Genomic DNA, 54,143 nt, shown 5'->3' with positions numbered 1-54,143 from the left:
GCCTTGATCTAGTACAGGCCAATTCGGCAACAGATCACAGGAAGCGCTCCGAGTCGACCACGCCCGGCACGAACACAACACCCACCCCGGCCGCCGTCGTCCGGCGTCACCCGCGGGGAATCGCTGCGGCTCATCCGCGTCTGACGCTGGCTGCCCTGTCCGCTCCGCGCGTGGCCGCCTGCCAACCTTCTCCTACATCGGCACCGCGGTTCCCTCCCGGCCGGTCCGCTTGGATACCCACCTTCGACGCGCTACCCCGCCACCCGGTTCGAACGCTTGTACGATCACGCCGTGAGGAAAGAGCTGGTGGCGCGCTGGTGGAACAACAGCTGGGGACGGCTGACCCGGCGTGACGTGTGGCTTGCCCGCGAGATCCGGTGGCACGTCATCGCCAGAGCAGGCGACTCCGAGACAGGCAAGGTGCTCCGCTGGGAGTTCGACACCGAGGACGAAGCACGGCAGATGGCGAAGCGACTCGTGCAAGCCGATGGCGGCCAGTGGCGCGAGATGAACGGCGACGCCACGACGAAACCGCCCGAATAGGTCGCCGCGTTTGCCCCTCACGCCCTGGTCCTCATCGCCGACAGATGTCGGCCCACACATGCAACCCGCACCACGGAGGCAGCTCGACGGACCACACCCGCCAACCGCCGTCGTCCTTGCGCAGCTCGCACCGCCACCGATGATCCGAGCCCGCGAGCAGGTGCGGGCCATCCCACCACACCGCGCGTACCTGCTCTGCACTGTCGCCCGGGCGACCTAACGCCTGCCGCCGGCTTTTGCTCCGACCTACCTCACTCGGTCGGCAGCTCTCCGCGCCACACATCGAGCGCTCGGCGGACCTCCGGCCATTCCTCGGCCGTGACGCTGTAGAAGATCGAGTGCCGGACGTGCCCGTCCCGCAGGATCCGGTGGTTCCGGAAGACGCCTTCCCGCGTTGCTCCTAGTCCCTCGATCGCGCGCTGGGATCGGACGTTGCGGGAGTCGGTCTTGAACACCGCCCGGATTGCGCCGGCAGTCTCGAAGGCGTGTCGCATGAGCAGGTAGGAAGCTTCACGGGCGGCACCGGTCCGCCAGTGATCCGGTGTTACCCACGCCCAACCGATTTCGACGCCTCGGTGGCGTGGCTGGATGTCAATGAAGCTGATGCTCCCGATGGCTGCCCCAGTTCTGCGGTCCCTGATGACGTAGGGGATGCGCACGCCCTGGCGCTGCTCCTCGACCGCCTCCGTCACGAGGGCTGAGACCGCCTCGCTCGTGCTTGGCGTCGGCTCGTCAAGGTAGGTCCAGATCGCCGCGTGGTTCGCCGCCTCCGTTAGGTCGGCGATGCTCTCAACCGTCATCGGCTCCAACTGGACAACCCTCCCGGTGAGGATGGGCTGCCCGAGGTCCATCGGCTCGGTCACTCCCCCGACACCTCGTAGACCAAGACGTGCTTGTCTCCGGCTAGCAGCTGGTCGAATGCCTCGACGGGGATGTCTTCGTCGTCGTAGGCGATGCGGACCGCGCGGACGACACAGACTCCCGGATCTAGCCGCAGGGTCGCGGCCTCCTCCGGCGTCGGCATCCGGAAGCTCAGCTCATCGATGTAGTACGAGATCGGCTTGCCGTGAACCCGTTCGAGCACCGCCAAGACCCCCTCCTCGACGGGTGCCGGCTCGGCAACTGCGGTGTCCTTCACCAGCTCGTGCACGTAGTAGCTGTCACCGAGCTGGTACGGCTCCTCATCAACGAGCATGACCCGCCGCCGGGCCAATACCGGCGTTCCCTCATCGACTCTCAGCCAGCGGGCAACCTCGCCGTTCGCGGGCTCGGGCGCCACGCTGGTGATGTCCTGTCGCCCGATCCGACCTTGCCGGGCAACCTCGGTGTTGAACGTAGCCGCATGGTTCTCGGCCCGTCTCGCTCGCCGGTCCTGGTCCATCGCCATGACCCGGATCGGTCGGGCCTTGCGCACGTAGGTGCCCTGTCCCTGCCCGGACCCGATCAATCCCTGCGACTTGAGCGCCGACAGTGCCAGACGAACCGTCGTCCGAGATGCCTTGAACTGGTCGGCAAGATCCCGCTCGGCAGGTAGCCGTTCACCGGGAGAGAAGTCACCACGCGCGATGGCTTCCCGCAGCCTCTTGGCCAGTGCGACGTGACGGGGCTCCTGCTCTTGCCCCAGGTCACGCGGTGTCTTATCCGCGTTCATGCCCCCACTCTACGACTTTGGTACGGACCAAGCATTGACGGGCCGACCCTGATGTGGTTTCTTGGTAGGTACCAAGTGGGCGGCCCAAAGGTCGCCACTGGACGACAAGGCCCCATGAGCAGGGGCGAAGCCAACAGGCGCATGGAGGTAGAGCAATGGCTCTTCGTGGTGGTACTCGGTTCTCGGTTCCGTTCGAGGCGGTCTTCCCCCACGGCGCGGTGTTCGTGCCGGACTCGATCGCGGAGGCGCAGGACTTCAACGAGGCGACTCGGCAGCGGACGCCGGCCAAGGACAAGGTGACGGGTCAGCGGGTGTGGCAGTGCCGGGTGATGGACATGGACCCGGAGCTTGGGTCCCGGTCGCGTGAGGTTTCGATCAAGGTCCTGGCTGACGTGCAGCCGGTCCCGCCGGTGGGTCCGTTCCAGCCGGTGGAGTTCGAGGGCCTGACGGTCACGCCGTACGTGGGCAGCAACGGTCGGCTGGCCTTCTCGTACCGGGCGACCGCGCTGGTGGCGCCGAAGACCCTGGCCGAGACGCGCGGTAAGGCTGCCTGATGTCGGCGGCGAACGTGACGGTGAACGCGCACGTCAAGCCCGACACCGCGCTGTCGTTCCGGTCCCACCCGGAACAGGACCGGGTCGTGGTCGAGCTGGGTGACCTCGGCGGTGAGGTGGCGTTGTTCCTGCCTCGCGCGGAGATCGACCGGTTGGCCGGCGTGCTGGCCGCAGCTCGTGAGTCCTTGTCAGTGCCGGCCGTGAAGGCGGCGGCCTGACTGATCGTGGCGCGGGGCGGCCCATGCCCTAGGAAGCCGGCCGCCCCGCTGCCCTCTCCAAAACCCTCTCGGCCTGGAAGGGCGGTTTCATCATGCCAAGAGAACTGGACTGGACGCGTTCCGGCGGTGCCGGCGATCCGGTCCCGTGTGTGATCTGCGGGAAGCCGGCGATCTGCCGTAGCCCGAAGGGCACCCCGGTGCACAAGGTCTGCGCTGAGGCGTGGATCGAGCAGCAGCAGACCCGCAAGGCGGTGGCGTGATGCGCGCCCCGCTGGTGAACTTCCGCCGGTTCCAGATCTCCGCCCCGTGGCCGGTGGTCTGGACGGTCACGATCCTGTTCCTGCTCGGCCGCCTCGCCGTGGTTGCGGTCCGGCTGCTGGTGGCCGCTGTCCGGCACTGGCGAGCCTGGCCGGTCGTCGTCCTGGTCCTGGTCGCCGTCGACGCCTACCGGTCGCACGGGTGGTGGCCTCACCTCCTGGTCCTGCTCGTCATCGCCGCTGCCGCTGGCCTGTGGTGGTGGCAGGCCCGGGACTCGTTCCACCGCCTGGCCGTGCTCCGCGCGGTCACGGTGTGGCGGCGGCTGTGGGTGTACCGGCGTCAGTGGCACGAGGTCATGTCCCTGTGCGGCCTGGTGAAGAAGTACGACGGCGGGGAAGTGCTGCCGCGGCTGCTGTCGGTGCGCTGCTCCTACGCCACCGACGAACTCGTGGTGCGGATGCCGAAGGGGCAGAACCCGGAGGTCTACCACAAGGCCGCCCGGGACCTCGCCTACTCGTTCGGCACCCGTCACTGCCGGGTCTTCTCCGGCCGCCGACAGGCACCCCCCGACCGCACGGGCCGTCTCGCGTGGCTGCTGCGGCTGGTCGACCGGGTGCGGTTCCGGGACCGGCCCCGCCACGTCTGGTTGGTGTTCATCCGCCGTGACCCGCTGACCCGCATCGTCGCCCCGCTGCCCGTGCCGGCCCGCCCGGACTTCACCGCTCTGCCGCTGGGTGTGCGGGAAGACCTGGCGGTGTACTGCCTGCGGCTGCTCGCCACGCATGTGCTGGTCGGTGGGGCGACGCGGATGGGCAAGGGCTCGGTCATCTGGTCCCTGCTGCGCTCCCTCGCGGCCGGCATCCGGTCGGGTCTGGTCAGGGTGTGGGCGATCGACCCGAAGGGCGGCATGGAGCTGTCCATCGGTCGGGCGTTGTTCTCCCGGTACGTCGATGACGACTGGCACCGCATGGCCGACCTCCTGGACGACGCCGTGACCCGGATGCGGGCACGTCAACGGGCGTTGCGGGGCAAGGTGCGGGTGCACACGCCGACCACGGATGAGCCGCTGATCGTCGTCGTGATTGACGAGATCGCCGCGCTGTTGGCGTTCCTGCCCGACAGCGACATCCGCCAACGCATCACCCAAGCCTTGGGGCTGCTGCTGACCCAGGGCGCCGGGTTGGGTGTGCTGGTCGTCGCCGCGACCCAGGACCCGCGTAAGGAAGTCGTCTCGGTCCGGGACTTCTTCCCCACCCGCATCGCCCTCGGCCTCACCGAACGCGCCCACGTCGACCTGCTCCTCGGTGACGGCGCCCGCGACCGCGGAGCACTCGCCGACCAGATCCCGCAGTCCGCCAAGGGCGTCGCCTACGTCCTGCTGGACGGTCAGCCGGAACCGGCGCGGGTGCGGTTCTCCTTCCTGCCCGACGACGTAATCCGGGACATGGCCACGACCTTCCCCGCCCCGCCGGAGATTCAGCCCGAACCCGACCCGGCTCCGGCTCCGGTCAAGCCGCGCAGCAACGGCAACGGCCGGCACACGTACCGGCCGACCCCGCCGAAGCAGGCCGCGCCGCTGCTGCCGCCGTCACTGCTCAACGCCCTGGACCTCAACACCGACGGGAGTGACCCGCGATGACCGCCCACGAGCTGCCCGAGGGCGCGCCCACCCGGATGCCCTACGCCGACGAACCCGACGAGCAGGCCCCCGAGCCGCGCAGGTTCTACCGGCTGCGTGCCCCGCACGTGGACAAGGCATCCGTGCCGGTCACGGTCCGGGTCACCCCCAACGCGGACCTCTACGTCGCGGTCGGCTCCGGTCGCCGCCGCATGTACCTGACCCCCAACGAGGCGTGGGCGCTGTGGCGCTGCCTCTCCGAAGCCGTCGCCTCCACGGGCGAGCCGCCGGAGTGGATCCGCGTCCACATCACCCCCACCACCCGCTGACCCGCCCGCGTGCTTGGAGCTTCCCTGATGCGTACCCGTCGACTCACCCGCCGGCCCATCCGCCGCATCTGCCTCGACCTCGCCCACACCGACCCCGACCAGCACTGCGTCTACTGCGCCCCGGACACGCAGGCCGCCGACATCATCGCCGCCGCGCTGCGGCAGCACGCTGAGATCGCCGCCGAAGACGCCGAAGCCTGGGGGTGGGCGGCATGAGCCACCAACTGTGGTCCTGGCTCCTCATGGCGGTCGGTGTCACCGGCCTCTACCTCGCCGGAAAGCGTTCCTGGACCGGCTGGGCTGTCGGCCTCGCCGCCCAGCTGCTGTGGCTGGCGTACGCGATCGCCACCGCGCAGTGGGGCTTCCTTGTCTCCTGCTTCGTCTACGGCGCGATCTACCTGCGCAACCTGCGCTCCTGGCTCCGCCCCGCCCCGCCCGTCACCGCTGAGCGGGAGGTGACCTCGTGCGCCGGTTCCTGAACGCAGAGCGCCTGGAGGGCGTCGCCCTGGTCCTCATCCTCCTGGCCGTGGGTGGCATGGCTGGTGCCGCGTCGTTCACCCACGTCAAGGACTGGACGATGATCCACGCCCCGACCGGCACTGGAGAGTGGTTCGGCTGGTCCAACGCCGTCATCTCCGAACTGATGCCCGCCGCCGCGCTGCTGGTGATCCGCCGTCGTCGTCGCAGCGACCCGCACGCCTCCGTGGCCTACCCCCTGGTCCTGCTCGTCGCCGCCGTCGCGCTGTCCCTGGCCGCGCAGATCGCGGTAGCCAACGACAGCTTCTCCTCCCGGCTGCTCTCGTCGGTGCCCGCGCTGGCGTTCCTCGCCCTGTCCAAGCTCATCCTCACCGGCGCGTCCAAGAAGGCGACCGCCCCGACCCGCGTCGAGGAACCCGCCGACGAACCGGCCGAGATGACTCCCGCTGACCTGCCGACCAACCCGGCCCCGGTCGTCATCCCGCAAGCACCCACCACCCCGGCCCCGGCCCCGGCTCCGGTCGCAGTTCCGGGTGCCGTGCGGTCGGCGCTGGTGTCGTCCGTCGTTCAGACCCCCCGCAACGGCCACGTCTTCCCCTCGGAGGTCACCCGATGAGCCGCACCCACCTCGCCCGCCAGACCCACCGCCGCACCGCCGTGGTCGCCCGCCGCATCGTCGGCACCCCGGCCGAGGTCGCCGCGACCGTCGCTCTGGTCCGTGACTCCGGCCGGCTGCTGTCCATGACCACCCCGGAACAGCTGCCCGACGGTGATCGAGTGACGGTCACGGTCCGGTTCCTCGACACCCCCACCCCGGCGGCACCGGTGGTGCGTCGACTGCGGCGCGGGCACATCATCGCCGCCGCAACCGTGCCGGCCGTCGCCGCCGTGGCCGGAGTCGGCTACGCCGCCGTCCAACTCACCAACGCCGTCCGCTCGGCGGCTCCGCTCATCGCGGGCGTGGTCCTGGTCCTGGTCCTGCTCGCCGTCCTGCTCCGCTCCCGCAAGACCGGCTGCGTCGGGCTGCACTGCTCCGGCTGCAACCACTGACCGCCATGGCTGGCTGGCCCACCTACTGCGCCCGCTGCGGTGGGCCAGCCGTCGCCCTGATCGAAGCCGGCCACCCCGGCAGCGGCCGATACCGCGCCGAAGTCGCCTGCGGCCGGCACCAAGCCGCGGCAACCCGGTGGGCCTCCCACGCCGGACCCACCCGCACCACCCCGATCGGCAACACCCAACCCGCCCTGTTCGAGCTACCGGAGGTGACCCGTTGACCGCCCCCACCCTGCCCGGCCTCACCCCCGACCCCACCCCGCCCTCGACCGACATCCCCGCCACCGTGCCGCCGACGCCCGGCTCCCGTGCCGCCCGCCTCGCCATGCCCATGTCCCGGCAGGTCGTGAAGGAAATGGCCGCCGAGTACGGCGTGTGCCTGCGGCCGGTCACCCTGCGCCGCACCGACCTGCACACCGGTCTGACCGAAGTCATCGACCTGCCCTGCGGCACCACCCGGGAAGACAAGTGCCCGCCGTGCGCAACGCGTGCCCGCCGGCTGCGACAGACCCAGATCCGCGAGGGATGGCACCGCACCGAAGAACCCAACCCCCTCGGCCCACATCCGGCCAGCGCAGCGCAGCGAGAGTTGATCCTCCTGCGCGCTCACTTGGAGTTTGCCCGCGAGGAAGCCCAACGGTCGGCACAGTTCGACCAGATCCCCGCCATCGACCAGGCAATAGCGGAAGTCGAGGAAGCCACCACAGCTGAGGGGCTACGCGGGCAGATCGCCCCCGGCCACGACGGGGAAGGACCCGGCCTCGGCCTCGGTGGGCGCCGCAAGCGGTCTACCCGCCGCCGGCAGGACGCCCCGGACCTACCCCGCAAGAAGGTCGAACCACGCACCCTCGGCCGCGTCTACACCGCCCCGGACGGCACCCAACACCAGCCGTCGATGTGGCTGTCCCTCACCCTCGACTCCTACGGCCGGGTCCTCCCCGACGGGACACCCGTCGATCCGGACTCGTACGACTACCGGCGGGCGGCGTGGGATGCGGTCCACTTCGCGCGGCTGCTCGACCGGTTCTGGCAGAACCTGCGCCGCTGCGCGGGCTGGAACGTCCAATACGCCGGGTGCGTAGAGCCCCAACGCCGTCTCGCCCCACACGCGCACTTCGCCATTCGGGGCACCATCCCCCGGGCGGTGCTGCGGCAGGTCGCCGCCGCGACCTACCACCAAGTCTGGTGGCCCCCGGCCGATGAGCTGGTGTACACCCTCGACCGGCCCCCAGTCTGGGACGGCGACCAAGCCACATGGGTTGATCCCGACACGAACGAGCAGCTGCCGTCGTGGGCTGACGCCCTGGACGACATCGACACCGACCCCACCGCCGAACCCTCACACGTCGTCCGCTTCGGCACCCAGGTCCACGCCGAAGGCGTCACCCCCGGCACCGTCCACGCGCAGCGCACGATCGGCTACATCACCAAGTACATCACCAAGTCAGCCGCGGACTGCCACAAGGCGAGCACCGACCGGCAACGCGACCACCTCGACCGGCTCTGGGAGCAACTGCGGGTCACACCGTGCAACGAACGGTGCGCGAACTGGCTGCTCTACGGCGTCCAACCCAAGAAGGCCCACGGCCGGCTCCAAGCGGGCCGCTGCAAGGGCAAAGTCCACCAACGCGCCACCCTCGGCATCGGCGGCCGACGCATCCTCGTCTCCCGCGACTGGTCCGGCAAGACCCTCGCCGACCACCGCGCCGACGCCCGCGCCTGGGTCCGCAACCTCCTCGGCGTCAGCACCGGATCAGACGACGCCGACCCCGTCGACCAGGACGCCCCACCCGCCTACGCCTGGGAACTCGCCCACCCCGACGACGCCGACGTGCCACCCCTACAACACCGACTCCTACGTGCCCTGTCCCAACGAGCCCAATGGAAGGCTGCCCTGCTCGCCGCGAGGGATCGTGCCGCGACTACCGAACTGGCCACCGTCCGCCCTGCCACCCACTGATCCCGGAGGAACCCATGCAACGCCCCGCCGTCACCATCACCACTCAGCCGCGCTCCGCCACAAATGAACTCGACGCGCCTCGACGCGTTCTGCGAATCAACGACAACCGGGCCGTCTACTCCGTCCGCGAAGTCGCCCGCCTACTGTCGCTGTCCCTCGGCAGCACCTACGCCCTGGTCCGTGAGGGCGAGATACCCGCCCGCAAGCTTGGCGGTCGCTGGGTCATTCCCAAGAAGCGGTTTCACGCCTGGCTAGACGAATGCACCGAGCCCGCCACCGATGGCCGGGAAGGGTGGGCCTAATGGGACACATCGTCAAGACACCAGCGGGCACCTTCCGGGCTAACTGGCGGGATGCCACGGGCCGGCAGAAGGCCAAGACGTTTCCGACTCGTCGGCAAGCGGCCTCTTTCCTGGCCGAGACGGAAGCCGCCATCGCCCGCGGCGGGTACGTCGATCCGCACGCTGGTCGGTTGCTCTTCGGAGGGTACGCGGAGCGGTGGCGCGCATCTCGCAATGACGAGATGACCACCAGGGCGCGGGATGCTTCGATCCTCCGGACGCACGTGCTTCCGCGCTGGTCGGATGTGCCGCTGTTCCGGATCGATCACCTGGCAGTTCAGTCCTGGGTGACCGAGCTGGGCGCCCGACGTTCGCCCGCAACGGTGGCGGAGTGCTTCCGTCTGTTCTCCTCGATCCTCCGAGCGGCCGTCCGCGACCGGCTGATCGGCGTCAATCCGTGCGAGGGCGTAAAGATCCCGTCGCGGCGCAAGAAGGACACCGATGGAAACGTCCTCAATCGTGCAGACCTGGTCGGACAGCTCCTGCCTGCGGTGCCGGATCGATACCGCGCCCTGGTCGCGCTCGCCGGTGGCACCGGCCTCCGCTGGGGCGAATGCACGGGGCTCCGTTGGGAATCGCTCGATCTGACCGGCAAGACCGTCCAGGTCGTCCGGGTCGCCGTCGAGGTGGCTGGCACCGTCACGATCAAGCCCTACCCGAAGTCACGGGCGGGCCGGCGTACCGTTCCGGTGCCGGACTTCGCGGTAGACCTCCTGACGGCGCATCATGATGCGTTCCCGGCTGGCCCTCGTGGTGAGGTGTTCACCAACTCGTCCGCCGGGCCGTTGCGCCGAACCCTCTTCCGGGCTCGCGTCTGGCGACCATCGCTGGCCCGTGCCGGACTACTCGGGGACGTGAGCCGCCTGGGCCACTTCAAGTGGCGGGCAGCCTGGGTCGACCTGGAAGGCGTCAAGTGGTCCGCCGAATTCACCACCGAGCGGGAAGCGGTGGCGCATGTAGCGAAGATGGCGCCGGGCGGGCTGCGTTTTCACGACCTGCGACACTCGTACGCGACCGAACTGGTGTCACGCGGCGTCCCGGTCAACGACGTCCAGGCGGTGATGGGCCATGAGAAACCGTCGACCACGCTCAACCTCTACACCCACCGATCGGACGGACGGGATCAACGCATCCGCGACGCGTTCGCTGACTCATAGCTGACTCATGACCATGCCCGTCGATGCAGTCAGCAAGAAAGGCACCCTCTTCCGAGGGTGCCTTTGCTGCTTATTCGTGGTGGGCGATACTGGGATCGAACCAGTGACCTCTTCGGTGTGAACGAAGCGCTCTCCCGCTGAGCTAATCGCCCTCAGCGCGGATGACTCTACCCGATCGAGGGACCGGACCGCGAACCCGGGGTCAGTTCGTCGCGAGGTAGTGCAACACCTGGGCGATCACGTCGATGCCGAGGCTGTACTTGATCGAGAGGCAGGCCACGGCGGCGACGAAGATGATGCCGACTGAGCCGATCAACAGGCGCATGGCGAATGACTGCCTCTTCACCCAGGTCGCCCAGCCTTGGACGTGGCGGCGGGTGAAGCCGAGCAGTCGCTTGGCCCAGTGGAACTCGACCGCCCAGATGCCGAGGCCGGCGATCACGATCAACCAGCCGGGGCCGGGCAGCGGGATGAGCACGATGCCGACGGTCACCACGATGGCGCCCAGCACCCCGATCATGATCTTGAGGGCGACCCGGCCGGTGGGGTTGGCCCGGATCAGTGCGAGGGTGGTGGATATCCGCCGCCGCCAGCGTGGCAGGTCGCGCCGCTCGGACACCGCGACACCACCCCCCTCACGCTCCGTGACGCCGCTCACCTCGTCGCCATCATTCCGCCCCGACGTATCGCCCCGGCCGGCGGAGCCATTCGCCCCGGCGCGACCGCGCCCGTTGCGACCGACTGGATCGTTGCCGGACCGGCCGCGTTCGACCACCGACCGACCGTGCCGGTCACCTTGCTCCTTCGGCACCCCGTACCCCCGCTGTTCGGTTGCGCGGACCGCGACGTTCGACGGGCCCCGCGCGGCCACCTGATCCACTGAGGATCGCTTCTTGACCATTTCACCCCCCAGTGTTGCGCGGGCCCGTCACTGCAACGGCCGACTGGACGTTACCGGAGTAAGTCGACGACTGAACCACCCGATGCCGGGCGGGATCAACGCACTGGGCAGAACCGGAAATCCTAGATGAATTTTCACATTCACGCGGCCTTTCCGACCCCCTTCCCACCACTGGGTGAAGTCAGCGTATGGCGGAGCGTAGCCAGGAGTAGCGGCTGAGTATGGGAAAAGCGGGACACGCGCGTTCCGCACGCGGTGCCGGGGGGAGAACGTCCATGAGTGTCATCCGACCGACGACCGTAGAGGTCGAGACGTCGCTAAGGCTCGTCGCACCTGACGCCACCGCCTTGCCGGTGCGTGCCAGTCTGCGCTACGACCCTGCTGACCCGTATGCGGTCCATGTCCTGTTCCACGCCGAATCAGCCGGTGGCGAGGCGGTGAGTTGGTCCTTCGCCCGCGAGCTGCTGGTCACCGGGCTCGACGAGCCGGCCGGCATCGGCGACGTGCGGGTCTGGCCGTGGGCCACCCCGCGCGGCGACTTCGTCGCCCTGGCGCTGTCGTCGCCGGACGGCAACGCCCTGTTCGAGGTGCCACGCAGCGTGCTGGTGCGCTTCCTGCGGCGGACCTACGTCGTCGTCCCGCGCGGCCGGGAGGCCGAGCACCTGGACGTCGACACGGCGGTGAACCGGCTGCTCGCCGGGCGCTGACCACGACGAAGCCGGGGCCGCGCGGATCTGCCGAGTCCGCGCGGCCCCGGCCTGTCCCGGAGGTACGCGGGCAGCCTCGACCCTGCCGTCACGCGACCCGGTCACACCGGTCATTCGCCCCGACCACGCCGCCCGACGGCGTAACCGCCCGTAGCGGTGACGCCGCGGCGCCGCCCGCGACGCTGTTCACCCATAGGTGGTGATGCGGGCTGCCGCAGCAGTTCACCCGTGCGTGGTCATGCCCCCGTCGACCGGGATCACCGCGCCGGTCAGGTAGGCGCCGGCCCGGGACGACAGGTAGATCGCCGCGCCCGCCATGTCCTCCGGCCGGCCGATCCGGCCCAGCGGCACCTGGGCCTCGATGGCCGCCCGGGACGTCGGTTCGTCCAGCGCGAACGCCATCATCTTGCTCTCGAACGGCCCCGGCGCGATCGCGTTGACGGTGATCCGCTCGCCGGCCAGCTGGTGGGCCAGGCTGCGGGTCAGCATGTGCACCGCCGCCTTGGTGGCCGAGTACGCGTACACCTCCATGAACGGCACCCGGATGCCGTCGATGGAGCCGATGTTGATCACGCGGGCCGGGTCGTCGGCGCTGGCGGCGGCGCGCAGCGCCGGCAGCAGCGCGGTGGTCAGCCGGAAGACGGCCTTGACGTTGACCGCCCACAGCTTGTCGAACGCGCTCTCCGGGTAGCTCTCCAGCGGCGCGCCCCAGGTGGCGCCGGCGTTGTTGACCAGCACGTCGAGCTTGTCGACCCGGTCCCGGACGGCCGCGGCCAGCACCTGCGCGCCCTCGTCGTGGCTGAGGTCGGCAGGGATCGCCTCGCAGTTGCCCTGCGCGGACAGCTCCTTCGCCACCGCCTCGCAGACGTCCGCCTTGCGCGAGGAGATGATCACGTGCGCGCCGGCGGCGACGAAGCCTCGGGCGATCATCAGCCCGATTCCCCGCGAGCCGCCGGTGACCAGGACGGTCTTGCCGTCGACCGAGAACAGATCGTTCATGCCCATCCTCTCGCGAGCCCGACCGGGCCGGCCGGATGCCGAGGTCGCCGGCAAGGACCGCCGAGCCGCCGCGGCGACCAGATCACTACCGATCGGTAACCTAACCGCCGGCCGGCACCGCGACAACCCCGCCCGAGCATCCGGCGGCAAACGCGCAGGCCGGATGAGATGCGTACGGGCCGCTCGCGGGCTAACGTCGCAGGTGATGGTCCCTTCCGGTCACCTCGCCGCGGCCCTGCCCGACGCTGCCGCTGGTTCAGTCGAGATCGACACGATCACGCTGTGCGACCTGGCGCCCGCCCCCGGTTGGCGACGCCCGGTGCTGCTGGACCGAGAGTTGATCATGTTGGCCACGGGCGGCCACGGCTTCGCCGAGGTGGACTTCCGCGCGCTGCCCTGCCGACCCGGCACGCTGCTGCGGGTACGGCCCGGGCAGGTGCTGCGCTGCACCCCGCCCCAGTTGGACGCCACGGTGGTCCGTTGGCACCCGGAGACGCTGCACGGGCTGGACGTCGACGCCGATGACGTGCCGACCTGGGTCCAGCTGGCCGGCGAGGACGAGGACGCGGTCATCAACGAGGTGAGCCAGTTGACCGTGGACGCCCGTCGGCACCGGGACGTCCCGGCGGCCCGCAGCCTGCTGCGCCATCAGCTGACAGTGCTGCTGCTGCGACTGAGCATGCTGCCGACCGGGGCGCGGCGGGCGTCGCGTCCGGAGGAGGCCACCTTCCGCCGGTTGTGCCGCGAGGTGGAACTCGACTACCAGCGCACCCGCCGGGTGGAGGACTACGCCGACCGGCTGGGCTGCTCGGTGCGTACGCTCACCCGGGCCTGTCTGGCCGTGACCGGGCGCAGCGCCAAGCAGGTGGTGGACGAGCGGGTCGCGCTCCAGGCCAGCCGGCTGCTGGCCGCCACCGATCAACCGATCGCCCGGATCGGCCGGCAGCTCGGGTTCTCCGAGCCGACCAACTTCGGCCGGTTCTTCACCCGCGAGGTCGGGGTCAGCCCCGGCGCGTTCCGGGCCGCCCGCGAGCAGCCCGGACCACGTCCGGTCGTACGACCCCGCCCACCCGCCGACGCGACCACCGAGGCGTGGCGGGCCTGACCGGCGCCTGTTAGGCATGATGGCAGGGTGCAGATCTCCGCGCGTGGTGACTACGCGGTGCGGGCGGCGCTGAGCCTCGCCGCCGCGTACCCGTCTTTGCTGTCCACCCAGACCATCGCCGCGGAACAGGACATGCCTCGCAAGTTCCTCGAGGCGATCCTGGCCGACCTTCGCCGGGCCGGCATCGTCCGCGCCCAGCGGGGTGCCGAGGGCGGCTACGCCCTGGCCCAGTCGCCGCGGGAGGTGACCATCGGCGCGGTGCTGCGGGCGGTGGAGGGGCCGCTGGCCGGCGTACGGGGTCTGCGGCCGGAGGAGACCCACTACGACGGGGTGGCGCAGCACCTGCCGGGGTTCTGGGTCGCGGTGCGCGCCTCGCTGCGGCGGGTGGTCGACGAGGTGAGCCTGGCCGATGTGGTCAACGGCCGGCTGCCGGCTCACGTCCGGCGGCTGACCGCCCTGCCCGACGCCTGGGAAGCCCGCTGAGGGGCCCGCCCCACCCCACCCCGCACACCGACCCGGCTGCCGCTGGCCCCCGGACCGTTCTGTCCACGATGGTGGCCGGCCACGGTCTCCCACCGCTCACCGGCGAGGTTTGGCGGATCCGCGTCACGGGCATCTTCGACGGCGCAGGGACTGCGACGAAGGGAGGCCCGCGATGGGTCTGATGTTCCGCAAACGCAAGAAGTTCGGTCCGTTCATCCTGCACTTCACGGAGAACGGCTACTCGTCCTGGAGCATCAAGCTCGGCCGGTGGTCCTGGAACTCACGGGCCAAGGCGCACCGGGTCGACCTGCCCGGCCCGCTGTCCTGGAAGCAGGACAAGTCCCGGGCGTGAGGTCCCGAGGTCGAGCGGGGCGCCGGAGTCCACCGGCGTCCCGCTCGACGTTCGGGATTGGCCGATCCGACCGACCGGCGACAGGCCGGACCGGACAATCTCGACATGAACCAGAAACCGGACCACTCGAAGGAGCGTCGCCGGGCCTGGCTGGCCTGCGTTCTGCTCGCCGTGATCTATTTCGTCGTCCCGGTGGAGATCGACACCAACACCGCCCGCATGGGCGTACGCGTCCTCGTCAGCCTGCTGACGGTGGGTGCTGTGGCCTGGCTGGTGACCGGTCTGGTCCGCCGTCAGCTCGCCGCGCCGACCCGGGAGGTCCGCTCGTTGGCACACCTGGCGGTGGCCCTGGTCGCCGGGCTGCTCGCCTTCGCCCTCGCCGACTACGTCATCGCGCGGGCCGCACCGGCGCAGTTCGTCGACCTGGAGACCCGGATCGACGCGCTCTACTTCGCGTTGACCACGCTGACCACCGTCGGGTACGGCGACGTGCACGCCCAGGGGCAACTCGCCCGGGTGCTGGTCAGCGTGCAGCTGGCGTTCAGCATCGGGGTGATCGCCACCGGCGCGTCCCTGCTGCTCAGGCAGCTCACCGCACGGCCGTGACCAGCACGTCGCCGCCGAGCCGGCCGTGCTCCGGGTCGCGGGTCACCAGACCCTCGTCGAGCAGCGCGGTCAGCGCCCGCGACGCGTCCACGGCTCGGTACGCGGTGGCGGTGACGGCGTACCGGCGCAGCTCGGTGACCGTACTCGGGCCGTGGGCCAGCTCGGCCAGCAGGGCGCGGCCCAGCGGCTCCGGGTCCATCTCCGGTGCCGGCGACAGTGGTACGCCGTGCGGGTCGAGGTAGCGGAGCCCGGCCGCCCAGAGGTTGTCCTTCATCGCCTCCAGGCTGCGGTCCGAGCCGGTGCCGAAGCCGATCCGCCGGCCGGCGTCGGCCAGCTCCACCTCGGTGCACAGCGGGAACCCGGCGTCGGCCAGCGCTGGCCGCAGCGGCGTACCCGCACCGGCGAGCACCAGCGCCTCGGCGTGCCGCCCGGCCGCGGCGGCGAACAGCGCCACCGGGTCCACGGTGTCGGCGGCGTCCAGGTAGGACAGCACGGGTGCGCCGGCTGCCCCGGCGGCCCGCAGCGCCACCGGGAGCCGGCTCGGCGGGCCGGGCATCAGGTGCACCGCCACCTCGGGCGGCAGCCCCGCCTCGACGGCACCGAGCCGAGTCGGCAGGTCGGCGGTGCCGTCGGCGAGCACGAGCACGGTGATCCGGCAGCCACGCAGCCGTACGGCGTGCTCGCCGGCCACCCGTAGGGCCTCTTCGGCGGGGCGCGGGTCGCTGCCGTCGTACCCGAGGGCGACGGTGGCCCGCCGGGCGCGGCGCAGCGCGGCTGGCAACCAGCTCCGCAGGTGTCGGACGAACAGCTGGTGCCCTACGGCGTCGGTCGGCATCCTGTCGTTCTACCGCACCGGGCGCCCGCGCCGCCGGGCACCCGCCCAGGCCAGCCGAAGTGCCGGGGCGCGCCGCAGCCCCGCCAGTCCTGTTGCCGGTCGCTCTTAGACCGGGACCGAGATGCCGACCCCGCCACGGGTGTCTCCGCCGTAGCGGCGGATCTCGGCGGCCAGGTCGAGCCGGCCGATCCTGGTCCGGGCGGCGAGCGCGGCGTCGTCCAGCCGGTCGGCCGGCACCAGCCAGACCACCTCGAACTCCAGCCCGTCCGGGTCCTGGCCGTAGAGGCTCTTGGTGGTGCCGTGGTCGGAGCTGCCGACCAGCGCGCCCGCCTTGGTCAGCCGGCGGGCGGTGACGGCCAGTTCGTCCAGGGTGTCGACCTCCCAGGCCAGGTGGTAGAGGCCGACGGTGGCCCGGCCGGCGGTCGACCGGCCGGCCCGTCCGCCGATCTCGAACAGGCCGAGGTCGTGGTCGTTGGTGGAGCCGGGTGCCTGGAGGAAGGCGGCGCCGCGGAACCCCTCCGGGGTCATCGGTACGCGGCGGAAGCCCAGCACGTCGCGGTAGAACGCGACGCTGCGGTCGAGGTCACTGACGTAGAGGACGGCGTGGTTGAGGCGGTGGATTCCCATGTCACCGAGGCTAGCCCGTTTTAATTGAGCGTTCAACTACCTCCGGTATGATGGTGCTCATGACCCGCTGGCTGGATCCGGACGAACAACGCACCTGGCGGGCGTTCCTGGCCGCCTCCCGGGCGCTGATGGAGACGCTCGACCGCGAGCTGCAACGCGACGCCGGGATGCCGCACGCCTACTACGAGATCCTGGTACGCCTCTCCGAGGCGCCGGACCGCCGACTGCGCATGAGCGAACTGGCCGACGCGACCGGCTCCTCGCGCAGCCGGCTCTCGCACGCGGTGGCCCGACTCGAGGCGGCCGGCTGGGTCCGCCGCGAGGACTGCCCGACCGACCGGCGCGGCCAGCTCGCCCTGCTCACCGACGACGGCTTCGCCACTCTGGCCGCCGCCGCACCGGGCCACGTCGAGGGGGTACGCCGGCACCTGTTCGACGCGCTCAGCCCGGCCCAGGTCGACCAGTTGCGCCGGATCAGCGAGGCGTTGACCGATCACCTGACCCGGCCCTGACCGGATCCTGACCGAACCACTCCGGCGCGGGTCTTGTACATACCGTCGTCGGTTGAGCACGATGGGGCGTGCCCTCCGGCTTCGGTGAACTGACTGATCAGGCGCACGACCTGGTTTCTGCCGGCGATCTCGCCGGTGCCCAACGGCTGCTGGCCGACGCGCTGACCGGCGCCGACCCGCGCCCGGCCAACGCGACACCCGAGATGGCCGAGGCGGCCAGCCTGCACGCGCGGGTGCTGGTCGCGCTCGGCGAGCCGCACTCGGCGCGGGGCTGGGCCGCCTTCGCGTACGCCGCCACCAGCCGGCTGCACGGCCGCTCCGACCCGCGCACGGTGGCCGCCGCGGCGACCCTGGCGGCAGTGCTGCACCGGGTGGGCAGCTGGTCCCGGGCGGCCCGGCTGTACCAGGAAGTAATCATCGAGCTGACCGCGGCGGACGGGCCGGAGTCGCTGCGGGTGCTCGCCGCGCACGCCGACCTGGCCACCGTGGAGTACGCCCGGGGCCAGTGCCAGGTGGCCCGCGACCGGCTCCAGGACGCCTGGGAACTGCACCGCGAGGTCTACGGCGACGGCCACCCGAGCGGGATCAAGATGCTGGCCCGGCTCGGGTCGATGATGCGCGACTGCGGGCAGTTCACCGAGGCGCACGACAACCTGGCCCTGGCCCGGGAGTTGGCCCGCCAGCACCTCGCCCCGGACGACCCGCTGACCACGCAGGTGGCGGCGCTGGCCCGGGGCGCGGCCAATCCGGACCACGTCTGTGCCGACACGCCACCGGTGAGCGCGCACGATCCCGTCGTGCCGGCCGCCCGCACCCCGCCACCCAGCGAAGCCCCGCCGACACCGACCTGGCCCGCACCGGCCGACGACGCCCCACCCGCACCGACCTGGCCCGCGCCCGCCGACGCTTCGCCTGCACCCGCCTCGCCCGCACCCGCCTGGCCCGCATCCGACGACGAGTCGACCTGGCCCGCGCCGCCCGACGACGCCCCACCCGCACCGACCTGGCCCGCGCCCGCCGACGACTACGAGCCGACCTGGCCGGCGGAAACCGATCCGCCCGCGCCACACCACCAGGTCGGCGAGCAGCACCCCGCGGAGGGCTACCACCCCAGCCAGGGCTACTACCCCGCCGGCGATCCACCGGCGGGCGACCCACCGGCCGGCGCGACACACGTGCCCACGCCACGGCAGCCCGCGGACGGCCCGGCCGGGCCGCCGGAGGACTGGTGGACCGGGCCCGCCGACCAGCAGCCCGACCCGGATCCCGCCGACCAGGCGACCGGCTATCCGCAGGCCGACCAGTCGACCGCCGTACCGCCGAGCGTGGTCGGGCTGACCGGCCCGGCGCAACCGGCCCCCGGGGTGTATCGGCTGCGCCGAGTCGACGAGCCGGAACAGTCGGCACCACCATCGCGGCTGCTCCCGGTCCCGGTACGCCGCATCACCCCGACACCGCCCCGGCAGTCGAACCGCCTGGTGCTGTTCGTCGCGGCGGGCATCGTCGTGGTGCTGCTCGGCGCCGCCGCGGTCATCGCCGGGGTGTCCCGGGTTGACGACCGCGGCAACCCGGCCCGCCCCACCGCGAGCGACGCGCCGAGCGGCTCGCCGACTGCGACCACCGCCTCCGACGCACCGCCCGCCTCGCCCGGCGCCCCGCCCACCAGGCTCGCGTTGCAGGACAACCGCGACAGCGTGACGCTGAGCTGGACCTACCCGGCCGGCAGCGAGGGGCCGGTGATCATCTCGGGGGGCCGGACCGGCCAGCCGCGCAGCGCCTTCGCCGACCTGCCCGCCGGCACGGAGAGCTTCGTCGTCTACAGCCTCGACCGCAGACTGGACTACTGCTTCACGGTGGCGGTCGTCTGGTCGACCGACACCATCGCCCGCTCCGGCGAGGTCTGCACCAAGCGTCGCTGACAATGGCCGGCAAGGTCGGAAAGGCGATGGTGTGACGGGATCGATGGTGCCTGGTTCCGCCGTTCGAGACGCGGTATCTTTACGAGTTCAGGCACAAAAATGAACGGCCCAAAAAGCCGTTCTGAATTCGAATTCTAGCCATTTGGGAGACGGATTGTCAAGGCACTCCGGCGGTTCGCCGTCCGACGACGAGATCGGCCGCGAGCAGGAGTACGTCTCGATGCTCTACCAGCGCCTGGACGACCTGCGGGAGCAGGCGTCCCGGCGGCTGACCGACGAGCTGCGGGCGACCGGCGGCACGTTGCAGGCCCGTTCCCAACGCGACGGCGCGGTGCAGATGTACGCCGATCAGGTAGAGCAGTTCTCCGCGGTGGAGAACGGCCTGTGCTTCGGCCGGCTGGACACCGACGACGGCGACCGCCACTACATCGGCCGGATCGGCATCTTCGACACCGACGGTGACTACGACCCGCTGCTGATGGACTGGCGCGCCCCGGCCGCCCGGGCCTTCTACCTCGCCACCGCCGCCAACCCGCAGGGCATCCGGCGACGCCGGCACCTGCGTACCCGGCAGCGCAAGGTGATCGGCGTCAACGACGAGGTGCTCGACCTGGCCACCGCCTCCCCCACCGCCCACGAGGAGCTGACCGGGGAGGCGTCGCTGCTGGCCGCACTCAACGCCGGCCGCACCGGGCGGATGCGCGACATCGTCGAGACCATCCAGGCCGAGCAGGACCACATCATCCGCGCCGACCTGCCCGGGGTGCTGGTGGTCCAGGGTGGCCCGGGCACCGGCAAGACCGCGGTGGCGCTGCACCGGGCGGCGTACCTGCTCTACACCCACCGCCGGGAGCTGTCCACCCGGGGTGTGCTGCTGGTCGGCCCGAACGTCACCTTCCTGCGCTACATCTCGCAGGTGCTGCCCGCGCTGGCCGAGACGGGTGTGCTGCTGCGTACCCAGGGCGACCTCTTCCCGGGGGTGAGCGCCCGACGCGCGGAGCCCGCCACCACGGCTGCCCTCAAGGGACGGTCGGTGATGGTCGAGGTACTGGCCAACGCGGTACGCGACCGGCAGCGGGTGCCCGACGAGCCGCTGGAGATCGAGTTGCCGCAGCGGGAAATGCTCGTCCTCGACCCGGCGACCGTGCAGGCGGCCCGGGACCGGGCCCGCCGCAGCGGACGGCCGCACAACCTGGCCCGCGCGGTGTTCGATATCGAGATCGTCCACGCGCTCGCCGACCAGGTCGCCGAACGGATCGGTGCCGACCCGCTGGGCGGGGAGAACCTGCTGGACGAGGCGGACGTCGCCGAGATCCGCCGCGAGCTGCGCGAGGAGCCGGAGGTACGGACGGCGCTGGACGAGCTGTGGCCGGTGCTCACCCCGCAGCGCCTGCTCGCCGACCTGTACGCCTCGACCGACCGGATCGCCACCGCCGCGCCGACGCTCACCGCCGACGAGCGGGCCGCGCTGCACCGTGAACCGGGCGGCTGGACGCCGGCGGACGTGCCGCTGCTGGACGAGGCGGCGGAACTGCTCGGCGAGGACGACCGGGCCGCCGCCGCCCGCCGGGAGCGGATCCGCGCGATGGAACGCGAGTACGCCGAGGGTGTGCTGGAGATCGCCCGGGGTTCCCGCTCGATCGACGTCGAGGACGAGGTCGACGGCGGTGAGATCCTCGGCGTGACCGACCTGCTCGACGCCGACCGGCTGCTGGAACGGCAGGAGGAAGCGGACCGGCTGACCACGGCGCAGCGCGCGGCGGCCGACCGTGGGTGGGCGTTCGGCCACGTGATCGTCGACGAGGCGCAGGAGCTGTCGCCGATGGCCTGGCGGCTGTTGATGCGCCGCTGCCCGAGCCGTTCGATGACCATCGTGGGTGACGTGGCGCAGACCGGGGCGCTGGCCGGCACGCCGTCGTGGGCGGAGGCGCTGGCGCCGTACGTGGCGGACCGGTGGCGGCTGGCGGAGCTGACCGTCAGCTACCGCACACCTGCCGAGATCATGGAGGTCGCCGCAGGCGTACTGGCCGAGATCGACCCGGCGCTGCGCCCACCGCGCGCCGTACGCTCCAGCGGCTTCGTGCCAGTCTCGCGTGGCGTGCCGGCGCAGCGGCTGGCGGCGGAACTGGTCGAGGTCACCACCGCGGAGGCGGCCGGGCTGACCGACGGCCGGCTCGGGGTGATCGTGCCGGCCGGCCGGGTCGACGACCTCGGTGCCGCGCTGACCGCGGCGCTGCCCGAGGCCGCCGTCGGCGAGCAGCCCGACCTGGAGGGCCGGGTGGTGGTGCTCACCGTCGCCGAGGCCAAGGGCCTGGAGTTCGACTCGGTAGTGGTGGTCGACCCCGACCGCATCGTCGCCGAGTCCCCCCGCGGCCGCAGCGACCTCTACGTGGCCCTGACCCGCGCCACCCAACGCCTAACCACCCTCACCCCAGTCCCCAACCCCTAACCCCACCCGCGTTGATCATGGAGTTAGCGGGGATTCTGATCTTCAAATCACCCGCCAACTTCATGATCGACGGGGGGTGAGGGGTGGGCGTGCGAGTCGGCCCGGCCCGAAGAGTCGGGCCGGGCCGGGTAGTGGGCGGGTCAGTCGAAGCTGCCCACGTGGGTGGCCGGGGTGGACTGGTCGCTGGTGCTGCCGCCGGAAGGGGTACTCAGCCCACCGGTGGTGGCGTCACCCGTCGTGGTCGGGGCCACCTTGCCCCGATGCCGCTCCGGCTGCCGGGCCAACCGGCGGGCACTGGCTGGCCCGGCCGTACCGCCGGTCGTGGTGATCGCACCCTGACCGCCGGTGGGCCCACCGTCGCGCAACACGTTGGGGTCGATCGGCACATCCGCCGGATCGTCCACATCGTCGCGCTGGATGGCACTCTCCACGTCGGTGGGCGGCACCGTCACCTCGTCCAACGCACCCTCGCCGTACACGCCGCCGGCGATCCGCTCCTCGGCCCGGCGGGCGGCATCCTGTCGCATGTCGTCCTCACGCACAATCCATCACCTCGCAGAAGCGTCGGTCTCTCTGCGTGCCCGGTGGCCGCCCAGACAAACCCGCACCGCCGGCCCACCGCACTCTCCCCCGCCGCCCGGCTGCGCATAAAGAGAGACTGGTGCCCACGGCAGGACCGGGCATACTCCCCAGACCGGACGTACGGCCCCTGCCGACCCGGTACGGGCTGAACGTGATCCCGTACGCCGTCCACGATCCGACCTCGGCGTCGGGCACCGGGATCGCCCTGGTCGTGAGCGTGGCCCTCGGACCGTCCTCGGCTGCTGAGCGTGGCCGTCCGTGACTGCCTCCGCTGATCCGGCCGACCAGCCCGCGTTACTGCCCCCGAGGCAACGGGTAGACGCGTCGTGCCCCCGCCGGCAACGAGAAACCGTGCCGTGGCCGACACGCGGCAGCGGGGCGAGGGATCGCAGGACTCATCACATCCTGAGGAGGACAGATGAGCACGCAGGCTGCATCCACCAGGCCGATGAACCGTCCGCAGCAGGACATGCAGAATCGGCAGGCAATGCAGGAAGCGCCGACCCGTCCGATGCCGATGATGCACGACGGGCATCGGGAACAGATGCCGTCACCGGGGACGGAGACCAAGCAGTCGTTCCTGACGACGGAATTCTGGATCTACGCGGCCGCCGTCGCCCTTGTGGTGATTTCCGCATTCTGGAAGGGCACGACCGCGAACGGGCTGAATCTGAACAACCCGACCCAGTCGTGGTTCTTCATTACCCTGCTGACGATCGGTTACCTCGTCAGCCGAGGTCTGGCGAAGGCCGGTAGCCAGCGGCGCTCCTTCGCCGAGCGCCGGCAGCGGGGTCGCTGACCTCCAGGCGTAAAAGCACGGTGGCCCTCCGGGAGATCCCGGAGGGCCACCGTCCTGTCTCGACTATTCTGTCTCGACGGCCTAGAACTCCTCGAAGCCCCCGAAGTCACCGCCGCCGAAGTCACCACCGAAGTCGCCGCCGCCGAAGTCCTCGGCACCGCCGAGGTCACCGGCCGCCTCGGCGATCTGCTCCTCACCACCGTCGAAGGCGTTACCGATCATGTGACCGGCGAGCATGCCACCGGCGGCGCCGAGCGCCGCGCCGGCCACGATCCCACCCATCCCGGGGCCGCTACGCCGCTGCGGGGCACCGTACTGGTTCGGCGGGCCGTAGCCCTGGGGAGCGCCATAGCCCTGCGCGGCGTGCGGCCGGTAACCGGGCGGCGCAGCGTGCGGTGCCGGGTAGCCCTGCGGCGGGACACCCTGCTGCGGATAGCCCTGCGGCGGGTAGCCCGGCTGGGCGGCGTGCGGAGCACCGTAACCCTGCGGACCGACGCCCTGCGGGGCGCCGTACCCGTGCGGAGCACCGAACGCCTGGGCCCGCATGGCACCGAAACGCTCGATCGTCTCGCGCAGCCAGCCGTCGACCACCTGCGCCCAGTCGTGCCCGTCGGCCTCGCCGTGCCCCACCTGATAGTGCCCGAAGGCGTCGGGGCCGGGGGCGCGGAAGCCACCACGCTTGTCGCACTCAAGCACCACGTCGATGCCGTTCGGATTGGTGACGAACGTCAGCTCAAGCTCGTTGACGACCTGCGCGTACTGCGGCGCGGCGAAGAACTCGATCTCCTGGTAGAACGGCAGCATCTGCTGTACGCCGTGGATCCGGCCGTGCTCGAGATCGGCCGACTTCAGCCGGAAGCCGAGCTGGAGGAAGGCCTGCAGGATCCGCTCCTGCACCAGCAGCGGGTGCACACTGACCTGGTCGAGGTCGCCCTTGTCGACTGCCCGGGCGATCGCCAGTTCGGTGCGCAGCCCCATGGTCATGCCGGGCAGGCGCTGACCGTAGAGGTCGGTGATCGGGGTCTCCCACGGCACCGGAACCTGGAACGGGATGGACAACTGCTGCTTCGGGGCGAGCTGCAGTGGGCCGCCGACCACCTGCCGGTGGAACTCCATGACGCCGCCGTGCTCGGTGTTGCCACTCTCGATCTCAACCCGGGTGACCAGGCCGACGACGATCTGCTCGATGTTCGCCGGGGCTTCCCCGCCGACCAGGTTGACCTGGCCCTCGAGGGTCTCCCCGGGCCGGGTGTTCGGGTTGGCAAGGACGGTGTCCACACTGGGACCGCCCACACCGAACGCGCTCAACATCTTCTTGAAGACCATCGGAACTCCCGCAGGGTCTGGTGCCCGTACTCCCTTTAGGAGCCGGACGCTGACCAGCGCAGGTTATCGACTGGTGCTGTGAGATCGCTGGGAATCGCCCAACGCCGGCGAGCCGCCCATGTCCTGTGCCGCTCGCCCACGGCACACCGGCACCCTTGATCGTCTGCATATGAGTGACACGACACGCCGGTACGGGAGTCACTGAAATGCAGACGATCAAGAGACGAATTCACCCGAAGGAGCAAGCCTTCACGCCCCGCAAGAACGCCGTCCACCCGTCAGCCGAGTACACGATCGTGCCGGCCCCCGGGCCTTGCTGTCACGAACGGCCACCCGTCCGGAGCCATCGGCCGTCGCGGCCTCGACCCACCGGAGGTACGGCGTTTCCTGCACCGCGTCGCGCTGGAACTCGCCACCTTGCAACAGGACGTGGCCCGGCTGAACGACGAGAACGTTCGAATCAAGCGGGCGCTGCGCGACTGGCAGAGCGCCCAGGCGCAGCGGCGGATGTCGTGAACCCGGAGGCACGGCACGTGATCCACCCGCCGGTGGCGGTCGCCAATCTTGCCGGCCCCGGTTACCCGCAGGGGTTGATCAAGGAGTTTGGGTCGAGATCCGGCCGGATCCAGACGCGAACTCCTTGATCACTTCGATGGTCGTCGGCGACGGGCTGGGCGCCGGGGCGGCCACTCGTGGGCGGGTGGGGGTGGTGGGGTTCGTGCAGAAATTTTTCTGGCGCGGATGTCGAGAACGGGGGTGGCTGCTTCTACCTGAGGGTGGAAGCACCCATGATGGGTGCGTGGCCGTGAGGAGACAGCCGTGAAGTACATGCTGCTGATGCAGTTCAGCGCCGCCGGGACCGACTTCCCGCAGATCCACACCTGGACGCCGGAGGAGATCAGCGCCCACATCGGGTTCATGGGCGAGGTCAACGCCAAGCTGGTCGCCGACGGCGAGTGGGTCGACGGGCAGGGACTCGCCGGGCCGGCGCAGGCGAAGATCGTACGTGCCGGTGGCGGCGGCGCGCCGGTGGTGACCGAGGGGCCGTTCGCCGAGACGAAGGAGTTCCTGGCCGGCTTCTGGATCGTCGACGTCGACACTCCGGAGCGGGCGGTCGAGATCGCCGCCTGGATCTCCACCGCCCCCGGGCCGGGTGGCGCGCCGCTCAACATGCCGATCGAGGTGCACCCGGTGATGTCCGCGCCACCGCAGGACGTGTGACGAGAGAAACGCTGACCGAGGACCTGCTGCGCGAACTCGCGCCGCAGGTCCTCGGCGTGCTCGCCCGCCGGTTCGGCGACTTCGCCACCGCCGAGGACGCGGTGCAGGAGGCCCTGCTGGCCGCCGCCACCCAGTGGCCAACGGACGGCGTACCGGACAATCCGCGGGGCTGGCTGATCCAGGTCGCGTACCGGCGGATGGTCGAGATGGTCCGCGCTGAGCAGGCCCGGCGGGCCCGGGAGGACCTGGCCGCCCGGCGGGAGCCGGCGGACCGGCGCAGCGTACCGGCGGCCGACGCGCAACTGTCCGCGGACCGCGACGACACCCTGGTGCTGCTCCTGCTCTGTTGCCACCCGGCGCTGTCGCCCGCCTCGGCGATCGCGCTCACCCTGCGGGCGGTCGGCGGCCTGAGCACGGCCGAGATCGCTCGGGCGTTCCTGGTGCCGGAGGCCACCATGGCGCAGCGGATCAGCCGCGCCAAACAACGCATCCGGGATTCCGGTACGCCGTTCCGGATGCCCGAGCCGGCGCACCTACCGGCCCGGCTCGCCGCCGTCCTGCACGTGCTCTACCTGGTCTTCACCGAGGGGCACGTGGCCAGTGCCGGGGACCGTCTGCACCGGATCGACCTGGCTCACGAGGCGATCCGGCTGACCCGGGCGCTGCACGCCCGGCTACCGGACGACAGCGAGGTGGCCGGCTTGCTGGCGCTGATGCTGCTCACCGAGGCCCGCAGCGCGGCGCGCACCGGCGCGTCCGGTGAGTTGATCCCGCTGGCCGAACAGGACCGCGGCCGGTGGGACGCGACCGCGATCGCCGAGGGGATCGCGCTGGTCACCCGGGCCCTGCCCCGGGGGCCGGTCGGGCCGTACCAGGTGCAGGCCGCCATCGCCGCGCTGCACGACGAGGCGCCGACCGCCGGGGAGACCGACTGGCCGCAGATCCTCGCGCTCTACGAGGTGCTGGAGGGCCTGTCGGCCAGCCCGGTGGTGGCTCTCAACCGGGCGGTCGCCATCGCGATGGTGCACGGGCCGGAGGCCGGCCTGGCCGCGCTGGACGGGCTGGACGACGAGGCCCGGCTGGTCGGTCACCATCGCCTCCACGCCGCCCGTGCCCACCTGTACGAGATGGCTGGCAACCACGACCGCGCGGTGGCGTGGTACCGCACCGCCGCCGCCCTGACCGCGAGCCTTCCCGAGCAGCGCTACCTGCTGATGCGCGCCGCCCGCCTCGCCTGAGCGGCCAGCAACGAGGGCGCTGACCAGGTTCCGCCTTTGTCCCTTTGCTCTGCTTCAACCCACGCATCGAATCCGGTGGCAGAACAGTGCGTGGGGTGAAGCAGAGCAAAGGGGGCGATGGGGACACCATCCGTTGGCGAACAGCGAACCCGGCCGGCGTGGGCGTACCGATGCGGGTGGTGGCCGGGTCCGTGCGGACCCGGCCACCGGTGTGGCGGTGCGTCGGTCAGCTCGCGGTGCAGGTCGCTGCGGGGGTGGAGTTGGTGCCGTTCCAGCTGCCGAGGAAGCCGAAGCTGGTGCTGGCTCCGGCGCCGAGCCGGCCGTTGTAGTCGACGTTGCGGGCGGTCACCGCAGAGCCGCTGCTGGTCACCGTGGCGTTCCAGAACTGCGTCACGCTCTGGCCGTTGGCGAAGGTCCAGCGGACCGTCCAGCCGGTGATGGCGCTGGAACCGGCGGTCACCCGGACCTCACCCTGGAAGCCACCCTGCCACTGGTTGGTGATCGAGTACGTCGCCGTGCAGCCGGCGCCCGGCGGCGGGGTCGACGGCGGAGGAGTGGTCGGCGGCGGGGTGGTCGGCGGCGGAGTCGAGGGCGGCGGGGTGGTCGGCGGCGGGGTGCCGCCGAAGACGCTGGCCTCCCGCGAGGTCTGCCGGATGCCGTTGGCGCCGTTGAACAGTCGCTGGCCCCAACTGGTCAGCTGGTTCGGGTTGAAGTTGATGGCCATGTCGAGATACTCCACGCCACCGCCGTTGCCGCTCCACGACCAGCCCAGCCAGCCGATGCCGTTGGCCTGGCTGTAGGAGAGGATGGCGTCCTCGTCGGGGTCGCCGTCGGAGTGGTAGTGCCCGAACTCGCCGACCACGATGGGCAACCCGGCGGTGCGGAAGCGGCCCAGGTAGTCGCTGATCTTGGCGGCGGTGTTGAAGACGCCGTACATGTGGATGGAGAAGACGGTGTTGCGGGCCGTGTCGGCGTTGAAGACCGTCGTGGCGTTGTCGCGCATGGTGAAGGACCAGTCCTGACCCCAGTTGGGGCCGTCCACCATGATCGTGTGCCCGATGCCGCCGGTGCGTAGCCGCCGGATGGCGTTGGACGTGTCGGTGGCCCAGGACGAGTAGTTCTGGTTGCCGTACGGCTCGTTGCCGATGTTGACGATCACGTACCGTTCCTGGCCGTTGAGCGCGCTGGCGATGCTGAGCCAGTAGTCGACCGCGCGGTTCAGCGTGACGGCGCCGCTCTGCTCGCCGTAACCGGTGGTGTCGTGCACCTCGAGCACGCAGATCAGCCGGTTGGTCTTGCACAGCTGGATCACGTTGGCCACGTCGTCGGCGCTGTTGCGGGTCCAACGGTCGCCGCTGGACAGCACCACCCGGACGGTGTTCGCGCCGAGGGCCTTGACGTTGGCGAAGGAGCTGGTCTGGTTCGTGTACCAGGTGTGCGCGTGGTTGACCCCGCGCATGATGAACTCGTTGCCGTTGGCGTCGTAGAGCTTGCCGCCGCTGACCGTGAACCCGGTGGCGGCGTGTGCCGACGGACCGAAGGCGAACACTGCGGCGACCGTCGCCAGCAGGATGGCACCGACGCCCGCGAACAGTTTTCTCATGGCATTCCTCGCAGGAGGTTTCTCCCCCGTGCCCAGGTGGGGATGCGGTGAGTGGCAGGTGTGGCGGCTGCAGCCCGACAACCGCTGCCCGGGGCCCGGCGAGGCAGGCATCAGAGTAGGCCGATGGCAAGCCGAAAGCAACCGGTTCAGTACGTCCGGCGCTCGCCGCCGACCCGTGACGGCCCGTGCGAACCCGAGCCGCCACGGGGGCGGACATCCCCACCACAGGATGTGCACCACGCCGGCATCTGAACCGGTTCAGGACAACGGTAGGCAGGGGGCCGGAAAGCGTCAAGCACCGTCGATGGTTGACCGAACCGGACCGGGGTATCCGGAACGGTCCGCCCGGCCCGGAAGGAGACGCGATGGTCAGCATCGGCTACACCCTGATGTGCGAGCAGGCAGGACCGAAGCAGCTCGTCGACCACGCGGTACGGGCCGAGGCGGCCGGCTTCGACCAACTCGTCATGTCCGACCACTACTACCCCTGGCTGGAGTCACAGGGGCACTCACCGTACGCCTGGTCGGTGCTCGGCGCGGTCGCGCACGCCACCTCCCGCGCGGCGCTGATGTCCTTCGTGACCTGCCCGATCCGCCGATACCACCCGGCGGTGGTGGCGCAGAAGGCCGCCACCATCGGGGTCCTCTCCGACGGCCGGTTCACCCTGGGCCTCGGGGCCGGGGAGAACCTCAACGAGCACGTGGTCGGCGGCTGGCCGCACGTGCAGCAGCGGCACGAGATGTTCGAGGAGGCGTTGCAGGTCATCCGGCCGCTGCTCAACGGAGAGACGTTGACCTTCTCCGGCAACCACTACGACGTGCCGGACGCGTACGTGTGGGACCGGCCGCACCAGCCGGTGCCGATGGCGGTGGCCGCGTCGGGCCGGCAGTCGGCCACCCTGGCCGCCGAGTACGCCGACGGTATGGTGTCCACCGAGCCGGACCCGCACCTCGTGGCGATCTACGAGGCGGCCGGCGGCGCGGGCCGGCCCCGCTACGGGCAGGTGGCCATCTGCTACGGCCCCGACGAGGCCGAATGCCGCAAGATCGCCCACGACCAGTTCCGCTGGTTCGGGCTGAGCTGGAAGGTCAACGCCGAGTTGCCCGGCCCGGAATCGTTCGAGGCCGCCTCGCAGACCGTCCGCGAGGAGGACGTGGCGCGGGCGATCTCCTGCGGGCCGGACGTGGACCGGCATGTGGCGGCGTTCAAGAAGTACGTCGACGCTGGGTTCACCCATGTGGCGCTGATCCAGATCGGCGGCGACAGCCAGCCGATGTTCCTGGACTGGGCGCAGGAGCAGCTGCTGCCCCGGCTACGTGAGCTGTGAGCGGGCGGGATGTGATTGCCCCATGCGTATCGGCAACACGGAGATCCGGCCCGCCGGCGGCGGCCTCGGCTGTCTCCTGATGATCCTCTTCTCTATCGTCGCCTCGATCGTCCTGACCGTCCTGCTCAACCTGCTCGTCTGACGGTCAGCGGCGCAGGCCGAGCGCGGTGAGCACCTCGCGGGTGGCCTGCCGGGCCGGGTCGAGGACGCTGCGTCGCAGCCAGCTGGCGGCGGGCGTGACGGTGGCCCGCCAGACGGCTCGGACCGCCCGGCCCACCGGCACCACGGTGTGCCGCCACACCCACCTCGCCGCCCGCAGCACCGGGCGCAGGGTGAGCACCCAGCACCACCACAGCACCCGGCCGGCCACCCGCCAGGCCCACCCGAGCGCGGCCACCGCCAGGCTGGCCAGCGCGGCGAGCCACCGGCCCAACGTGTCCAGCACCAGCCGGCCGGCCGGGGTGAGCACCCGGACCAGCCAGGTCAGCGGCACCCACAGCAGGTAGTACAGCGGCACCAGGAGCAGGGTCCGCACCAGCCACGCCAGCCCCAGGCCGCACCACCGCAACGGTGGCCACAGGGCGCTGCGCCACAGCCAGACCAGCCCGCGCCACAGCCAGGTCAGCGGCACCCAGACCAGCCTCCGGCACAGCCACCACACGGCGCGGGCCGACCAGAGCAGCGGAATCCAGACCAGGTGGCGCAGCAACCAGCCGAGCGGCGGCAGCAGCCAGCGGTCCACGAACCGGATCGCCGGGGCGAGCACCCAGCGGTGCAGTGCCCGGCCGGCGGCCACCAGCACCTCCCAGACCAGCCGCACGGGCAGCACCACCACCAGCGCGATCCCACGCGCGACGAACGCCACCGGCACCGACCCGGAACCGGCCTCCCGTGCCGGCGACGGCTTGTCGATCACGCCCCACACGCTATCCCGTCCCACAACCCCCGCCCCGGCCGTGTTGATCAAGGGATTTGCGTCGTCCAGAGGGCCGATCCCGACGCAAACCCCTTGATCAACGGAGGTGGGTAGGGGTCAGTGGTGGGTCGTGTGGCCCTCTCCGATCAGGCGCTCGGCGGCGGCTGATGCGTTGTCGGCCAGGTCGGGGGCGCGGTCTGGTTGCGGTACGCAGAGCCACAGTGCCCGGCGGCGGATCTGCGCCCGTAGCGTGTGCCCGGGTTCGATCAGGTCGCCGTCCAGCTCGCGCGGTTGCGCCCGGTTGCTGGTGATCTCCACGCGGCGGGCGCGGAACACCTCCATCCGCGGCACGCGCTCGCGCCGGCGTACCACCGCCCAGGCGAGAAAGAGCCAGTGCCGCAGCGTACGCGGGGTGAGCACGGCGACGTCGAGGTAGCCGTCGTCGGGCTCGGCGTCGGTGAGCAGGCGTACCCCGCCCTGGAGCCGGCCGACGTTGGCGACCAGCACCGAGCGGGCCCGGCGGCGTAGCGGCGGCTGGTCGTCCAGCCGGATCCACACCGTCATCGGGCGGTCCCGCAGGTGCCGGACGGCCCCGGCGACGTACGCCGGCCAGCCGATCCGCCGCTTGGTCGTCTCGCTGGTGGCGGCCAGCATCTGGGCGTCGAAGCCCATGCCGGCCATCACCGCGAAGGGCTGGCCGTCCACCTCGCCGACGTCGAGCAGCCGCCGTCCGCGCTCGACGGCCACCGCCAGCCCGGCGGTCAGGTCGTTGGACAGTCCCAGGTTGGCGGCGAGCAGGTTGCCGGTGCCCTGGGGCAGGACGGCGAGCGCCACCTCGGTGCCGGCCAGGGCGCTGACGCAGGCCATCACGGTGCCGTCGCCGCCGCAGGCGAAGACCACGTCGACGCCGGCGGCGAGGGCCTGTTCGGTCTGGCCCCGGCCGGGGTCGTCGACGGTGGTCTCGAACCATATCGGCTCGGGCCAGCCGGCGGCGGCGAGCGTGTCGCCGACGGTGCGGCGCAAGGTCTCGGGGTCGGCCACCTTGGCCGGGTTGACCACCACCGCACTGCGCGGTGGCCACGCCTGCCGTCCCGTCTTCATCGCGCCAGTGTGCAGCAGGTTGCGGGGTTCGGCGACTCGGCGCCGGTGCACTCCGGGCCGGTCACGGTGGACACGCGTCAGGCGGCGGCGCGCAGGGCGGCCTCCACCCGGCGGCGCGTGTCGGCCAGGTCGGCCCCGGCCTCGGTGAGCACCAGGGCCGCGAGCCCGTTGCCCTCGCGCAGCAGGCCGAGCAGGATGTGCTCGGTGCCGATGTGCTTGTGGTGCAGCCGCAGCGCCTCGCGCAGGGACAGTTCCAGCACCTTCTTGGCGCGGGCGGAGAACGGGCCGCCGACCTGCCGTCGGCGGCCCCAGCGGCGGCGCGGCGCCGGCACGGCCTCACGCAGCGCGTCCGGGCCGAAGGACTCCTCGATCCGGGCCACGATGGCGGACAGGTCGATGCCGATCTCGCGCAGCGCGGCGGCGTCGGCCTCGGCCAGGCCACTGCCGCCGGTCTCGGTGTGTCGGCGGATGCGCTGCCGCAGGTCGTCGGCGGTGACGCCGGCGTCGCGGAGCACCCGGACCGCCAGGCCGTCACCGTCGGCGAGGATGGCGAGCAGCAGGTGCTCGGTGCCGACCGGACGCTGGCCCTCGGCCCGGGCCTCGTCGCGGGCACGTCGCACCACGGCGCGGGCGCGGTCGGTGAACCGTTCGAACATCACGCCTCCCAGGAGGATCCGACCGCCGGTCGCCCGGCGTGCTTCTTGTGGACCGCCTGCCGGCTGACCTCGAGCGCATCGGCGATCTCCTGCCAGGACCAGCCCTGCCGTCGGGCGTTGTCCACCTGGACCACCTCAAGCCGTTCGAGCAGCCGGCGCAGTGCGCGGACCGCGCGCAGGCCGACCCGGGGGTCGGTGCTGCCGGCCGCGGCCGCGAGTTCCGTCGCCTGACTCATGCTGTCAACTTACATTGACAGCACCGCCGCCGTCAACCTTTGTTGACACGAGTGCCCCGATCAGGCCCCCGGGCCGTACCAGCGCGACTAGCCTCAGACGCAGGCCGGGCGCGACAGCTGCGGGGGTGATGTCGGATGGCCGCAGCCAGCGACGCGCCGGTGCTCGTCGGCGTCGGTCCCGAAGGCGCCCTGCCGGTGACCCGGCTCGCCGCCCGGGTGGCCGCCGCCCACGGTCGCCGGCTGCACCTGCTGCACGCCTTCAACTGGGCCGCACCCGACGCACCGGCGGTCACCCGTTCCCGGGCCGACGCCGAGCAGCTGCTCGACCAGGCCACCGCGGCGGCCAATCAGTGCGAACCGAACGTCCCGGTCACCACCGAGATCGTCGAGGGCTCCCCCGTCGCCGTCCTCGTCCGCAAGTCCGACTCGGCCTTCCTGGTGGCCGTCGGCGACGGCGGAATGGCCCGCTGCGAGGGCTGCATCCCGGCCGACAGCCCCACCCTGCAGGTGGCCGCCCGCGCCGAGTGCCCGGTCCTGGTCGCCCGGCAGGACCCGCCACCACAGGGCCCGGTGCTGGTCGGGGTGGACGGCTCGGCACCCGCCGAGATCGCGCTGGGCTGGGCGCTCGCCTGCGCCGGCCGGCACCGGTCGCGGCTGCTGGCGGTGTGGGTGGTCGAGACCGACGCGGCGATCGAGGAAACCACCGGCCGGCTCCACGCCCTGGTGTCCGGCCAACACGCCGGTCGGCCGGACACCGCGGTCGAGTGCCACGTCATCCGGGGCGAGCCGGGTGACGTGCTGGTCGAACAGTCGCGCTCGGCGCAGCTGACGGTGGTCGCCGCCCGGGGCGACGAGCCGTGGCGCGGCATGCTCGGCGCGGTCAGCCAGTCGTTGCTCTACCACGCCCCGTCGCCGGTGATCGTGGTACGCGGCGCGTCCGGCCCGCCGGGCGACGGGTCGTGACACCCGGGTGGGCGGGACCAACGGCCCTGATCCACGCCCGCCGATCCGGCGAAGCTGAGGAATGGAAACCGCGCGTTGCGGATGCAGGATCCACCGACCCGCGAGAGGCTCAACCAGTATGGACACCGCCCTAGACCTGCAGAGCACCCTGACCGATGACGAGTTGCGCCAGCTGGACGCCTACTGGCGGGCGGCGAACTACCTGACGGTCGGGCAGATCTACCTGCTGGACAACCCCCTGCTGCGCGAACCGCTGGCCGCCGAACACGTCAAGCCCCGCCTGCTGGGGCACTGGGGCACCTCCCCCGGCCTGAACCTGATCTACGCCCACCTGAACCGGGTCATCGTCGCCCGTGACCTGTCGGCCATCTTCGTCACCGGCCCCGGCCACGGCGGCCCGGCGATCGTCGCGAACACCTGGCTCGAGGACACCTGGAGCGAGCAGTACCACAACACCGGCCGGGACGAGGCCGGTATGACCCGGCTGTTCCGGCAGTTCTCCTTCCCCGGCGGCATCCCGAGCCATGTCGCGGCGGAGGTGCCGGGTTCGATCCACGAGGGCGGCGAGCTGGGGTACGCGCTCAGCCACGCCTACGGCGCGGCCTTCGACAACCCGGACCTGCTGGTCGCCTGCGTCATCGGCGACGGCGAGGCGGAGACCGGGCCGCTCGCCGGCAGCTGGCTGTCCAACGTGTTCCTGAACCCCGCCCGCGACGGCGCGGTGCTGCCCATCCTGCACCTCAACGGATACAAGATCGCCAACCCGACCGTGCTGGACCGGATCCCCGAGTCCGACCTGCTCGACCTCATGCGCGGCTACGGGTACCAGCCGTACGTGGTCGCCGGGGACGAACCGGCCGCCGTGCACGAGGCGCTCGCCGCCACCCTCGACCGGGTGCTCGACGAGATCGCCGCGATCCAGCGCCAGGCCCGCTCGGGTGCGGCCGTGACGCGTCCCCGGTGGCCGATGATCGTCCTGCGTACCCCGAAGGGCTGGACCGGCCCGCGCGTCGTCGACGGCAAGCAGGTCGAGGGGACCTACCACGCCCACCAGGTGCCGCTGGCCGACGTACGCACCAACCCGGCGCACCTGGCCGAACTGGAACGCTGGCTGCGCAGCTACCGGCCGGAGGAACTGTTCGACGCGACCGGCGCTCCGGTCGACGAGCTGACCGCGCTGCCGCCTCGGGGCGACCGGCGAATGAGCGCGAACCCGGTCGCCAACGGCGGGGTGGTGCTGCGCGACCTGGAGCTGCCGGACTTCCGCGACTACGCCGTCGACGTGCCCCACCCCGGTGCGACGGTCACCGGCGCCACCGGTGAGCTCGGCAAGTGGGTCCGCGACGTGATCGCCACCAACCCGCAGACCTTCCGCCTCTTCGGTCCGGACGAGGTCGCCTCCAACCGGCTCCAGGCGGCCTTCGAGGTCACCGACCGGGCCTGGATGGCCGGCACGGTCCCCGACGACAACCATCTCTCCCCCGACGGGCGGGTGATGGAGGTCCTCTCCGAACACCTGTGCCAGGGCTGGCTGGAGGGCTACCTATTGACCGGCCGGCACGGCATCTTCACCAGCTACGAGGCGTTCATCCACATCGTCGACTCGATGGTCAACCAGCACGCCAAGTGGCTGAAGGTGACCCGCGGCATCCCCTGGCGTCAGCCGCTGGCGTCGCTGAACTACCTGCTCTCCAGCCACGTCTGGCGGCAGGACCACAACGGCTTCTCGCACCAGGACCCGGGCTTCATCGACCACGTGATGAACAAGAAGGCCGAGGTCGTCCGGGTCTACCTGCCCCCGGACGCGAACACCCTGCTCTCCACCATGGACCACTGCCTGCGCAGCCGGCACTACATCAACGTGGTGGTGGCCGGCAAGCAGGCCGCACCGAACTGGCTGACCATGGACGAGGCCATCCAGCACTGCCGACGCGGGGTGGGCATCTGGGACTGGGCCAGCACCGACGACGGTAACGAGACGGACGTCGTCCTGGCCTGCGCCGGAGACGTACCGACGCTGGAGACCCTCGCGGCGGCGGAGCTGCTGCGCCAGCACCTGCCCGAGCTGAAGGTACGGCTGATCAACGTGGTCGACCTGATGCGGCTCCAGCCGTCCAGCGAGCATCCGCACGGCCTGCCGGACTCCGAGTTCGACACCCTGTTCACCCGCGACAAGCCGATCATCTTCGCGTACCACGGCTACCCGTGGCTGATCCACCGGCTCACCTACCGCCGCACCAACCACCGCAACCTGCACGTACGCGGCTACAAGGAGGAGGGGACCACCACCACGCCGTTCGACATGGTGATGCTCAACGACCTGGACCGCTTCCACCTCGTGATCGACGTGATCGACCGGGTGCCCGGGCTGGCCGCCCGCGCGGCGCACCTGCGGCAGGAGATGAGCGACGCCCGCCAGGCCTGCCGCGACTACACCCGCCGGTACGGCGAGGACGACCCCCGGGTGGCCGAGTGGCGCTGGGTCCGCCCCACCGAAGAGACCAACTGAGGAGGCGCTGTCATGACCGACGCGGAGATCCTGGTGGGCTACGACGGCTCCCCGGACGCGGCGGCGGCCCTGGGCTGGGCGCTGGATCAGGCCCGCCGCGACGGCCGGACGGTCCGGCTGGCGTACGTCTTCGAGTGGCTCACCGTGGCCGGCTGGGTCGGGCCCGGCGTGACGCCGGGGATGTGGCCGGACGAGCAGGCCCGGCAGCAGGTCGAGGAGCTGGTCGGCAAGGCGGCGGCCGACGCCGCCGCCGCCCATCCCGACCTGACCGTCCGGGGCGAGGTGCTCGACGGCCCGCCCGCCCTGGTGCTGGAGGAGAGCTCGACGCAGGCCGGCCTGCTGGTGCTGGGCAGCCGCGGGCACGGCGGCTTCGCCGGTCTGCTCGCCGGCTCGACCGCCGTCAGTGTCACCGCGCACGCGCACTGTCCGGTGGTGGTGGTCCGCGCCGAGACGGCCGACGCCGCCCGGGCCGGGCACATCGCGGCCGGCGTCGACGGCTCCGAGCACTCCCTGGTGGCCCTCGGTTTCGCCTTCGAGCAGGCGGCCCTGCGCCGGGTGCCGCTGCATGTGGTGCGGGCCTGGCAGCCGCGACGCGAACAGTGGCACCTCACCGGCGAGCAGGCCCGCGACGCGGCGGGCGCCGAACACACCGCCGAGCTGGACGAGCCGCTGCGCCGCTGGCAGAACACCTTCCCCGACGTCGAGGTGACCGTCGAGACGGCCGCCGCCGCCCCCGCCGGCCTGCTCATCGACGCCAGCCGCAGCGCGCAACTGGTGGTGGTCGGCACCCGGGGCCGCGGCGGGCTGCGCGGCATGCTGCTCGGCTCGGTCAGCCAGCAGCTCATCCAGCACGCACACTGCCCGGTGGCGGTGATCCGGGAACGCTGAACGGCCCCGCCGGTCCGGCCCGGCCAGGTCGGACCGGCGCGGGTCGCCCCGCCGGCCGCCGCGGATCAGCCCGGCGCGGCGCCGCGCGGGCCGCCGCCGAGCGCGCGCAGCGCGTTGAGGATCACCAGCACGTCGATCCCCTCCTGCAGGAAGGCCCCGGCCACCGGTGGCAGCCAGCCGGCCGCCGCGAACCCCATCGCGAGAACCGCCAGGCCCATCCCCACGGTGGCGCTCTGCACGGCGATCCGGCGGGCGTACCGGGCCACCTCGACGGCGTCGGCGAGCGGGTCGAGCCGATCGACGCTGAGCACGGCGTCGGCGACATCGGCCGAGGCGGTCGCCCCGGTGGCGCCCATCGCCACCCCCACGTGCGCCTCCGCCAACGCCGGGGCGTCGTTCACCCCGTCGCCGACCATCACGGTGACCGCCCGGTCCGCCTCGGCCCGTACCCGGGCCACCTTCTCCTCCGGCGTGCACCGGGCCAGCACGTCGTCCACCCCGACCGCCTCGGCGACCCGCCGGGCGGTGCCCGGTCGGTCCCCGGTGACCATCACGATCCGGGCCAGTCCGGCGGCGCGCAGCCGGTCCACGGCCCGGCGGGCGTCGGGGCGTACCGGATCCTCCAGCAGCACCGCGCCGAGCGGCCCGGCGTCGTCGGCCACCCAGACCACGGAGTGCCCCGCCGCCTCGGCCCGGGATCGGGCCCCTTCGGCCCACTCCGGCAGACCCCCGGCGAACTGCCCGACCCGGACCCGCCGCCCGTCCACCCGGCCGCTCACCCCCCGGCCCGGTTCCTCGGTCACCTCCGTCGGGGTGACCAGGCGCAACCCCCGGTCGCGGGCCTGCCGGACCAGCGCCGCGGCCAGCACGTGTGGGGACAGCTGCTCCACCGAGGCGGCCAGCCGCAGCACCTCGTCGGGGTCGCCGCCCGGCGCGACGACGGTCTCGGCGACCCGGGGCCGGCCGGCGGTGAGCGTGCCGGTCTTGTCGACCAGCAGGGTGCGGGCCCGACCCAGCACCTCCAGCGAGCCGCCGTCGCGCACCAGCACGCCCCGGCGGGCCACCCGCGACAGCCCGGAGACGATGGCGATGGGGGTGGCCAGCAGCAACGGGCACGGGGTCGCCACCACCAGCACCGCCACCGCCCGGACGAACTCGCCGGACAGCAGCCAGCCCAGCCCGGCCAGGGCGAGGGTGAACGGTACGAAGGCCGCGGCGTACCGGTCGGCCAGCCGTACCGTCGGGGCCTTGCGGGCGGTCGCCTCCTCGGCCAGCCGGACGATCCCGGCGTACGTGCTGCGCTCCGCGCTCTCGGTCGCCCGCAGCCCGAACCCGGCCCCGGCGTTGACCACGCCGCTGGCCACCGCCTCCCCCGCCGCCCGCTCGACCAGCCGGGACTCCCCGGTGACCGCCGACTCGTCCAGCGTCGCCGGTGACTCGGTGACGCCGTCGACCGCGATCACGTCACCGGGGCCGACCAGCAGCCGGTCCCCCACCGCCACCCGGTCCACCGGCACCACCTCGACGCCGCCCTCGGCGGTGCGCCGACGCGCGGTACGCGGCGCCCGGGCAAGCAGGGCTCGCAGGTCACGGGTCGCCCGGCGCTGCGCGTACGCCTCCAGCGTCCGACCGGTGGCCAACATCACCGCGATCACCGCTCCGGCCAGGTACTCGCCGACGCCGAGCGCGCCGGCCAACGCCAGCACCGCGATCACGTCCACGCCGAAGCGCCGCCGCCACAGGTCACGCAGCACCGAGACGGCGGCGGGCAGCAGCGCGGTCAACGTGACCACCGCCCACACCGCGTCGGCCGCACCGGTCCGGCCGGTCAACCGCAGCGCCGCCCCGGCCAGCACCAGCACGGTCAGCCCGGTCAGCGGCGTCCACAGCCACCACCGGGCGCGCCGCTGAGCAGGCTGGCCGGGCTGACGGGGTTGGCCGGGCTGACCGGCCTGCTGCCGCGCCGGCTGCGCGGGCAGGCACTCGGCCGTATCGCGATCCGGCCCTTCCGCGTCCGACTGCGCCCCCACCTGCGGATCGTCCCAACCATCGGGGTGCCGCGGCGGGCGGTCCGGGCAGAATCCGGGCCGGAGTGCCCGTCCGGACAGGACCGGCGGGCCGTGCGTGCGGCCGGCTCCTCACGCAGGATGAACTGGACCCGCCCCACGGCCGTACCGAGGTACGGCACGATGGGGACACACGGAAAGGTCGTGACGATGAGCCACCAGACGCCGGCTACCCACCGCCCGCTGACCACCGCCCTGGCGGAGGCCGCCGCGATGGCCGGTCACGCGCCGTCGGTGCACAACACCCAGCCGTGGCGCTGGCGGGTGCTGCCCGACGCGCTGGAGCTGCGGGTGGCCCGCGACCGCCAGCTGGCGGCGACCGACCCGGAGGGTGAGCTGCTCACCCTCAGCTGCGGTGCGGCGCTGCACCACGCCCGGCTGGCGCTGGCCGCCGAGGGCTGGACGGCGACCGTCCACCGGATGCCCGACCCGGCCGATCCCGACCTGCTCGCCCGGCTGACCGACCCGCAGCCCATCGGCGCCGACCCGGACGCGATGCGCATGGTGCAGTGCATGCAGGTGCGGCACACCGACCGGCGGCCGGTCAGCGGCGAGCCGATCGCCGACGACACGCTGAGCGCCATCGCGTCGGCCGCCGGCCGGGAGGGCGCCCGCCTGGAGATCCTCGACCGCGACCAGGTGCTGCAACTGGCGGCCTCCGCCTCGCACGCCGCCACGGTCGAGGCGGAGGATTCGCAGCTGCGCGAGGAGCTGGACTACTGGACGAGCCGCGCCGGCGGGATGGGGCTGACCCCGGAGGTGCTGCCGGAGCAGCCCCCGCAGACCACCGTGCCGGGCCGGGACTTCGGCCGCCCGGGCACCCTGCCGGTCGGTCCGGGGCACGACCAGGCGGCGTCGTACGGGCTGCTGTACGGCGAGGAGGACGAGCCGGTGAGCTGGCTGCGCGCCGGTGAGGCACTTTCCGCGGCCTGGCTGACCGCCACCCGGCTGGGTGTCTCCGCGGTGCCGCTGAGCGGGGTGGTGGAGGTGCCGGCGACCCGGCAGACCCTGCGCCAGGTGCTGGCCGGGCTCGGCTACCCGTACCTCGTGCTGCGCCTGGGCATCGCGGACCCGGCCCACGCCGGCCCGCCGCACACCCCGCGACTGCCCCGCGAGCAGGTGGTGGACACCTCGGCGGTGGACGGCGGCGCGTGACCGACGCCGGATAGCATCGCCGGGTGACCGTCGGCGCACCGAACCCCCGGCACGAGCCACCCTCGCTCGGGCTGAGCCCGCTGTCCCGGGTCCACCTGGACGAGCTGCTGCAGGAGATGCTGGACCGGGTCGGCGAGGTGATGACCAGCCGGGAACGGCTGCGCGCCCTGCTCGACGCGGTCGTCGGCATCGGCACCGACCTGGATCTGCGCAGCACCCTGCAACGAATCGTCGAGTCGGCCTGCGAACTGGCCGGCGCCCGGTACGGCGCGCTCGGCGTGGTCGGCCCCGACCGGATGCTGCACGACTTCATCACCCACGGCATCTCCCCGGAGCTGCACGCGAAGATCGGTGACCTGCCGCACGGCCGGGGCGTGCTCGGCCTGCTCATCGACGACCCGAAACCGCTGCGGATGCCGGACATCACCCAGCACCCGCGGTCCTACGGGTTCCCGCCGCACCACCCGCCGATGCACACCTTCCTCGGGGTGCCGGTGCGCATCCGCGACCAGGTCTTCGGCAACCTCTATCTGGCCGAGAAGCAGGGCGGCGCCCAGTTCACCGAGGACGACGAGGAGATCGTCGTGGCGCTCGCGGCGGCGGCCGGCGTGGCGATCGAGAACGCCCGGCTGTACGCGCTGGCCCACCGGCGGGAACGCTGGCTGGCCGCCACCGCGGAGATCACCTCGCTGCTGCTCGGCGAGGTACGCCGCACCGACGCGCTGACGCTGGTGGCCCGCCGCGCCCGGGAGGTCGCCGAGGCCGAGCTGGCCCTGGTGCTGCTCTACGACGACGAGGCCGACCACTTCACCGTGGAGGTCGTCGACGGCGCCGGCGCCCAGGCCCGCGCGCTGGTCGGCACGGTGCTGCCGGCCGCCGACACCAGCTTCGCCGGTTCGATCGCCGAGGGCCGGCACGACTCGGTGGACGACCTCGCCCACGCCGCGCCCTGGCCGGCGGTGCTGCACACCGGGCCGGCGGTGATCTCCCCGCTGGCCACCGCCGACACGCTGCACGGCGTCCTGGTCATCGCGTACGGGGTTGAGCACGGCGGCGCCACCGACGACGACGTGGTGCTGCTGGGCAGCTTCGCCGGGCAGGCCGCGCTGGCCATGGAACGCGCCCGCGGCCAGGAGGAACGGGAGCAGCTGGTGGTCCTGGAGGACCGCGAGCGGATCGCCCGGGATCTGCACGACGTGGTCATCCAGCGGCTGTTCGCCACCGGCCTGCAGTTGCAGAGCGCGGTCCCGCTGGCCGGCCGCCCCGAGCTGGCCAAGCGGGTCAACGCCGCCGTCGACGACCTGGACGCCACCATCAAGGACATCCGCCGCACCATCTTCGAGCTGCGCAGTCCGGTGAGCGCGGCGCTGCGCACCGAGATCCGCGAGGCAATGGAGGTGGCTGCGGAGTCGCTGGGCTTCCGGCCACGGCTGGAACTGACCGGGCCGATCGACAGCGCCGTCCCGGACCCGATCCGCCCCGAGCTCACCGCCGTGCTCCGTGAGGCGCTGTCCAACGCCGTACGCCACGCCGAGGCGTCGGCGGTGTCGGTCGCGGTACGCGTCGACGCCACCCGACTCACCCTGGTGGTCACCGACAACGGGGTGGGGTGCGATCCGGCCGCCGCCCGGGGCGGGCTGGTGAACCTGCGCGAGCGCGCCGAACGCCACGCCGGCACCTTCGAGGTACGCCCGGCCCACCCACACGGCACCGAACTGCACTGGTCGGTCCCCCTGCGCGACTGACCGGACCGGCCGAGCGCTCGGTGAATCGGGTCAGTGGGTCTTGCCGAGCAGCCGGGTGGCCAGCACTGCGGCCTGGGTGCGCCGTTCCAGGCCGAGCTTGGCCAGCACGCTGGAGACGTAGTTCTTGACCGTCTTCTCGGCCAGGAACATCTTGCCGGCGATCTCCCGGTTGGTCAGCCCCTCGGCGACGTACTCCAGGATCCGCCGCTCCTGCTCGGTGAGCGACTGCAGCTCGCGGGGCTGCTCCACGCCGCTGCGGATGCGCTCCAGCACCCGGGTGGTGATCGCCGGGTCGAGCAGCGACTGGCCGGCCGCCACCCGGCGCACCGCGTCGACCAGGTCAGTGCCGCGGATCTGCTTGAGCACGTACCCGGAGGCACCGGCCATGATCGCCGCGAACAGCGCCTCGTCGTCCTCGTACGAGGTGAGAATCAGTCCCTTGATCGAGGAGTCCACCGCCCGGATGTCGCGGCAGACGTCGATGCCGTTGCCGTCGGGCAGCCGGGCGTCGAGGATCGCCACGTCGGGCCGCAGCGCCGGGATCCGGCGGGCCGCCTCCTGGGCCGAGCCGGACTCGCCGACCACCTCTATGTCGCCACTGGCGTGCAACAGGTCGGCGAGGCCACGACGGACGACCTCATGGTCGTCGAGCAGGAAAACCCGGATCATCCCCCTTTTCTACCCGCTCCCACCCCCTCCCCGCACGGGCCAAAGGTCCCAACCCGCCCCACCCACCCTGTTGATCATGAAGTTGGCGGGGACTTCGATCTCCACACCACCCGCCAACTTCATGATCAACCGAGCGAGACGGGGATGAGGTGGGTGGTGGGGGTCCTGGGGGGACGGGACGTGTGGCCCTGCTCGGAGGGGGTGGTCGGGAGGCACCGTGGGGGTGTACCGGGCGAGCGTGAGGGGGCAGGACCATGGAAACCGGCTACACCGTCGAACAGCTTCGGGCCGCCGCGACCGATGCGATCCGCGCGCCGTCCCTGCACAACGTCCAGCCGTGGCGGTTCCGGCTGCGCGACGGCGGGATCGAGGTGCTCGTCGACCCGGCCCGCCGGCTACCCGCCACCGACCCGAGCGGCTGGGGTGCCCGCGTCGCCGGCGGGGCGGCCCTGTTCAACCTGCGCCTGGCCCTGGCGGTGGCGGGCACCCCGGCAATGGTCCGGCTACGCCCGTACCCGGCGGAACCGGACGTGGTGGCCCGGCTGCTGCCGGACCTGCCGCGCCGGCCCACCCCCGCCGAGCAGAACCTGTACGCGGCCATCCCCCGCCGGTTCAGCAACCGTGCCCCGTTCTGGCCCGACCCGGTGCCGGCCGACGCCCGCTGGCAGCTCGGCGAGGCGGCCCGGGCCGAGCACGGCTGGCTGGAGCTGCTGATCGGGGTCAGCGCGGTCAACGCGTTCGCCGAGATCGCCCACAGCGCGCACCGGGTCCTCGAACGTGACCCGGCCTACCGGGCGGAGCGGGAGGCGTGGGTACGCGCCGCGCACGCGCCCGACGGGGTACCGGCAGCCGCCGGCGGCCCGCAGGCCGAGCCGCAGGACCTGCTCCCGTCGCGGGGCTTCGGCGGTGCGCAGCGGGCCCCGGGCCGGGACTTCGAACCGGAGCCGCTGGTGGCGGTGCTCGGTTCGGCCGGCAATACCGCCGTCGACCAGGTCGTCGCCGGCCAGGCGTTGCAGCGGGTGCTGCTCACCGCCACCGACGCCGGGCTGTCCGTGTCGATGATGTCCCAGCCGATCGAGGTGCCGCCGGCCCGGGAGCAGCTGCGGATGTCGCTGGGGCGGTTCGGCACCCCGCAGATGGTGATGCGGATCGGGTACGGCCAGCCTGGGCAGCCCACTCCCCGCCGCCGGGTCGACGAGGTGCTGGACCTGCCGGTGCGCCTGGCGTAGGTCGATCCGGCGTCACCCGGGCGGCATCGGGACCGGCTGTTCCACGCCGATCGCGGCGAGCAGGGCGGCTTCCCGGGCCGGGTCGAGGCCGACCGGTGCCCGGGCCGGCCGCCCGGCTCGGGCCGGGACGGCACCGACCCGGCGCAGCCACGACCAGGTGTCCGTGACGGTGTCGGCCACCGGCCGGCAGGTCAGCCCGTCGGCGTACGCGCGGCCGACGTCGAGCTGCTGCATCCACCGGTACTCGTGGCCTGCGGGGATCCAGATCGGCAGATCGTTCCACGGCACCACGCCGGCGGCGAGGAGCTGTTCCGGGTCGGCCCAGCGCAGTCGGGCGTCGGCGCCGGTGGCCGCGAGGCAGGCGGTGAGCAGCTCACCGGTGGTGGTGTGCCCGGGCCGGCTCACCACGTTGACCGCTCCACCGCGGCGCGCGGCTCCGGCGTCCAGCAGGTAGGCCGCCAGGTCCCGGACGTCGACGTACTGCACCGGCAGGTCGGCCGGGCCGGGTGCGAGGACGTCGCCGCCCCGGGCGACGCGGGTCAGCCACCACGGCAGCCGGCCGATGTCCTCCCCCGGGCCGAGGATCAGCCCGGCCCGGGCGAGCAGCACGCGGTCGCCGAAGACCTCACGCAGCGCCCGCTCGGCACCGGATTTCAGCGTCGGATAGTCGCCGTCGACGGCGCCCGGGTCGGCGTCGACCACCGGGGCCTGCTCGGTCGCCCCGGCCGCCACCGGCGGGGCGTAGACGGACGCGCTGGAGACGTAGACGTAGTGGCCGACCTGGCCGGCCAGGGCCCGCGCCGTCGCCTGCGCGGCCCGGGGTGCGCCGTCCCAGGTGTCGACGACGAGGTCCCACTCACCACCGGCCAGCGCGGTCAGCCCGTCGGCCGCCGTCCGGTCACCCACCAGTCGCCGTACGCCCTGCGGAGGCGCCCCGTGCCGCCCCCGGTTGAACACGGTTACCGACCAGCCACGGTGGACCGCCTCGGCGACCGTCGCCCCGCCCACGAATCCCGTCCCGCCCAGCATGAGAAGTCTCATGCCGTCCACCCTGCCGGTCGTCTGTGCTGGTCAGGAACCCCGTTCACCCTCAGCGGATCTGCCGAGGGCAGAAGCCGGGCGGGCGTCAACAACTTCCGGAAGACTATCGATCGGCTGCTACCCGAGTGGGGCCGCACTGTCGCGGATGACGAGCTCGGTGGCCAACTCCACCCGGGGGCTCTCCACCGTCTCGCCCTTGGCCAGCCGCAACACCGTCCGCGCGGCCAACATCCCCATCTCCGCCAACGGCTGACGCACCGTGGTCAACGGCGGCGAACACCACCGCACCTCCGGCAGATCATCGAACCCGACCACACTGATGTCGTCCGGCACCCGCAGCCCCCGCTGACGCACCGCCTCGTACACACCCAACGCCATCTGGTCACTCGACGCGAAAATCGCCGTCGGCGGATCCGCCAACCCCAACAACCGCACCCCACCGGAGAAACCGGCCTCGTGGTAGAAGTCCCCGGGGCACACGAGATCGTCGTCCACGGCCAGCCCGGCAGCCTCCAGGGCGGCCCGGTAACCGTCCATCCGGGCGCGACTGCACATCAGCTGCGGCGGCCCGGCGATGAATCCGATCCGCCGGTGCCCCAGACCGATCAGGTACTCCGTCGCCCGCAGGCCGCCGGCCCAGTTGGCGGCGCCGATCGTCGGCGCCTCCCGGGTCGGCAGGCCGTCGGCGTCGACGACGACCAGCGCCACGCCAAGTCGGCGCAGCTCGTCCTGCAACGGCGGCTCCACCATCGAGGTCACGAAGATGACGCCCTCGGTGCCGCGTCGGCGCATGCCGTCGAGCCACTGCTGCGCGGAGGAGGTGCGGCGGTGGATGGCGGAGACCACGGTGCCCACTCCGGCGGCGTGCGCGACGTCCTCCACACCCCGGATGATCTCCACCGCCCATGGGCTGTCCAGGTCGTTGAAGACCAGATCCAGCAGGCCCGAACTCGTTCGCACGCTGGACGGCCGGCGCTGATAACCGTGCCGGGTCAGCAGCTCCTCCACCCGCTCCCGGGTCTGCGGGGCCACATCCGACCGACCATTGAGCACCCGCGACACCGTGGGCACCGAAACCCCGGCCAGGTCCGCGATCGCCGAGATGGTGACCTTGCGGGTGTCTCTGGCAGCCACAGCACTCCCTAACCCAGCCGATACGGCGACAGCCCGTACGGCGACCAGGGGCAACCGGGACGGGCGGCCGGCTGCCGTCCCACACCCTAGTGCCGGAACTTTCGCACGCCTACCGGTAGTTGGCGCAGGTCACACGGAACCGGCCGGCAGGCCCGGGGTGGCCGCCGGGCCGGTCGACCAGCGGGCCGTCAACCCCGAGGTGCCGCCGCACTGTCACGGACGACGAGTTCGGTGGCGAGTTCGATCCGCGGGCTCTCCACCTTCTCGCCCTTGGCCAGCCGCAACACCGTCCGCGCGGCCAACATCCCCATCTCCGCCAACGGCTGACGCACCGTGGTCAACGGCGGCGAACACCACCGCACCTCCGGCAGATCATCGAACCCGACCACACTGATGTCGTCCGGCACCCGCAGCCCCCGCTGACGCACCGCCTCGTACACACCCAACGCCATCTGGTCACTCGACGCGAAAATCGCCGTCGGCGGATCCGCCAACCCCAACAACCGCACCCCACCGGAGAAACCGGCCTCGTGATAGAAGTTGCCCGGCTGGATCAGCCGGTCGTCGATGGGGATGCCGGCCGTCTCCAGCGCCGCGCGGTAGCCGTCCATCCGGGCCCGGCTGCACATCAGCTGCGGCAGTCCGGCGATGAATCCGATCCGCCGGTGCCCCAAACCGATCAGGTACTCCGTGGCCCGCAGGCTGCCCGCCCAGTTGGTGGCGCCGATCGTCGGCGCGTCCTGGGCCGGCACACCGGCCGGGTCGACGATCACCACGGGAATGTTGAGCCGGCGCAGATCGGCCTGCTGCGGCGGTTCGAGGGTGGAGGTCACGAAGATGACGCCCTCGGTGGACCGGGTCCGGATGTTGTCGAGCCACTGCTTGGCCGACGACGTACGGCGGTGGATGGCGGAGACCACGGTGCCCACCCCTGCGGCGTGGGCGACATCCTCCACACCCCGGATGATCTCCACCGCCCACGGGCTGTCGAGGTCAGGGAAGACCAGATCCAGCAGGCCGGAACTCGCCCGCATGCTCGGCGGCCGGCGCCGGTAGCCATGCCGGGTCAGCAGCTCCTCCACCCGCTCCCGGGTCTGCGGGGCCACATCCGAACGACCGTTGATCACCCGCGACACCGTCGGCACCGAAACCCCGGCCAGGCGCGCGATCGCGGCGATGGTCACTGTCCGGTTGTCGTTGGCAGCCACGCGGTGCCCTCCCTCTGCTCGCTCATCCCTTGACGCTGCCGGCCAGACCGCCGACGAGCTGACGTTCGGCTACGGCGTAGAAGCCCAGCGCCGGAACCATGGACAGTACGACGTACGCCAGCACCCGGGCGGTGTCGTCAGCGTACTGGCCCTGGAACGCCTGGACCCCGACGGGCAGTGTCCACCAACTCTGGTCGGTGAAGACGACCAGCGGCAGCATGAAGTTGTTCCAACTGGCCACGATCGCCAGCACCGACACGGTGGCCAACGCCGGCCGGGCCATCGGCAGCAGGATCCGCCAGAAGAACCCGAAGGCCGTGCACCCGTCCAACGTCGCCGCCTCCTCGACCTCGGCGGGGATGGTCCGGAAGAACTGGCGCAGGATGATGATGGTGACCGGCAGCCCGAAGGCGGCCTGCGGCAGGATCACGCCGAGCGGATTGTCCAGCAGGCCCATGCTGCGCAGCAGGATGAACAGCGGCAGGATGGCCACCGCGAACGGGAACATCAACCCGACCGCGAACAGGGTGAACAGCAGCTCCCGGCCGCGGAACGCGAAGCGGGCGAAGACGAACGAGGCCATCGCCGCGGCGCCCACCACCACGACGGCGGTGGCCAGCGCGATGAGGGTGCTGTTGCCCAGCTGCCGCCAGAACACCCCGGAACCGACGATGCCGACGTAGTTCTCGAAGACCCACGGGTCCGGCAGCCCGAGCGGGTTGGTCGACAGCTGCCCGTTGTCCTTGAAACCGCCGAGTACGCCGAAGAGCACGGGCACCACGATCAGCGCGCCGATGGCGACGGAGACCAGGTGCAGTCCGAGGTGGCGGGTCCGCTGCGCGGGCTTCGGCGCGGTCATCATTGGACTCCCCTGGTGGTGATCGCGCCCTCGGTGTCCCGGCGCATGACGACCCGCTGGTAGAACAGGGCGAACACGAGGCTCAGCAGGAACATGATGATGCTGATCGCGCTGGCGTAGCCGACCTCGAAACGGCGGAAGCCGTGCTGGAACATCGTCACCGCCATGGTCTCCGAGGCGTGGATGGGCCCACCGCCGGTGAGCACCCAGACCATGTCGAACAGCTGGATGGTGCCGATCACGGAGAGGAAGATGCTGATCCGGATGGTGGGCCCGAGCAGCGGCAGCGTCACGTGCCGGAAGACCTGCCAGCTGGTCGCCCCGTCGGTGGTGGCGGCCTCGGTCAGCTCCCGGGGAATGTTCTGCCGGCCGGCCAGGTAGAGGATCATGTGGAAGCCGAAATACTTCCAGGAGATCACCAGGAACAGGGCGAACAGCACGGTGTCCGGGTCAGCGAAGACAGCTTCCACCCCGAGCAGACCCGACAGGGCGTCACCCAGCCCCCGGTTCGGCGAGAACACCAGCGTGAACAGCACCGCCGTGGTGACCTCGGAGAGCACGTACGGGGCGAAGAACAGCAGCCGGTAGACGCTGCGGCCGCGCAGCGGCTGGTTGAGCAGCATCGCCAGACCGAGCGACGCGGGCAGCTGGATCAGCAGCGACAACACGATCAGGATCCCTGCCCGCCACAGGTCGCCCTGGAAGACGGGGTCGCTGAAGGCCCGGGTGAAGTTGTCCAGGCCGACGTAGTCCTCCGGCAGGCCGAAGCCGTTCCACTTGTACATGCTGGCGTACGCCGCGACCACGATCGGCGCGATGACCAGCAGCAGGAACAGCACCAGGGCCGGGGCCAGGAAGAGGGCGATGGTGACCAGACCGCGGGGGCGGCCCCGGCGGCCACGGTGGGCCGCCGGGACCGCCGGCGCAAGTTCGGGCACCGCGACGTCGCGTCGCAGACCGGTCACCGGTGAGGGACTCATCGTGCCCGCTCCACTCGATCGTCGTACGGGGTTCGGCTTGCCGGCATCGCTACTGGCTCTTCGCCACCGTGGTGATGTCCTTGACGATCTGGTCCGGCCGCTTGGTGCCGGCGACCAGTTCGGCGACGCTGTCGTTGATCTGCTGGCCGACCGCCGGCGGGTACGCCTGGTCGAGGTAGAGCTGGAAGCCGGTCGCGCTGGCCAGGCTGGCCGCGACGACCTGGTTGTTCGGGTCCTTGATCCCGTCGGCGGCGGCCTTGTTGGTGGGCAGCACGGCGCCGGTTTCGGCGGACTTGCGCTGGTTGCCCACCTCCAGCAGCGTCCGCAGGAAGTCCACGGTCGAGGCCGGCGCGTTGCGGCCGACCGCGAAGCCGTTGCCGCCGCCGAAGGCGTCCGTGCCCGCGCCCTTGCCGCCGTCGACGGTCGGGAAGGTGAAAAAGCCGAGCCGGTCGCCGAGGCCCTTCTTGCTGGTCGACGACGACGCCTGGACGGCGGGAGCCCACTGGCCCATCAGCTCCATCGCGGCACCGCCGTTGCCCATCGTCGCGGCCTGACCGTCGGGCGAGCCGTACTCCGCGCCCAGGAAACCCCGCTGGAACGGCTGCAGGTCGATCAGCTCCTTGAACCGTTCGCCGGCGGCCACGAAGTCCGGGGTGTCGAAGTTCTTCTGCTCGGCCGCCTGCTTCAGCGCCTCCAGGCCACCGATGCGCATCGCGAGGTACGCCCAGTAGTAGTGCCCCGGCCACTTGTCCTTACCGGCGAGGGCGACCGGCACCGTGCCGGCGGCCTTGAGCTTGCCGACCGCGTCCAGCAGGGCGGCCCAGGTCGTCGGCGGCGAGGTGATGCCGGCCTTGTCGAAGTGGTCCTTGTTGTACCAGAAGCCGATCATGCCGACGTCGAACGGAATGCCGTAGATCTTGCCGTCCAGGGTGTACGGCTGCAGCGCCGCCGGCAGCAACTCGCCGACCCAGGGCTCCACGTCCTTGGTGATGTCCTTGACCAGACCCGCGTCGACCTGCTGCTGCAACACGCCGCCACCCCAGGACTGGAACAGGTCCGGCGGTGAGCCGGCCTGGGTCGCGGTGGTCAGCTTGGCCTTGAACGCCTCGTTCTCCAGCGGCTGGATCTCGACCTTGACGTTGTTGTGCGCGGTCTCGTACTCCTTGGCCATCTCCGCCCAGACCGGCAGCATGGGCTCGGTGTTCTGGATGTGCCACCAGTTGATCGTCTGTGGGCCGTCCGGGTCGCTGGACTCCCCGCCGCCGCAGGCGCCGAGCAGGAGCGCGCCGGTGCCCATGCCGGCCAGACCCAGCAGCGACCTGCGGGAGATGTGCGCTGTCATGGTTCATCCCTTCGAGAACGTCTGAGGTGCTCGGAATGCCGCCACAGTCGGCGGAAGGTGCGGAAGCACGGCCCCGGAAGTTTCAGCCCGCTGCCGGTATTTTCGATTGATGGCCGGCACGTTACGACGCGTTGACGCGTGCGGTCAAGGGGGTGTCGCAAGCGGACCTCAGCCGATACGGTGAGCGGAATTCTGGAGCTTCCGGAGTGGAGATTTCCGGAAAAACACCGGGATCAGAACGTGAAGGAGTCGAACATGTCGACCGAGATCGCAGACGTGGCCACAGCCCGGTCGATCCGCAATCCAGTGCTCACCGGCTTCCACCCGGACCCGTCCATCCTGCGTGTCGGCGACGACTACTACCTGGCCACCTCGACCTTCGAGTGGTATCCGGGCGTACGCGTGCACCACTCGAAGGACCTCGTGCACTGGCGCGCCCTGGGCGGCATCGTCACCGAACGCCGCCTGCTCGACCTGCGCGGCTGCGGCGACTCCAATGGGATCTGGGCACCGGACCTGACCTACCACGATGGGCTGTTCCACCTCGTCTACAGCGACGTGGCCAGCTTCGCCAGCGGGTACTGGGACGCGCAGAACTTCCTCACCACCGCGCCGGCCGTCACCGGCCCGTGGTCGGACCCGGTGCGGCTGCACTCGCACGGCTTCGACGCCTCGCTGTTCCACGACGACGACGGCACGACCTGGCTGCTGTCGATGAGCGCCGACTGGCGACCGGGCCGCGACCGCTTCGGCGGCATCGAGATCCAGCAGTACGATCCGGCCCGGCGGCGACTGGTCGGCCAGGCCCGGATCATCTTCACCGGCACTGCGGTCGGCCTGACCGAGGGGCCGCACCTCTACCGCCACGACGGCTGGTACTGGCTGGTCACCGCCGAGGGCGGCACCAGCTGGGAGCACCAGGTCACGGTCGCCCGCTCGCGCGAGCTGTTCGGCCCGTACGAGGTCGACCCGGCCGGGCCGCTGCTCAGCTCCGTCGGCCGGCCGGACCTCGCCCTGCAGAAGGCCGGCCACGGCAGCCTGGTACGCACCCAGCACGGCGACTGGTACCTCGCCCACCTGGTGGGCCGCCCCTACACCCCGCTGGGCAACTGCGTGCTCGGCCGGGAGACCGCCATGCAGAAGGTCGACTGGTCGGCGGGCGGCTGGCCCAGCATCCCCGGCGGCGTCCCGGCCGACGAGATCCCCGCCCCGGACCTGCCGGCCCAGCCGTGGCCCGACGAACCGGCCACCGACCACTTCGAAACGCCCGAGCTGGCCACCCGGTGGTCGACCCTGCGCCGGCCGGCCACCGACGACTGGATCGACCTGCGGTCCCGTGCGTCACACCTGCGCGTCTATGGTGGACAGTCGCCGGTCGGGAAGCAGACGCCGAGCCTGGTGGCGCGGCGGGCGGGGGCGGCACACTGCTCGCTGGAGACCGTCGTCGAGTTCGACCCCGGCGACCACCGCCACCTGGCCGGGATCACCGGCTACTACAACACCCAGAACTGGCACTACCTCTACCTGACCCGCGCCGACGACGGACGGATCGTGCTGGAGCTGCTCAGCTGCGACAGCGGCCGGCGCACCGCGTACCCGCAGCTCACGGTCGACGCCGGCGGCGCCCGACGGGTCGGCCTGCGGGTGACGTTCGACGGCCCGGTGCTGCGTTTCGCCTACGACCTGGGCCACGGCTGGCAGCCGGTGCCCGTCGAGTTGGACGCCACCATCCTGTCCGACGAGCACGCCGCGTTGATCATCGACGGCGAACCCGCCGCCTGGGGCTTCACCGGCTCGTTCCTGGGGCTCTGGGTGCAGGACCTCGGCGGGGACGGCCGCTACGCCGACTTCGACCACGCCACCTATCTCGAACACTGACCCCGACCCGACCGACCCGGGCCGGGCGGCCTCCGCCCGGCCCGACACCACCGCCGGCTCCACCCGGGACGAAACGTCCGTCCGCACCCGCTCCCGTGGCAGGTCGAGCCCCGGCGGTGCGGCGCCGCCGGCCCGCCCACCGATCGGCGAGGCCGTGCTGCGGCCTGGCAACCCCGGAAGTTTCCGGTCTCGTGGCTGACGGCTCCAGCAGCCCACACAGTGGATTTCCGGAAGCATTCGTGGTTGACCGAGGGCATCGATGGCCCTAATGTTTCGACCAAGTTTCCGGTTTCCATCTGGAACTATCGGCGTCACCCGCGATCGGCCCGAGCCCTCGGCAGCCGCGGCCCGATCGCCGCTTCCAACCCGAGCATGACCTGGCCCGAGTCCCGCCCTCCAAGATCGACACTCGTCGATTGGATTTCGAAAGGAAGGCAGATGAAGCTGAGACGATGGATGGCCGTCGGCGCGGTCGCCGTCGCGACCGTCACGGCGCTGAACACCGTGCAGGCCACCGCGAGCCGGCCCTACGACCCGACCGCGCAGAGCCTGCGCACGCTCGGCCTGCGCCACGGCCTCCAGATCGGCACCGCGGTCGACATGGCCGCGCTCAACAACGCCAACGACCCGCAGTACCGCCAGATAGCCGCCACCGAGTTCTCCTCGGTCACCGCCGAGAACGTGATGAAGTGGGAGAGCCTGGAGCCCACCCGCGGCAACTACAACTGGGGCCCGGCCGACCAGCTCGTCGACTTCGCCAAACGCAACAAGCAGACCGTACGCGGCCACGTGCTGGTCTGGCAGAACCAGCTGCCCGGATGGTTGACCAGCGGCGTCGCCGACGGCTCCATCAGCACGCAGGAGCTGCGCGAGCTGCTGCGCAAGCACATCACCACCGTGGTCAGCCGCTACAAGGGCAAGATCTCCCAGTGGGACGTGGTCAACGAGGCGGTCAGCGACCCCTGGGACAACCCACCCACCCTGCACTACAAGGGTTTCTGGGCCCAGCACCTCGGCCCCGGCTACCTCGCCGACGCGTTCCGCTGGGCCCGCGCCGCCGACCCCAAGGTGCTGCTGTTCTACAACGACTACAACATCGAGGCGTTCGGCTCCGGTAACCCGGCCAACGACAAGACCCAGTTCGTCTACGACATGGTCAAGGGCCTGCTCGCCGAGCGCGTCCCGATCGACGGCGTCGGCAGCCAGGGCCACCTCGGCACCCAGTACGGCAACTACGACACCCTCCAGGTGACCGACGCGCTGAAGAGGTTCACCGCGCTCGGCCTGGCGACCGCGTTCACCGAGGTCGACGTCCGCAGCGAGATGACCGAGGCGGTCCAGGCCGGCGACTCGGCGGAGATCAACCCCAGGTTGCAGGCATCGGCGGCCAACTTCAGCGTGCTGATGAAGGCCTGCCTCGCCGTGCGCAGTTGCATCTCGTTCACCGTCTGGGGCTTCACCGACAAGTACTCCTGGGTGCCGAACTGGTTCAACAACCCGCCCGAGGGCCTGGCCACCATCTACGACGAGAACTACCAGCCCAAGCGGGCGTACCAGGAGCTGAAGTCCGACCTGATCTTCGCCGGGCCGCCGTACGTCCTGCCGCGGATCACGCCCAACCCCCGCCGCTGACGTGCAAGGAAGGGCCCCTTGTTAACGCCTGCGGTAGAGGAGGGGCCCCCTGTTAACAATCGGTCTCCGAGTGGGGGGGGGGGGGGGGGCGGCGGCACCCCCCCCCCCCCCCCCCCCCCCCCCCCCCCCACCCCCCCCCCCCCCCCCCCCCACCACAACCACGCAAACCAGAAAACACCGTAGTT

The 54,143-nt window shown here is 71.7% G+C and carries 55 protein-coding genes and 1 tRNA gene; 34 read left to right on the top strand and 22 right to left on the bottom strand.

The window, feature by feature from the left end:
• Window positions 1-291: 291 nt before the first annotated feature.
• Window positions 292-543 carry a hypothetical protein gene (locus AB0M52_RS01100; RefSeq protein ID WP_363947114.1) on the top strand — a complete coding sequence of 84 codons (252 nt, stop codon included), beginning with the start codon at window positions 292-294 and terminating at the stop codon, window positions 541-543.
• Between the two features lie 251 nt (window positions 544-794).
• Here the strand turns inward: AB0M52_RS01100 and AB0M52_RS01095 are convergent, their stop codons facing one another.
• Both AB0M52_RS01095 and AB0M52_RS01090 read right to left on the bottom strand, forming a co-directional pair.
• Window positions 795-1,406, bottom strand: a complete 612-nt coding sequence (locus tag AB0M52_RS01095; protein ID WP_363947111.1) for a GNAT family protein — start codon at window positions 1,404-1,406, stop codon at window positions 795-797.
• On the bottom strand, window positions 1,403-2,194 hold the full coding sequence (locus tag AB0M52_RS01090) for a GntR family transcriptional regulator (protein ID WP_363947108.1): 792 nt from the start codon (window positions 2,192-2,194) through the stop codon (window positions 1,403-1,405). The genes AB0M52_RS01095 and AB0M52_RS01090 overlap by 4 nt, the downstream gene beginning before the upstream one ends.
• Window positions 2,195-2,349: 155 nt before the next feature.
• Between AB0M52_RS01090 and AB0M52_RS01085 the strand changes: the two genes are divergently transcribed.
• From AB0M52_RS01085 to AB0M52_RS01025, 13 genes are all read left to right on the top strand, one after another.
• Window positions 2,350-2,748 carry a transcriptional regulator gene (locus AB0M52_RS01085; protein ID WP_363947105.1) on the top strand — a complete coding sequence of 133 codons (399 nt, stop codon included), beginning with the start codon at window positions 2,350-2,352 and terminating at the stop codon, window positions 2,746-2,748.
• Window positions 2,748-2,966, top strand: coding sequence for a hypothetical protein (locus tag AB0M52_RS01080; RefSeq protein WP_363947102.1), 219 nt, complete (start codon window positions 2,748-2,750; stop codon window positions 2,964-2,966). The genes AB0M52_RS01085 and AB0M52_RS01080 overlap by 1 nt, the downstream gene beginning before the upstream one ends.
• Window positions 2,967-3,058: 92 nt before the next feature.
• Window positions 3,059-3,226 carry a hypothetical protein gene (locus tag AB0M52_RS01075; RefSeq protein ID WP_363947099.1) on the top strand — a complete coding sequence of 56 codons (168 nt, stop codon included), beginning with the start codon at window positions 3,059-3,061 and terminating at the stop codon, window positions 3,224-3,226.
• On the top strand, window positions 3,226-4,863 hold the full coding sequence (locus AB0M52_RS01070) for an FtsK/SpoIIIE domain-containing protein (protein WP_363947096.1): 1,638 nt from the start codon (window positions 3,226-3,228) through the stop codon (window positions 4,861-4,863). The genes AB0M52_RS01075 and AB0M52_RS01070 overlap by 1 nt, the downstream gene beginning before the upstream one ends.
• Window positions 4,860-5,171 (top strand): spread protein, encoded by a 312-nt coding sequence (locus AB0M52_RS01065; RefSeq protein ID WP_363947093.1) that lies wholly within the window; start codon window positions 4,860-4,862, stop codon window positions 5,169-5,171. The genes AB0M52_RS01070 and AB0M52_RS01065 overlap by 4 nt, the downstream gene beginning before the upstream one ends.
• Before the next feature lie 27 nt (window positions 5,172-5,198).
• Window positions 5,199-5,387, top strand: a complete 189-nt coding sequence (locus AB0M52_RS01060) for a hypothetical protein (RefSeq protein WP_363947090.1) — start codon at window positions 5,199-5,201, stop codon at window positions 5,385-5,387.
• A complete protein-coding gene (locus AB0M52_RS01055; protein WP_363947087.1) occupies window positions 5,384-5,650 on the top strand; it encodes a hypothetical protein in 267 nt (88 codons plus the stop codon). Before AB0M52_RS01060 ends, AB0M52_RS01055 begins: the two co-directional genes overlap by 4 nt.
• The gene (locus tag AB0M52_RS01050; RefSeq protein WP_363947084.1) at window positions 5,635-6,264 is read left to right on the top strand and encodes a hypothetical protein; all 630 of its coding nucleotides are present in this window, start codon (window positions 5,635-5,637) and stop codon (window positions 6,262-6,264) included. Before AB0M52_RS01055 ends, AB0M52_RS01050 begins: the two co-directional genes overlap by 16 nt.
• Window positions 6,261-6,698 carry a hypothetical protein gene (locus AB0M52_RS01045; protein ID WP_363947081.1) on the top strand — a complete coding sequence of 146 codons (438 nt, stop codon included), beginning with the start codon at window positions 6,261-6,263 and terminating at the stop codon, window positions 6,696-6,698. Before AB0M52_RS01050 ends, AB0M52_RS01045 begins: the two co-directional genes overlap by 4 nt.
• Window positions 6,699-6,703: 5 nt before the next feature.
• The gene (locus AB0M52_RS01040) at window positions 6,704-6,922 is read left to right on the top strand and encodes a hypothetical protein (RefSeq protein WP_363947079.1); all 219 of its coding nucleotides are present in this window, start codon (window positions 6,704-6,706) and stop codon (window positions 6,920-6,922) included.
• A complete protein-coding gene (locus tag AB0M52_RS01035) occupies window positions 6,919-8,661 on the top strand; it encodes a replication initiator (RefSeq protein ID WP_363947077.1) in 1,743 nt (580 codons plus the stop codon). The genes AB0M52_RS01040 and AB0M52_RS01035 overlap by 4 nt, the downstream gene beginning before the upstream one ends.
• Window positions 8,662-8,675: 14 nt before the next feature.
• Window positions 8,676-8,963 carry a helix-turn-helix domain-containing protein gene (locus AB0M52_RS01030; RefSeq protein ID WP_363947075.1) on the top strand — a complete coding sequence of 96 codons (288 nt, stop codon included), beginning with the start codon at window positions 8,676-8,678 and terminating at the stop codon, window positions 8,961-8,963.
• Window positions 8,963-10,159 (top strand): site-specific integrase, encoded by a 1,197-nt coding sequence (locus AB0M52_RS01025; protein WP_363947073.1) that lies wholly within the window; start codon window positions 8,963-8,965, stop codon window positions 10,157-10,159. Before AB0M52_RS01030 ends, AB0M52_RS01025 begins: the two co-directional genes overlap by 1 nt.
• 77 nt (window positions 10,160-10,236) lie before the next feature.
• On the opposite strand, the gene AB0M52_RS01020 is transcribed toward AB0M52_RS01025, so the two are convergent.
• Window positions 10,237-10,311 (bottom strand) — tRNA-Val (locus tag AB0M52_RS01020).
• Window positions 10,312-10,361: 50 nt separating this feature from the next.
• Complete coding sequence (locus AB0M52_RS01015) at window positions 10,362-10,817, bottom strand: TIGR02611 family protein (protein WP_363947071.1); 456 nt, start codon at window positions 10,815-10,817, stop codon at window positions 10,362-10,364.
• A gap of 518 nt (window positions 10,818-11,335) precedes the next feature.
• Here AB0M52_RS01015 and AB0M52_RS01010 point away from each other — a divergent pair.
• On the top strand, window positions 11,336-11,767 hold the full coding sequence (locus AB0M52_RS01010) for an SsgA family sporulation/cell division regulator (RefSeq protein ID WP_007457244.1): 432 nt from the start codon (window positions 11,336-11,338) through the stop codon (window positions 11,765-11,767).
• Between the two features lie 222 nt (window positions 11,768-11,989).
• Here AB0M52_RS01010 and AB0M52_RS01005 read toward each other — a convergent pair whose 3' ends face one another.
• A complete protein-coding gene (locus AB0M52_RS01005) occupies window positions 11,990-12,766 on the bottom strand; it encodes a glucose 1-dehydrogenase (RefSeq protein ID WP_363947068.1) in 777 nt (258 codons plus the stop codon).
• Between the two features lie 205 nt (window positions 12,767-12,971).
• Between AB0M52_RS01005 and AB0M52_RS01000 the strand changes: the two genes are divergently transcribed.
• From AB0M52_RS01000 to AB0M52_RS00985, 4 genes are all read left to right on the top strand, one after another.
• Window positions 12,972-13,871, top strand: coding sequence for an AraC family transcriptional regulator (locus AB0M52_RS01000; protein ID WP_363947065.1), 900 nt, complete (start codon window positions 12,972-12,974; stop codon window positions 13,869-13,871).
• 27 nt (window positions 13,872-13,898) lie between these two features.
• Complete coding sequence (locus AB0M52_RS00995) at window positions 13,899-14,354, top strand: Rrf2 family transcriptional regulator (protein WP_363947062.1); 456 nt, start codon at window positions 13,899-13,901, stop codon at window positions 14,352-14,354.
• A gap of 172 nt (window positions 14,355-14,526) precedes the next feature.
• Window positions 14,527-14,706 carry a DUF4236 domain-containing protein gene (locus tag AB0M52_RS00990; RefSeq protein ID WP_111213985.1) on the top strand — a complete coding sequence of 60 codons (180 nt, stop codon included), beginning with the start codon at window positions 14,527-14,529 and terminating at the stop codon, window positions 14,704-14,706.
• Window positions 14,707-14,811: 105 nt separating this feature from the next.
• Window positions 14,812-15,312, top strand: a complete 501-nt coding sequence (locus AB0M52_RS00985; protein ID WP_363947060.1) for a potassium channel family protein — start codon at window positions 14,812-14,814, stop codon at window positions 15,310-15,312.
• Here AB0M52_RS00985 and AB0M52_RS00980 read toward each other — a convergent pair.
• Together AB0M52_RS00980 and AB0M52_RS00975 are read right to left on the bottom strand one after the other, a co-directional pair.
• Window positions 15,296-16,147, bottom strand: coding sequence for a hypothetical protein (locus AB0M52_RS00980; RefSeq protein ID WP_363947057.1), 852 nt, complete (start codon window positions 16,145-16,147; stop codon window positions 15,296-15,298). The two genes, AB0M52_RS00985 and AB0M52_RS00980, sit on opposite strands and share 17 nt — an antisense overlap.
• 105 nt (window positions 16,148-16,252) lie before the next feature.
• A complete protein-coding gene (locus AB0M52_RS00975) occupies window positions 16,253-16,774 on the bottom strand; it encodes a VOC family protein (protein ID WP_363947054.1) in 522 nt (173 codons plus the stop codon).
• Between the two features lie 50 nt (window positions 16,775-16,824).
• On the opposite strand from AB0M52_RS00975, the gene AB0M52_RS00970 reads away from it, so the two are divergent.
• From AB0M52_RS00970 to AB0M52_RS00960, 3 genes are all read left to right on the top strand, one after another.
• A complete protein-coding gene (locus AB0M52_RS00970; RefSeq protein WP_111213996.1) occupies window positions 16,825-17,286 on the top strand; it encodes a MarR family transcriptional regulator in 462 nt (153 codons plus the stop codon).
• 68 nt (window positions 17,287-17,354) lie between these two features.
• Window positions 17,355-19,205, top strand: coding sequence for a tetratricopeptide repeat protein (locus AB0M52_RS00965; protein WP_363947051.1), 1,851 nt, complete (start codon window positions 17,355-17,357; stop codon window positions 19,203-19,205).
• A 220-nt stretch (window positions 19,206-19,425) separates the two neighbouring features.
• On the top strand, window positions 19,426-21,654 hold the full coding sequence (locus AB0M52_RS00960) for an ATP-binding domain-containing protein (protein WP_363947123.1): 2,229 nt from the start codon (window positions 19,426-19,428) through the stop codon (window positions 21,652-21,654).
• A gap of 140 nt (window positions 21,655-21,794) precedes the next feature.
• Here AB0M52_RS00960 and AB0M52_RS00955 read toward each other — a convergent pair whose 3' ends face one another.
• Window positions 21,795-22,196, bottom strand: coding sequence for a hypothetical protein (locus AB0M52_RS00955; protein ID WP_363947048.1), 402 nt, complete (start codon window positions 22,194-22,196; stop codon window positions 21,795-21,797).
• Between the two features lie 458 nt (window positions 22,197-22,654).
• Here AB0M52_RS00955 and AB0M52_RS00950 point away from each other — a divergent pair, with 458 nt between their 5' ends.
• The gene (locus tag AB0M52_RS00950) at window positions 22,655-23,035 is read left to right on the top strand and encodes a hypothetical protein (protein ID WP_363947045.1); all 381 of its coding nucleotides are present in this window, start codon (window positions 22,655-22,657) and stop codon (window positions 23,033-23,035) included.
• Window positions 23,036-23,116: 81 nt separating this feature from the next.
• Here AB0M52_RS00950 and AB0M52_RS00945 read toward each other — a convergent pair whose 3' ends face one another.
• The gene (locus AB0M52_RS00945; RefSeq protein WP_363947042.1) at window positions 23,117-24,361 is read right to left on the bottom strand and encodes a sporulation protein; all 1,245 of its coding nucleotides are present in this window, start codon (window positions 24,359-24,361) and stop codon (window positions 23,117-23,119) included.
• 828 nt (window positions 24,362-25,189) lie between these two features.
• Between AB0M52_RS00945 and AB0M52_RS00940 the strand changes: the two genes are divergently transcribed.
• Window positions 25,190-25,582 carry a YciI family protein gene (locus AB0M52_RS00940; protein ID WP_363947120.1) on the top strand — a complete coding sequence of 131 codons (393 nt, stop codon included), beginning with the start codon at window positions 25,190-25,192 and terminating at the stop codon, window positions 25,580-25,582.
• Window positions 25,579-26,820: a sigma-70 family RNA polymerase sigma factor gene (locus tag AB0M52_RS00935; protein WP_363947039.1), complete on the top strand. Its 1,242-nt coding sequence runs from the start codon at window positions 25,579-25,581 to the stop codon at window positions 26,818-26,820. Before AB0M52_RS00940 ends, AB0M52_RS00935 begins: the two co-directional genes overlap by 4 nt.
• 226 nt (window positions 26,821-27,046) lie before the next feature.
• On the opposite strand, the gene AB0M52_RS00930 is transcribed toward AB0M52_RS00935, so the two are convergent.
• Window positions 27,047-28,423 carry a cellulase family glycosylhydrolase gene (locus AB0M52_RS00930; protein ID WP_363947037.1) on the bottom strand — a complete coding sequence of 459 codons (1,377 nt, stop codon included), beginning with the start codon at window positions 28,421-28,423 and terminating at the stop codon, window positions 27,047-27,049.
• Window positions 28,424-28,788: 365 nt separating this feature from the next.
• Between AB0M52_RS00930 and AB0M52_RS00925 the strand changes: the two genes are divergently transcribed.
• On the top strand, window positions 28,789-29,751 hold the full coding sequence (locus AB0M52_RS00925) for a TIGR03557 family F420-dependent LLM class oxidoreductase (RefSeq protein ID WP_363947034.1): 963 nt from the start codon (window positions 28,789-28,791) through the stop codon (window positions 29,749-29,751).
• A gap of 145 nt (window positions 29,752-29,896) precedes the next feature.
• Here AB0M52_RS00925 and AB0M52_RS00920 read toward each other — a convergent pair whose 3' ends face one another.
• The 4 genes from AB0M52_RS00920 to AB0M52_RS00905 all read right to left on the bottom strand — a co-directional run bounded on the left by AB0M52_RS00920 (window position 29,897) and on the right by AB0M52_RS00905 (window position 32,660).
• Window positions 29,897-30,667 (bottom strand): hypothetical protein, encoded by a 771-nt coding sequence (locus tag AB0M52_RS00920; RefSeq protein ID WP_363947032.1) that lies wholly within the window; start codon window positions 30,665-30,667, stop codon window positions 29,897-29,899.
• Window positions 30,668-30,784: 117 nt separating this feature from the next.
• Window positions 30,785-31,768 (bottom strand): diacylglycerol kinase family protein, encoded by a 984-nt coding sequence (locus AB0M52_RS00915; RefSeq protein ID WP_363947029.1) that lies wholly within the window; start codon window positions 31,766-31,768, stop codon window positions 30,785-30,787.
• Window positions 31,769-31,845: 77 nt separating this feature from the next.
• Window positions 31,846-32,424, bottom strand: a complete 579-nt coding sequence (locus AB0M52_RS00910; protein WP_363947026.1) for a Clp protease N-terminal domain-containing protein — start codon at window positions 32,422-32,424, stop codon at window positions 31,846-31,848.
• Complete coding sequence (locus AB0M52_RS00905; RefSeq protein ID WP_111218248.1) at window positions 32,424-32,660, bottom strand: HTH domain-containing protein; 237 nt, start codon at window positions 32,658-32,660, stop codon at window positions 32,424-32,426. The genes AB0M52_RS00910 and AB0M52_RS00905 overlap by 1 nt, the downstream gene beginning before the upstream one ends.
• A 135-nt stretch (window positions 32,661-32,795) precedes the next feature.
• Here AB0M52_RS00905 and AB0M52_RS00900 point away from each other — a divergent pair, with 135 nt between their 5' ends.
• From AB0M52_RS00900 to AB0M52_RS00890, 3 genes are all read left to right on the top strand, one after another.
• Complete coding sequence (locus AB0M52_RS00900) at window positions 32,796-33,623, top strand: universal stress protein (RefSeq protein ID WP_363947023.1); 828 nt, start codon at window positions 32,796-32,798, stop codon at window positions 33,621-33,623.
• Window positions 33,624-33,741: 118 nt separating this feature from the next.
• Window positions 33,742-36,132: a phosphoketolase family protein gene (locus AB0M52_RS00895; protein ID WP_363947020.1), complete on the top strand. Its 2,391-nt coding sequence runs from the start codon at window positions 33,742-33,744 to the stop codon at window positions 36,130-36,132.
• Between the two features lie 12 nt (window positions 36,133-36,144).
• Window positions 36,145-37,020, top strand: coding sequence for a universal stress protein (locus AB0M52_RS00890; protein WP_363947017.1), 876 nt, complete (start codon window positions 36,145-36,147; stop codon window positions 37,018-37,020).
• 65 nt (window positions 37,021-37,085) lie between these two features.
• Here AB0M52_RS00890 and AB0M52_RS00885 read toward each other — a convergent pair whose 3' ends face one another.
• Window positions 37,086-39,050: a heavy metal translocating P-type ATPase gene (locus tag AB0M52_RS00885; protein ID WP_363947014.1), complete on the bottom strand. Its 1,965-nt coding sequence runs from the start codon at window positions 39,048-39,050 to the stop codon at window positions 37,086-37,088.
• Window positions 39,051-39,236: 186 nt separating this feature from the next.
• On the opposite strand from AB0M52_RS00885, the gene AB0M52_RS00880 reads away from it, so the two are divergent.
• Together AB0M52_RS00880 and AB0M52_RS00875 are read left to right on the top strand one after the other, a co-directional pair.
• Entirely contained in the window at window positions 39,237-40,241 is a 1,005-nt protein-coding gene (locus tag AB0M52_RS00880; protein ID WP_363947011.1) for a nitroreductase family protein, read from the top strand.
• A 71-nt stretch (window positions 40,242-40,312) separates the two neighbouring features.
• Complete coding sequence (locus tag AB0M52_RS00875) at window positions 40,313-41,986, top strand: GAF domain-containing sensor histidine kinase (protein WP_363947117.1); 1,674 nt, start codon at window positions 40,313-40,315, stop codon at window positions 41,984-41,986.
• Between the two features lie 30 nt (window positions 41,987-42,016).
• Here the strand turns inward: AB0M52_RS00875 and AB0M52_RS00870 are convergent, their stop codons facing one another.
• The gene (locus tag AB0M52_RS00870) at window positions 42,017-42,655 is read right to left on the bottom strand and encodes a response regulator transcription factor (RefSeq protein WP_363947008.1); all 639 of its coding nucleotides are present in this window, start codon (window positions 42,653-42,655) and stop codon (window positions 42,017-42,019) included.
• Between the two features lie 254 nt (window positions 42,656-42,909).
• Between AB0M52_RS00870 and AB0M52_RS00865 the strand changes: the two genes are divergently transcribed.
• Window positions 42,910-43,884 carry a nitroreductase gene (locus AB0M52_RS00865; protein ID WP_363947005.1) on the top strand — a complete coding sequence of 325 codons (975 nt, stop codon included), beginning with the start codon at window positions 42,910-42,912 and terminating at the stop codon, window positions 43,882-43,884.
• A 12-nt stretch (window positions 43,885-43,896) separates the two neighbouring features.
• On the opposite strand, the gene AB0M52_RS00860 is transcribed toward AB0M52_RS00865, so the two are convergent.
• From AB0M52_RS00860 to AB0M52_RS00835, 6 genes are all read right to left on the bottom strand, one after another.
• The gene (locus tag AB0M52_RS00860) at window positions 43,897-44,925 is read right to left on the bottom strand and encodes a reductase (RefSeq protein ID WP_363947002.1); all 1,029 of its coding nucleotides are present in this window, start codon (window positions 44,923-44,925) and stop codon (window positions 43,897-43,899) included.
• 117 nt (window positions 44,926-45,042) lie between these two features.
• The gene (locus AB0M52_RS00855; protein WP_363946999.1) at window positions 45,043-46,059 is read right to left on the bottom strand and encodes a LacI family DNA-binding transcriptional regulator; all 1,017 of its coding nucleotides are present in this window, start codon (window positions 46,057-46,059) and stop codon (window positions 45,043-45,045) included.
• Window positions 46,060-46,247: 188 nt separating this feature from the next.
• Window positions 46,248-47,267 carry a LacI family DNA-binding transcriptional regulator gene (locus AB0M52_RS00850; RefSeq protein WP_363946996.1) on the bottom strand — a complete coding sequence of 340 codons (1,020 nt, stop codon included), beginning with the start codon at window positions 47,265-47,267 and terminating at the stop codon, window positions 46,248-46,250.
• A 22-nt stretch (window positions 47,268-47,289) separates the two neighbouring features.
• Entirely contained in the window at window positions 47,290-48,126 is an 837-nt protein-coding gene (locus AB0M52_RS00845) for a carbohydrate ABC transporter permease (RefSeq protein ID WP_363946993.1), read from the bottom strand.
• Window positions 48,126-49,106 (bottom strand): sugar ABC transporter permease, encoded by a 981-nt coding sequence (locus AB0M52_RS00840; protein ID WP_363946990.1) that lies wholly within the window; start codon window positions 49,104-49,106, stop codon window positions 48,126-48,128. Before AB0M52_RS00840 ends, AB0M52_RS00845 begins: the two co-directional genes overlap by 1 nt.
• A 49-nt stretch (window positions 49,107-49,155) precedes the next feature.
• Entirely contained in the window at window positions 49,156-50,448 is a 1,293-nt protein-coding gene (locus AB0M52_RS00835; protein WP_363946987.1) for an extracellular solute-binding protein, read from the bottom strand.
• Window positions 50,449-50,703: 255 nt separating this feature from the next.
• Here AB0M52_RS00835 and AB0M52_RS00830 point away from each other — a divergent pair, with 255 nt between their 5' ends.
• Together AB0M52_RS00830 and AB0M52_RS00825 are read left to right on the top strand one after the other, a co-directional pair.
• Entirely contained in the window at window positions 50,704-52,326 is a 1,623-nt protein-coding gene (locus AB0M52_RS00830; protein WP_363946984.1) for a glycoside hydrolase family 43 protein, read from the top strand.
• Between the two features lie 438 nt (window positions 52,327-52,764).
• Window positions 52,765-53,958: an endo-1,4-beta-xylanase gene (locus AB0M52_RS00825; protein WP_363946981.1), complete on the top strand. Its 1,194-nt coding sequence runs from the start codon at window positions 52,765-52,767 to the stop codon at window positions 53,956-53,958.
• The last annotated feature ends 185 nt before the right edge of the window (window positions 53,959-54,143 follow it).

Origin of the sequence: Micromonospora sp. NPDC051296, from assembly GCF_040682255.1 — a bacterium.
Lineage (GTDB): Bacteria > Actinomycetota > Actinomycetes > Mycobacteriales > Micromonosporaceae > Micromonospora > Micromonospora craterilacus.
This window is presented reverse-complemented; position numbering and strand designations above follow the sequence as displayed.

Coding starts and splice junctions, on each gene's coding strand:
- AB0M52_RS00985 (WP_363947060.1), top strand. CDS start 14,812: ATGAACCAGAAACCGGACCACTCGAAGGAGCGTCGCCGGGCCTGGCTG.
- AB0M52_RS01060 (WP_363947090.1), top strand. CDS start 5,199: ATGCGTACCCGTCGACTCACCCGCCGGCCCATCCGCCGCATCTGCCTC.
- AB0M52_RS00930 (WP_363947037.1), bottom strand. CDS start 28,423: ATGAGAAAACTGTTCGCGGGCGTCGGTGCCATCCTGCTGGCGACGGTC.
- AB0M52_RS00890 (WP_363947017.1), top strand. CDS start 36,145: ATGACCGACGCGGAGATCCTGGTGGGCTACGACGGCTCCCCGGACGCG.
- AB0M52_RS01030 (WP_363947075.1), top strand. CDS start 8,676: ATGCAACGCCCCGCCGTCACCATCACCACTCAGCCGCGCTCCGCCACA.
- AB0M52_RS00900 (WP_363947023.1), top strand. CDS start 32,796: ATGGCCGCAGCCAGCGACGCGCCGGTGCTCGTCGGCGTCGGTCCCGAA.
- AB0M52_RS00830 (WP_363946984.1), top strand. CDS start 50,704: ATGTCGACCGAGATCGCAGACGTGGCCACAGCCCGGTCGATCCGCAAT.
- AB0M52_RS00835 (WP_363946987.1), bottom strand. CDS start 50,448: ATGACAGCGCACATCTCCCGCAGGTCGCTGCTGGGTCTGGCCGGCATG.
- AB0M52_RS00870 (WP_363947008.1), bottom strand. CDS start 42,655: ATGATCCGGGTTTTCCTGCTCGACGACCATGAGGTCGTCCGTCGTGGC.
- AB0M52_RS00880 (WP_363947011.1), top strand. CDS start 39,237: ATGAGCCACCAGACGCCGGCTACCCACCGCCCGCTGACCACCGCCCTG.
- AB0M52_RS01010 (WP_007457244.1), top strand. CDS start 11,336: ATGAGTGTCATCCGACCGACGACCGTAGAGGTCGAGACGTCGCTAAGG.
- AB0M52_RS00865 (WP_363947005.1), top strand. CDS start 42,910: ATGGAAACCGGCTACACCGTCGAACAGCTTCGGGCCGCCGCGACCGAT.
- AB0M52_RS00925 (WP_363947034.1), top strand. CDS start 28,789: ATGGTCAGCATCGGCTACACCCTGATGTGCGAGCAGGCAGGACCGAAG.
- AB0M52_RS00840 (WP_363946990.1), bottom strand. CDS start 49,106: ATGAGTCCCTCACCGGTGACCGGTCTGCGACGCGACGTCGCGGTGCCC.
- AB0M52_RS01040 (WP_363947079.1), top strand. CDS start 6,704: ATGGCTGGCTGGCCCACCTACTGCGCCCGCTGCGGTGGGCCAGCCGTC.
- AB0M52_RS00910 (WP_363947026.1), bottom strand. CDS start 32,424: ATGTTCGAACGGTTCACCGACCGCGCCCGCGCCGTGGTGCGACGTGCC.
- AB0M52_RS00905 (WP_111218248.1), bottom strand. CDS start 32,660: ATGAGTCAGGCGACGGAACTCGCGGCCGCGGCCGGCAGCACCGACCCC.
- AB0M52_RS01075 (WP_363947099.1), top strand. CDS start 3,059: ATGCCAAGAGAACTGGACTGGACGCGTTCCGGCGGTGCCGGCGATCCG.
- AB0M52_RS01085 (WP_363947105.1), top strand. CDS start 2,350: ATGGCTCTTCGTGGTGGTACTCGGTTCTCGGTTCCGTTCGAGGCGGTC.
- AB0M52_RS00990 (WP_111213985.1), top strand. CDS start 14,527: ATGGGTCTGATGTTCCGCAAACGCAAGAAGTTCGGTCCGTTCATCCTG.
- AB0M52_RS01065 (WP_363947093.1), top strand. CDS start 4,860: ATGACCGCCCACGAGCTGCCCGAGGGCGCGCCCACCCGGATGCCCTAC.
- AB0M52_RS00825 (WP_363946981.1), top strand. CDS start 52,765: ATGAAGCTGAGACGATGGATGGCCGTCGGCGCGGTCGCCGTCGCGACC.
- AB0M52_RS00975 (WP_363947054.1), bottom strand. CDS start 16,774: ATGGGAATCCACCGCCTCAACCACGCCGTCCTCTACGTCAGTGACCTC.
- AB0M52_RS01080 (WP_363947102.1), top strand. CDS start 2,748: ATGTCGGCGGCGAACGTGACGGTGAACGCGCACGTCAAGCCCGACACC.
- AB0M52_RS01090 (WP_363947108.1), bottom strand. CDS start 2,194: ATGAACGCGGATAAGACACCGCGTGACCTGGGGCAAGAGCAGGAGCCC.
- AB0M52_RS00895 (WP_363947020.1), top strand. CDS start 33,742: ATGGACACCGCCCTAGACCTGCAGAGCACCCTGACCGATGACGAGTTG.
- AB0M52_RS00970 (WP_111213996.1), top strand. CDS start 16,825: ATGGTGCTCATGACCCGCTGGCTGGATCCGGACGAACAACGCACCTGG.
- AB0M52_RS01025 (WP_363947073.1), top strand. CDS start 8,963: ATGGGACACATCGTCAAGACACCAGCGGGCACCTTCCGGGCTAACTGG.
- AB0M52_RS00845 (WP_363946993.1), bottom strand. CDS start 48,126: ATGACCGCGCCGAAGCCCGCGCAGCGGACCCGCCACCTCGGACTGCAC.
- AB0M52_RS00915 (WP_363947029.1), bottom strand. CDS start 31,768: ATGAAGACGGGACGGCAGGCGTGGCCACCGCGCAGTGCGGTGGTGGTC.
- AB0M52_RS01005 (WP_363947068.1), bottom strand. CDS start 12,766: ATGAACGATCTGTTCTCGGTCGACGGCAAGACCGTCCTGGTCACCGGC.
- AB0M52_RS00945 (WP_363947042.1), bottom strand. CDS start 24,361: ATGGTCTTCAAGAAGATGTTGAGCGCGTTCGGTGTGGGCGGTCCCAGT.
- AB0M52_RS00950 (WP_363947045.1), top strand. CDS start 22,655: ATGAGCACGCAGGCTGCATCCACCAGGCCGATGAACCGTCCGCAGCAG.
- AB0M52_RS00960 (WP_363947123.1), top strand. CDS start 19,426: ATGCTCTACCAGCGCCTGGACGACCTGCGGGAGCAGGCGTCCCGGCGG.
- AB0M52_RS01055 (WP_363947087.1), top strand. CDS start 5,384: ATGAGCCACCAACTGTGGTCCTGGCTCCTCATGGCGGTCGGTGTCACC.
- AB0M52_RS00940 (WP_363947120.1), top strand. CDS start 25,190: ATGCTGCTGATGCAGTTCAGCGCCGCCGGGACCGACTTCCCGCAGATC.
- AB0M52_RS01000 (WP_363947065.1), top strand. CDS start 12,972: ATGGTCCCTTCCGGTCACCTCGCCGCGGCCCTGCCCGACGCTGCCGCT.
- AB0M52_RS00980 (WP_363947057.1), bottom strand. CDS start 16,147: ATGCCGACCGACGCCGTAGGGCACCAGCTGTTCGTCCGACACCTGCGG.
- AB0M52_RS00860 (WP_363947002.1), bottom strand. CDS start 44,925: ATGAGACTTCTCATGCTGGGCGGGACGGGATTCGTGGGCGGGGCGACG.
- AB0M52_RS01070 (WP_363947096.1), top strand. CDS start 3,226: ATGCGCGCCCCGCTGGTGAACTTCCGCCGGTTCCAGATCTCCGCCCCG.
- AB0M52_RS01045 (WP_363947081.1), top strand. CDS start 6,261: ATGAGCCGCACCCACCTCGCCCGCCAGACCCACCGCCGCACCGCCGTG.